A 49,495-nucleotide genomic window follows, 5' to 3' on the forward strand; every position below is an offset into this window, starting at 1 on the left:
ATAGGCATAAAAAGCCGAGATGGTACGTGTGATTACGAAGTAACGGAGATAAAAATGCCGTTCACTTGGCTTAAGTGAACGGCATTACAGCGCGATGTTGGGTTTTTTACCTTCGGGCTCAAAATTTTGTACGGTGTTCAAACCCGTTTTAAGCCAACACCAAATGATTATCCCAACGCAGGCGATGAGATGGCAGCGGCGTTAACGTATGTGTATTGGCGGAATAATGCGCCAACATGCCCGTCTCGCTGCTAATCCAAGCTTGTTGCCCATCACTGGCGATGCCTGCAGGTCTGGCCATTGCCAGCGGGGCGAGTGCTGCTCCGCCACTATGCCAGCTGGCGATGGTATTGGCTTTTAGTGCGCTCACCAAAAAAGTATTGCCTACCGCTGCAATACTGGCGCCATAACCTTGCAGTCCATCGACCGGCTCAGCCAGCTGTAATTTCCCTTGGCTGAAGATGGCCAATAAAGGCGCATCACGCTGCGCGGCGGCACTCGTAGATTCAGCCTGTAAGGCAATCCCTAGACGGCCATCGGCGGCGCGCGCCAAATGGCGAATACTTAAGGTTTGATCTGGCAAGTGATAGGTATTGTTTAATCGCCCACTCGGCCAATCGAGCACTGCCAAATTGGGCTGCATTACAGCCAGATTTAATTTACGTCGTCCTGTTTCTGGCAACGTTAACACGCCGCCATTGGCTACTGCTAGTATCTTGCCCTGCTCAAGCCAAATCAACTCATGTGGGCCAATACCATGGCTAGGTATTTCACCAAGGCGTTGCAGCGTTTCCACCGAATATAAGCCCAATACACCTTGCCCTGTTTCACCATCGTTTTCGGTGGTAATCAGCGTTTTGCCATCGGGGGTCAATATGGCGTGACCAAAGAACTGCCGATCAAACTCAGCCTCGATCACTTGCAAAACCAAACCTTGCCGCCAATCAATTTTGGCCAACCACGCCCCTAAGCGCCGACTCACCACTATAGCTTGGCCGTTTGGCAACGGCACAATGCCATGCCCGCGACCGGGCAAACTCACCGCGGGCGCGGCAGCATCACCCAAAGAGTGCAATTGCCCTGGTACTTTACTGCGGGCATCATCCCAACTGGCACTTAGCAATAGCGGCGTACTGCTCGCCGAGTGTGGATTGGCCGCCCATAATGGCAAAGGCAAAGCCAAGGCAGTGAGTTGCAATAAAAACTGCCGCCGCGCCAGCATCAATCGCCATCCCCTTCGGTAAAGCCCAAACTTAAATCCAATTGCTCACCTACTTGATTTTGTAAGCGCGACTTTAATGCCTCCAACGCTTTACTACACGCCATCCGTGTTTTGGCGGCGCTTTGCGCCAGATTGCTCGGCACACTTTGGCAGGTGTTTTGCACTTTGGCTTGATCTAAGCGCACTTGCTGCGCCAAGCCACTTGCACCCTCGTGATCCAATCGTTGCGCCACCGCTTGCAGTGCCAAATTCATTCCACCCAATTGCGCCATAAATTGCGCATGGCTGCTGCCACTGCGCCACTCGGCAAATTGCTCAAGATTGACTTGCGCGGCGGTCGGCATCCGCTTGTGTAAACTGCCCATGCTCGAGATCAACAAATTAATATGTTCTGACAGCACATTCTCACGGAAAAACGGATTTTCTGCGCCCAATTCAGTGCGATAAATCAGCAACGGTTGATCGAGCACATGGCTCTGCTCGGCCACTTGTTGCGCCATTTTTTGCAAATACACGCAGCGCTCAGGCTGCTGAAGCTGCGCCAACTGCAATTGCGGTTGCGCATTACCCCACAATAAATACTCCATCGCCGGCAGTCCACGCGTGGCGGCATTGCGGCTATCGCCACTCACGATGGCCGCTTCTAAATCAGCCACACGGGTAGGCCGAAAATCGATTTTTCGCCCCAATCGCTCAAGCACCATTGGCCCCGCTGGCGCACCGTCCATTGCGCGCCAAGCTTGGCTGGTGCTTAACCAATCTTGCTTTACCACTTCAAGCTGCTTGGCATTGGGTGCGGCACACAATTGTGCCGTGGACTGCGCCAACGCATCGGCCGACTGCGTTAAAGCAATATGCCGTGGCCAATACGCCTGATCAAACCACGCGTGTGACCACGCCACATCCGGCACACTCGGCGCGGCTTGCGCGCAACCTGCCACGAGTAACAAACCCATCCACCGCATATAAAAGCCCCTCTGAATTCAACAACGGTTTAATCCCATAAAGCCACAACGGCGCTTACAGTGAATTTAAAAACTTCAGCAAATGCTCACGGTCAGCCGCACTAAGTTTCAGCACCGCTTGCCGACTCGGCTCTGCCTCGCCACCATGCCAGAGCACCGCCTCGAGCAAATTTCGTGCACGGCCATCGTGTAAATAACGCGTATGACCGTTTACGGTTTTAACTAAGCCCAAGCCCCACAACGGTGGTGTTTTCCATTGTTGGCCATTGGCTTTGCCATCGGGACGACCATCGGCCAAACCCGGCCCCATATCGTGCAGTAGCAAATCGGTGTAGGGATAAATCGTTTGGTTGGCCAGCTGAGGAATCGCGGCAAACTCACCGGTTCGATAACTGGGTGAATGGCAGCTCACACAATTGGCATCGCTAAAAATTTGTTTACCGCGCAATACATCGCTACTTTGAGCGTCGCGGCGGGTTGGCACCGCCAAGGTTTGCGAATAAAACGTCACCTGCGCCAATTTTTTATCGGCGATTTCTGGCTTGCCACCACTCGGCGCGCGCAAGCAATCTTTTTGCTTTGGCATACATTCTTCATGCGGGTTAACGCTAGAGGTAATGCCGATATCACCCAAAAACGCCCCCGCCGTTTGTTGCGCGACAGTGGCTACATTGGCTTTCCAACCAAAACGGCCTAACTCGGTTTTACCCGTCATCTCGTTTAAAACATAATTCGGCTGGCCCGCAATCCCTTGCCCTGCTTGCCGTTGGCGCTCAGCATTTTTTAAAATATCGGCCTCAGGTATTGCCTCCAACAGCCCTAGCCCAATCATCTGCGGGGCAATACGGGGCGAGAGCATGATGTCTTTATGCAGTGGGCCGTAGCCCAATTGATCAATACGGTAGTGAGGCTGCTGCAAACTATAGCGACTACCATCCGCAAACTGACCATGAAGCGAGGTGTATTTAATCTTAACGTGGCCTTCAGGCTTAACGCCCTGTACCGCGCGGTTATTGAGCTGGCCGCCATACACCGGATCGGGCTTTTGCCCTGGGATCGACAAACGCAGCAATAAAGCCATCGGCTGCTCTTGCTGAATTTCATTTTTAAAATCCGGTGGCGCGCCACGGCCATCAAGCGCATGGCAAGCGCCACATGAATTAGCCACAAAATGGGGCCCTAGCCCATCACGTGCCGTGGTCGATGCCGGAGCTTCGACCCATGGTTTTTTAAAAAACGAATTACCAACGACAAAATCAGTTTTTTGCGCGTCGTCTAAACCGGGAAATGGCAGCGAAAAAGCATTCCGGCCATGATCATCAATCGTACCCACGTCGCCACCGGGCAATTCTTCCAATGGATCATACGCCGCCAATAAGGCCACCCCTTCCACTGCGAGCACTGATCCGGCCAAGACACAGGCCATCAAGCTGAATTTGATTTTCATTTTTGCTTCTCTGTGAATGAGAAACCCTCAGCTGAAATCAGCTGAGGTTTTGGGCTTCACCATTAAAGCGATTAAACGCTGGTATTTAAACGCTTAATGCCCAACTCTTTAGCTGCGTTGACTAAGCTTTTGGTCTGCGCTTTTAAAGACTCAACCACCGCTTGCACACGTTTACGGCCAGCCGAATCTTTTTTACCGATGATTTCACGATCAAATGGCGCTTGAATCGCCTCGGCCGCTTTAACGCTGCTCGCCATGTCTTGGCTCACCGCTTCTGCTGCGGACGAGTTTTTTTGTGCGACTAAAGCACGCAAACTCGCGCCAGACACCACGTCACCTGAGCGGCGCACATAGCGCCCTTCCCAAACATTTTGAATCCCAGTGGCATTGGCCACAATATCGCGATGGGTATTGTCGGCAAAGCAAGAATGCTCGTCTTCTTGGTTTTGGGTATCCAGCGCCACTTCGATGCGCTCGCCCGCCAATTCACCACGGCTTAAAGTGCCTAAGCCAGTAATCATTTTTTTGATACTGTCTTGACCGCCTTTTTCAAATTGCGCGCGGTAGTTTTTTTGCCCTGCTTGCCATTGTTTTTCTACACTCGCCAGATCATCGACCAGCATCTGGGTAACGAGTTTTAAATATTGAGCGCGGCGCGGCGCATTGGCGGCGGTGGTGTAATCGGTAAATGAACGTTGCCCCGCACCGTCTTTACTCAAATCTTGGCCCCACAATAAAAACTCAATCGCGTGCCAGCCGGTGGCGACATTTTCTTCGCCGCCACGCTCATTCAAGCTACGCAATTTGGCTTCAGTAATGGGGGTTTTGCTATTAATAATGCCAGCTTTGCTTTTGCCTTTTACGCCATCGATATACGCCTCATCGAGCGGCCAAGCATTCACAAAGCCTTCGGGGCCAGTATCAGAATCAATCGGGCCGCCATAAAAACGAAATGCCTCAGTTTGTCCATACCATTCACGCGCCTCTAACCATGCAACTTGCGCTGCTTGTTGCGTTTGGGCGCTCGGCTGCGCGATAAAAGCATCAATTTTGCTTTGCATATTTTTGGCGCTGGCCAAACTATCTTGATAGCCCGCCGAAACAATCGTAGCGTATTGCTTCACTACCTCGTCTTGAGTGAGTTCAGCGGCAGACACCCACACCGAACACACACTCAACAGACAAGAAATCGCGATTTTTTTCATTTCACTTCCCTTTATTAATGGCATTCAGCACCAGCATAAAGCGTGGTGTTTTATCGGCTTAGATATTTATTAAGAATCATTACTATTTCGAGCGAATATACCCTAGTTGATAATCGTTATCAATAAAGGCTTTTGTCAGCTTAAATGACAACTCAACATCAAAGCCAATCAACCAAGCTGAATCCACTCGTAAAGATAAAACAAGGCCGCAAGCGAAAACGTCAGCGGCCTTGGGTATATCTCTTGAAGTACCATCGATACTGCGAAAGCGATCAATACCCCAGCACAGCTAAATCACAGTGGTGGGACTGCGCTTACCAAACGTATTTAAACGACGTAACCACACTGCGTGCATTGCCAAAGTAGCAATAGTTTTCGTCGTAGCATGAAGCGACATAGTCTTTATCAAATAGATTTTTGCCTGTAACTTGCAGCGAAGCACCCTTCATCTGGCTCCACCAAATGCCCATATCCACACTGAGCGACAGATCAAACAATGTCACCGCTGGTACTTCAAGTTGATTGGCGATATCGGCGTAGCTCTTACCTACATAACGCACCCCACCACCTAAACGCGCCCCATGGACTGGGGTGTAATTGAGCCATGCTGAAGCCAACTGCTCAGGCGATTGACGTGGGCGTTTACCTTCTTGTAGCGGATCGCCATTGCTGATCGACATTTTATTGAAGGTATAAGCCCCCAAGAAATGCAGATTCGGGCTAATGGCAAAGCGTGATTCCAGCTCTAGCCCTTTCGACGTCACTGTACCAACTGGCTCAAAATAATCCGCCCCTGGCACCATCCGCGCTAAATTGCTTTGCTTAAGATCGTAGACCGCAGCAGTAAAGAGCGTGCTTGGATTAGGTTGATACTTCAGCCCTGCTTCCCATTGTTTACCACGCGTAGGCACCAATACTTGGCCGGCTTGGTCCACATTACTACTTGGATCAAACGACTCGGCATAACTCACATAAGGCGCAATCCCGTTATCAAACAAATACAGCAAACCAAAACGGCTACTTGATTTACCCCCATCCCACTCGGTTTGCTTTTTGGTATCGGTATCTAGCGAGGTCGTTTTGGCTTGGTCATAACGAATCCCCGCAGTCAAACGCCACGCATCTAGGCTCAACTGATCTTGCAAGTAGTAGCCCAATTGAGAAAACTCGCGCACCCAATTTGATTTATCTTTATCGCTTACAGCGCTTTGGCCGTAGATAGGATCAAAGGCGTTAATATCCCCCACCGAGCCCCAACCCCAATAGCCTTCATTGTGCCGAGTTTGATAATCAATCCCCGTCACTAAATCATGAATCACCGCGCCGGTCGCAAACGAACCTTTAACACGGGTATCGACGGCTACGCCTCTAAGCTCTTCTTCTGAGAATGAATACCCACGCGACAAGGTATCACTGCCACTCCAACCCGATTGATACACTTGCGACAAATTAATATCCGGATGGGTGTAGCGGAAATTTTGTCTTAATTCCCACGCGGGGCTAAAGCGATAGGCAAATTGGTAGGCCAACATCTGCTGCTTTCTTTCAAAGCTATCGTCGTTGGGCTCGCCATCAAAAAAGGTACGGCTGACTTTTTTGCCATCGCGCGCCGCCACTGAGCCTTCGTACGGTATGCCGCTGTGGTAACCGCCTTCGGGATCATTTTGCAAATACGCTTGCAATAGCAAAGCGGTATCTTCGTTTGGTTTCCACAATAATTGCGGCATGATCGCTAGGCGTTTTTCAGTGGCGAAATCTTGCATACTGTCTGCCGTATGCCCAATCCCCGTGAGCCGATAGCTGAGTGTTTCGCTTAGACCGCCGGCCAAATCAAACGCCAAACTGCGCTCTTGATTAGTCCCTAAATCAACGCGAATTTCATTGTGGCTCGCCATTTGTGGCTGTTTACTCATTAAAGCCACCATGCCACCGGGCGCGGCATTGCCATACAACACCGACATCGGGCCACGCACTAAGTCAATCCGCTCAATAAAATACGGATCCACCTGAAACGCACTAAAACTCCCCGCATCCGACATCAAACGCATGCCGTCCAAAATCGTATTGGCCATGCTGGTATCGGCAAAGCCACGTAATGCGACATAGTCGTATCGCATCGCATTACCAAATAATCCAGTAAACGCCCCTGGCGAATAATCCAGCGCTTGCACCACGGTTTTTGGTCGTTGCGCTTCAATCTGCGCCTGAGTCACCACACTCACCGATTGCGCCAACTCATTTAAAGGCGTGGTGGTTTTGGTCGCAGCGCGGCTATCCCATGTCGTCCAATCGCTCGGCGACTGAGTTTGGTTTAGTTCATTGCCTTCAACCTTTACCTCAGCCAACAAGGCGGCATCACTGGCCAATAGTGGCCCCGCCAAGACCAACACCCCTGCTGCGCACAAGGTTTGCACCACCGAACGCACTTTCCAACTTGCTTGTTTCATAGCTTCCTCAATGTGAATCATCGGGGTTATCCTCCCCAGGAAAACCAATGATAATGATATTGATTATCATTGTCATTTAAGTTAATGTGTCATGCAACTAATTAGAGACGAGTGCCGACATCCAGTCGCACTACCCCCTTGGAGATGCGTATGCAAGAGCGGATTTACGATTTAATCGGCGTTGGAATTGGTCCATTCAACTTAAGCCTTGCTGCGCTCAGCGAGCCGATTGCCGATTTAGACGCGGTGTTTCTGGATATGGCCGATGGTTTTAACTGGCACCCGGGCTTGTTACTCAACCACGCGACGATGCAAACCTCGTTTATCGCCGACTTAGTAACCTTCGCCGATCCAACCAGCCCGTATAGTTTTTTAAACTTTGCGAAAAAAAGCGGTCGCTTGTATGCCTTTTACATCAAAGAAGACTTTTTCTTATTGCGGCAGGAGTACAACCAATATTGCCAATGGGTTGCGGCGCAACTAAGCAACATTCGCTTTCAGCAATTTGTTGAATACGCTCATTGGGACGAGCGACGCGCCTGCTATGTATTGAACTGCATCTCAACCCAAACAGGCGCTAGCAGCCAATACCTAACCAAAAAATTAGTATTGGGCACCGGCACCAAACCGCAGCTACCGGCGTGCTGCGAAGGGGTTCCGGTGGTGCATAGTGGGCAGTATGTTTACCAAAAAGACGCCCTGCGCAAGAAAAAACGCCTCGCCATTATTGGCAGTGGCCAAAGCGCCGCCGAGATTTATTTTGATTTACTGCAAGACGCCCAACAACACGGTTACCAAGTGGATTGGATTACCCGCTCAGCGCGATTTTTTCCTTTGGAATACACCAAACTCACGTTGGAAATGACCTCGCCCGATTACATCAATTATTTCCACGCACTACCGCAATCAGTTCGCACCCCATTGCTCGATTCACAAAAAGGCTTATACAAAGGCATAAATCGCTGCTTAATTAATGCCATTTTTGATGAGTTATACCGCCAAAGCCTTAGCGGCAAACCCCCAAGCCAGCTGGTATGCAATACCGAACTCACCGCCATCAAACCCCAAGCCGACGGGCACTACGCCCTCAAACTACACCACCAAGAAACCAATCAATCCAGCCAATGCCAATACGACGGCGTGATTATCGCCAGTGGTTATGCCTACCAAGAGCCCGCTTTTTTGCAAGGCATACATCAGCGCATTGTGCGCGATCAGCATGGGCAATTTGCCGTACGCCGCAACTACAGCATTGATCCGCATGGCAAAGAGATTTTTGTGCAAAACGCTGAACTTCACACCCACGGCTTGGCTGCGCCCGATCTGACGATGGCCTGCCATCGCAACGGCGTGATTTTGCAAGAAGTTTTGGGCTACGCCCCTTACTCCACTGAGCAAAAAGTGGCGTTTCAAACCTTTGGCAGCTTTGCCACTCAGAGTCAGGATTTGATATGGGCTTAAAATTTTGGCTGATCGCCATGACGGCCATCGCCGTAATTGCCGATTCAATGCTACTGCCGTTTTACCCGCAGTATTTCGCTGAGCGTTTTGGCGTCACCAATCCAGAACATATTGGTCTCTATACCGCGGCGATTTGCCTTACTGCAATGCTGGCGCTGCCTTTTTGGGCGCATTGGGTTAAAAAAGGCGGCACTTTACGACTATTACTTTGGACGCAACTCGCAGCAGGGCTGCTATGTATTGCGTGTAGCTTTACCAATAACTTGGTGGTGTTTTGGATTTTGTCTTTGGCGATGATTGTTTTCAAAGCCAGCTATTTATTGATTTATCCCTACCTGATGGCGTCAGAAGATGAGGCCAATCACGGCAGTACCATCGGTATTTTGTCCATCGTGGTGCATTTTGGGCATATCGGCGGCGCAGTGCTCGGTGGTTTTGCTCTCGCGCATTGGCCACTCGCCAGTATGTTTTTACTGATGGCCGTGGGTGATTTGGTACAAATCGTCGTGTGTGGCTACGTGATTTACGCTGGCCTTGAAGTAGCAACACTACCCAACGACACGCCGCAAGTTGCAATTAAAACCTCGCCGGGGATTTATCCACTGGGGATTTTGATGCTGCTGTTTTACTTCAGCGAATATCAAATCGTGCCGTTCTTCGTTCAATACTGGCAAGCCATCGAGCCCGCACACGGCGTTGAGCTTGCTGCATGGGTGTATGCCATTCCAGCAGGTGTTGGCTTATTGGCGCTGTGGTTTAACCACCAAATGCAAGACAGCAACTTTGCCAGCAAGGCCGGATTTTGTCTGGTTTTAGGCATTTCAGGCTTGATGCTACAAGGCACTGAGCAATCTTACTGGGTGTTATTTGGTCGGGTGTTATTTGGTTGGGCTTCATTCCAACTCACGGTGCGACTCGATGCGCTGATTTTTGAGAAAAGCCGCCCCGAGGCGTATGCCCACGACTATAGCAAGATCAATATCTTCCAGAATATCGGCGTACTGCTGTCGTATTACAGCGCAGGTTATTTAGTGGCCCTACATGGTTTAAGCGCGCCATTTTGGCTGGCTGCTGCGGGCTTATTGCTGACTTTATTGGTTTATCCATTGATTCAATCTAGCGCTGAGCTTGTTAATAGGAGAACTGCCGATGTCTTATCGTGATTTTGTCGAAAATCCGCTGCCTGCGGTGTTTAGCCATACGGTGCCGGGCATCGGTGATTTTCAGTTACAGCCTTTGCGTCGCAATGATTTTGAATTGATCCATCAGTGGGTAACCGCGCCACGGGCGCAGTTTTGGGGCATGCAAAACGCCACACAGCAAGACGTCGCTGAGTGCTATGGCCAGCAAATCGAGTCGCCCCATTGCTGGCCTTATCTGGCCTACTTTGCCGGAAAACCGGCATTTTTACTCGAAAGTTACAACCCAGCCCACGATGTCTTGGGCCAATACTACAGCGTCGCTCAGGGTGACATCGGCATGCATTTTTTAGTTGCTCCTGCCCAAGGCCCTGCGATTCATGGGTTCACCCACGCGGTGATGAATACCATTTTGACGTTTTTATTTAGCCATCCCGCCACCCAGCGCGTGGTGGTTGAGCCCGACGTGAACAATCAAAAGATTCACCCCCTCAATCGTGATGCTGGTTTTCAGTATTTACAGACCATCGCCTTACCCAGCAAAACCGCTTGGTTTGCTGTGTGCGAACGCCACCGTTTTTTGCCCCGCCCCGCCCAGGAGACTACCGTATGACTCGCCGTATTCCCGATTCGCAACTGGCTGACTGCCTTCACCTTAACCCTGTAGTTTGGCAGAAGGTTAATCGTTTATTAGTGCGTAAAGCCTTAAGCGAATTTGCTCATGAAGGGCTGATTACACCCAGCGCCATCGGCGCGGGCCAATACCAAATTCATAGCGACGATGCGCAAATCACGTACACCTTTAAAGCCACGATTTTATCGCTGAACCATTGGCATATTCCGCTGGACTCGATTGTGAAGCAATCGGCGAGCCAAACTCTGCCACTCGATGCGCTGCTGTTTATGATTGAGCTACGCGAAACGCTCAAACTCAAACCCAATGTTTTACCGGTTTATCTCGATGAAATCAGCAGCACACTCTATGGCAGCGCCTACAAACACGATCGCAATGCGCCCACGGCGCTAGAGCTGATTGACGCCGATTTTCAAGTGATTGAAACCGCGATGAGCGAAGGCCATCCGTGCTTTGTGGCCAACAATGGCCGCTTGGGATTTGATGCCAATGATTATCTGCGTTATGCGCCAGAGGCCGCGCATCCGTTCCAAATTGTGTGGCTGGCGGTTCATAAAGAGCGAGCCACTTTGTCATTGTCTGAAACACTCAATTACAACCAGTTGATCGAAGAAGAACTGGGCGCCGCGCAACTCATCGAATTTAACCAACAGCTATCGGCGCTTGGCCTTGATGCCAACGATTATTGGTTAATGCCGGCCCATCCGTGGCAATGGCAAAACAAACTCAGCATGGCGTTTGCCGCTGAAATCGCCCAACGCCAAATCGTCTTTTTAGGCCAAGGGGAAGACCTCTATCTGGCGCAGCAATCGATTCGCGCCTTTTTTAACCTGAGCGCACCGCATAAACGCTACGTCAAAACCGCGCTTTCAGTCCTAAATATGGGCTTTATGCGTGGCCTATCGCCCTACTATATGTTGGCCACGCCAGCGATTAACGATTGGGTGTATGCGCTGGTTGAAGGCGATGCTTATTTGCAAAGCAAAGGTTTTCATATCTTGCGCGAAGTGGCAGCGATTGGTTATCGCAACCCGTATTACGAAGCGGCGATGACTGAAAACAATGCCTACAAAAAAATGCTCGCTGCCCTTTGGCGTGAATGTCCGCTCACGCATTTGCGTGAGGGTGAAAAACTCATGACGATGACCGCGCTAGTTCATCTTGATAACCACGGCCGCGCACTGGTGGCTGAGCTGATTCAAGCCTCGGGCGTGAGTGTCGATCGCTGGATCAATGATTATCTGGAAGCGTATTTCGCGCCGCTGCTGCATTGCTTTTATCAGCACGATTTAATCTATATGCCACATGGTGAAAACCTGATTTTGGTACTCAAATCGCATCAAGTAGCACGTGTTTTGATGAAAGATATTGCCGAAGAAGTGGGTATTTTAAATCCAGCGGTTGAGCTACCCGAATTGATGCAGCGCGTTTCGACCCACATCCCTGATGAGATGAAAACACTATGCCTATTTATTGATGTATTTGATGGTTATTTACGCCATTTGGCCGCTATTTTAGCCGATCAATGCCAATACAGTGCTGAGCAATTTTGGCATGCGGTCGCGCGTTGCACTCACCGCTATCAAGCCAGCCAGCCGCAATTGCAAGCGCAATTTGCCCGCTACGATTTATTTGCCGACGACTTTGCGCATTCTTGCCTAAATCGTCTGCAAATGGCCAATAACACCCACATGCTGAACTTAGAGGACCCAGCAAGTGGGCTGCAAATGGCGGGGCGATTAATCAATCCTTTAGCCCAATGGCGTGACCCAGCCAGCACCAGCGAGTCGCAATAAACCTTATGGTGCAATCGGCATTAGAACAAATTGCCAACTCGTTCCCCGCCTTGCGGGGGCAGTTTGGCAACGCACGTGGCGAGCAAACTCAATTGGCACAGCAGCTGTTAACGCATTGGCAACAAGCGCAACCGCTTGCTGGGCCAGCCTATTGGCGTGCCCGCAGCTGGGGCATGCTAATTTGGCAACCCGCTTATTTAGCGGTGTTTGCCGTACATCAAGCCCACACGGCGATCAATCTCGATGGTTTATGGCAAGCAGAACAAGCCGGTATCACCAATGGATTTACGCTCAGTACCCAGCCGCTCGCCCAAGGTATGCCGAGCGACATCATCCACGCCGCCGCACAGTCTTTGCTGCGCTACCATCAGCAGCAATACGCCCATTTAAATGCCTTAACGCCTTATTCAGCACACCAAGCAGCATGCCTCACCGTCGACTGTGTGCTATCAGCCTTGATGTTGGTTTTTCCAGAGCACGAGGCCGACCATCCCGCGCTAACAAAAGCGAGCGAGCAATGGCTCACAGCGTTGCAATGGCTGCGCCATGGCAATTTGATGCCCATCTCCCTGCCCGATGATCGCTGCGTACCCGCGCTGAAACGCCAAGGTTGCTGCCAGCATTTTCGGCTACCCCAGCAAGAAGCCTGCAGCACCTGCCCACGTTGGCCGATGCCAATCCGGATCGAAAAAATCCGTCAGGAGCTACTGAGCCCCTAGGTATCTTCAGGCAAACCAATACCCATCTAACTCACCGACCTATACCTTTAAAGAACACATATGTATCAACTTAAAAACATTACCCTGCACCGTAATGGTCACGAAGTACTGCATATTGAGCAACTCGATTTGCCTGCCAATGGCCTCACCGTCGTATTGGGGCACAATGGCTCGGGCAAATCCACGCTTCTTAAAATGCTGGCTGGCCAATTCAAACCCGATCAAGGCCAAGTATTACTCAACCAAACAGAAATCAGCCGCCTTGCGCCACGAGCCTTGGCCAAACAAGTGGCGTATATGCCGCAGCAAATCCCACAACCAGCGCTACTTCAAGTGCGTGAATTGGTCGAGTTAGGACGCTTTGCTTGGCGTGGATTTTGGCAACCGTGGCAGGCCGATGACCAACAGCGAATCCAGCAAGCGATGCAAGCGGCGGATGTGAGTCATTTAGCTGAGCATGCTTTGGATGAAATCTCTGGTGGTGAGCGCCAGCGCGCATGGTTGGCGATGTTACTCGCGCAAAACGCCAATATGCTGTTACTCGATGAGCCCAGCTCAGCGCTCGATTTGGCGCATCAATATCAATTAATGACTTTATTACGCCAACAAACCGAACAACACACCTGTACGGTGATCGCGGTGCTACATGATTTAAATCTGGCATTGCGCTACGCCGATCGCATTTTGGCCTTACGCCACGGCCGAATTTGGTTTGATGGCACGCCGAGTGAGCTATTAAACCACCCCAAGTTAGACGATTTATACGGCATCGCGCTCGACATCTTGCCGCGTGAAGGCAAACACCCTGTGGCGGTGGTGGCATGAAGCGCCCAAGTTTAATGCAACTCAGTTTAATCATTGTGCTGCTGGCTTTGACGCACTTGCAATTGGCCACGCCGCTGTCAGTCACCGAGCAATGGCAGGCGTATTGGCAGCCCCAGCCGACCCACATAGAGCAGATTATTTTTCTCAACGCCGATTTACCTCGCACACTGCTAGCGATTTTGCTCGGTGCGGCCATGGCATTATCCGGCAGTTTGCTACAGCAACTGACACAAAACCCTTTAGCCTCACCGATGACATTGGGCATCTCTGCAGGCGCATGGTGCGCCATTGTGTTGGGCGGTATTTTGCTGCCGCAAATGCCGATTCCAATCGAATGGTTAGCCATGATTGGCAGTTTAGTGGCGCTGGGTTTACTTGGCACTTTAGCCGGTTGGCGGCAGCTGCATAGCTTGAGCGCATTATTGGCAGGCACGGCGCTAAATCTATTGCTCGGCAGTATTGCCGGCATCGCCGTGATGCTGAACGATCAATACAGCCGCTCTTTATTGGTATGGGGCGCTGGCGATTTGGCGCAAAACGATAGTCATTGGTTAAGCTGGGTCTGCATCCGACTATTGCCTGCACTTTTGATTCTGCCGTGGCTGTGCCGACCCTTGCAATTGCTGCAATTGGGCTCACATGCGGCGGCGGCTGCGGGATTAAATGTGCTTCGATTGGCAATCATCACCAGTTTGCTGGCGCTCTGGCTGAATGGTTTGGCCATTAGCGCCGTAGGCTTAATTGGCTTTATCAGCTTATTGGCCCCCGCCCTAGCCAGACTTTTAGGCGCCAGAAGCCCTGCTGAACAAATGAAGTATTCCGCGCTACTGGGCATGATGACTTTGCTTCTGGCCGATACCCTCGCGATGTATGCATCACAAGTTTTACCCGATATTTTGCCCAGCAGCGCTGCGGCTGGTTTATTGGGCGCGCCCTTATTGATTTACCTTTGCTTAAGACAGCCCTTAGCTGAAGGGGGTGAACTGGTGTCGCCACCGGCCCGGTCACGCCGAAAATTGCCGCTCTTATTGTGCTTGGCCGTGGGAGTCGTGGTGTTAGTACTGTGCGCGATCATCGGCCGCGATGGCATGGGGCAATGGGTTTGGTCTTGGCCCGAGGCGCAACTGTGGTCATTACGTTGGCCACGGCTACTTGCGGCTTGTGCTGCGGGTGTGGGTTTGGCGATTGCGGGGCTGATTTTGCAGCGCCTCTTTAACAATCCACTGGCCAGCCCCGATTTACTTGGTATTTCTTCGGGCGCCAGTTTGGGGATGTTGGCCGGTTTGGCTTTAGGCGCTAGCGCCTCACAATGGTGGTTTTCTGCGGGTGGTGCCGCGTTGATTTTATTGCTGCTGTGTTGGTTAGCGCCACGGCAAACACCTGCGCGACTGATTTTATTGGGTATTGGTCTGTCTTCTCTATTAGAGGCCGTATTGCAATTTGTGATGGCACAAGGCAATAACGATAGTTTTCAATTACTCAATTGGTTGGCTGGATCGAGCTACCACACCAGCGCCAATCAAGCGCTGCTGCTCAGTGGCTTAGTCATTTTACTTGGCCTATTCACCCTACCGGCAAGCCGCGTTTTAACTTTATTGCTACTGGGCGAAAGCCACGCCAGAAGCAACGGCCTGAATGTGCAGCGCACACGGTGGTTATTGTTATTGCTCGCGGGGGGGATCAGTTTGGTGATTAGCAGCCAATTTGGCCCCATGGCGTTTATTGGTTTGGTATTACCACAACTGGCCATCAAATTAGGCGCTAGGCGGATTCATTCACAACTGTGCTTAGCCAGCCTCTTGGGCGCGGTGATGTTAGGTTTGGCCGATTTAGCCAGCCGCACGGTGTTTTTCCCTGCGCAAATCCCCGTCGGCGCTTTGGGTTCCCTCGCTTGTGGCTGTTTATTGTTGCTGGCATTGCTGGCGCGCTCACGGAGCCAACACGCATGAAACACTTAAAATCTTTACTGTTATGCTGCTGCTTACTTCTGAGCACACCACTCTTTGCGGCGCCAAAGCGCATTATTACGCTCAGCTGGGAAGCCACCGAATACGTATTAGCACTGGGTGTTACCCCGCTGGCAATTGCCGATCGCAATGATTATCAACAATGGGTGATTGCACCAACACTGCCTGCTCAGGTGCTCGACGCAGGCGGTCGCTTAGAGCCAAATCTAGAGCGAATCTACGCGCTTAAGCCCGATCTCATCATCATCAATCCGGCACTGGCGGCCATGCAAGGCAATCTACAAAAAATTGCGCCGACGATATTACTCGATTCATTCAAAGCAGAGCACAATAACGCCGTCGCCGCGGAGCAATTGCAAAGGCAATTGGCAATACAACTTGAGCGCACCGAGCAACACACGGCGTTTATGCAACAACAGCAAGCCAAAATAGACGACCTGCGCAGGCTCATTACTGCGCGTTATGGCGCAAATCCACCGCCTGTGTGTGTGGTGCGGTTTGCATCGCCCACCAGTTTTTGGGCGTATGGCGAAAATTCAATGCCTGAAGCGGCGATGCACGCCTTGGGTTTACAAAATGCTTGTCCACAAGCTCGCACCGCATGGGGAACACGGCTAAGAAAAACGCCCGATCTGGCGCAAATCAAGCAGGGTTTATTGCTGCATATCGCGCCATTTGCTCGGCAAGCTGAATTGTTTCGTAGCCCCGTTTGGCAGGCACTACCCGTGGTCAAACAAAATGCAGTACTGGCGCTGCCACCGGTGTGGACACAAGGTGGAGTTTATTCAACCACGCGTTTGGCAGAAGTGATCACAGTGGCCTTGTTAAGTCATCAGCCTTAGGCAAGGCGAACGCAAAATCAACACGCAACTGACAATATTGCACCGCAAAGTGAAAGCCTGATCTATACACTACTTGACCCGCAGCACGATGTTAAGGGTGCATCTGAGCCGGCCTGCCAGACACAATCGGACGCCTTTGCGGTGTTGTAAAAATACAGAGGGCCACACCAAGCACTACCAAAGTTCGAAAAAAACTAAGCCTTTATTTACAATAATGTAGTCCATTTTTAATCCTCAGTTTCTGTGGACAATTTTGTGGGGAAGTGCTAAAAACGGGGCCAAAAGCGTGGTTTTGGTTTGATTTGTTTAGTTTGCCTAGATTTTAGGCAAAAACAATAACCACTAACAAATCAACAACTTAAAACCAACAAATGAACTACAACTTTAAAATATTATGCCAAGTGGCTTAGATTGGCGATTTTGTGGATTAATTAAGGCTGGATTCGCGTGAAAACTGATTTGTCAATAGCACAAAGTGCTGTATTTTCTGTCACGCAGCTGAATAGAAAAGTACGTACCCTTTTAGAGACAGGACTGCCGCAACTTTGGGTGGTTGGCGAGATTTCTAATTTTAAGCGTTACGATTCAGGGCATTGCTATTTCAGCCTTAAAGATGCGGGCGCGCAGGTGCGCTGCGTGATGTTTCGTAATCGGGCGGGTTTGCTCGATTTTCAGCCGCGCGAAGGTTTGCAAGTTGAAGCGCGGGCGATTGTGACTTTGTACGAAGCGCGCGGTGATTTTCAGCTCACCATCGAAGCGATGCGCCCGGCAGGTTTGGGCGCATTGTTTGAGCGCTTTGAAGCCCTTAAAAAGCAGCTCGCTAGCGAAGGCTTATTCGATCAAGATAATAAACGCCCACTACCGCAATACCCCAAGGCCATCGGCATTGTTACCTCGCCAGCGGCAGCGGCGCTACGCGATGTACTGAGTACCTTGGCGCGCCGCACCCCCAATACGCCGGTGATTTTATATCCAACGCCAGTGCAAGGGCTCGATGCCGCGCCGCAAATTGCCAATGCCATTCGCACCGCCAGCCAGCGCGACGAAGTGGACGTACTGATTGTGTGTCGCGGCGGCGGCAGCTTAGAAGACTTATGGTCGTTTAATGAGGAAGTTGTCGCGCGCGCCATTGCGGCGTGCAATATGCCGGTAGTGAGCGGCGTTGGCCATGAAACCGACTTTACCATTAGCGATTTTGCTGCCGATTTACGCGCCCCTACCCCAACTGCTGCGGCTGAACTGGTGAGCCGCAATCGGCAAGAACTCCTCAATTTATTACACCATCAGCAGCAACGCTTGGTTCGAGCGTTTGAGCGCGAGCTACACAATAAAATGCTGCAAGTCGATCAGCTTGGTCGCCGCTTACAGCACCCGGGGCAAAAACTCGCCCGCCAGCAAGCGCAGCTGCAATTACTGCGCAGCCGATTTACGCATCGCTTTCATAGCCAACTGATTGAGCGGCAAGCAGCCCTCAGCCGCTTGGCGCTGCGCCTGAAGCATCAATTGCCCAACGTACAACGCCAACAACTGCGCCTAGCGCAATTGCGCGCAGCATTGCAGCGCGCCATGCACGGCCAAATCCAAGCGCAGCGCCAGCAAATCGAGCAAGCCACACTCAAACTCCAACCGTGGAATCCACAAACAGTGTTAGCGCGCGGCTACGCGCTAGTGAGCCGAACCGATGGCACCCTCATTCGCCAAGCCAGCGAAGTACGCGCCGGTGACACGCTCAATGTGCAATTTGCCGACGAAAAAATCAGCGTCAACGTCAACCAAGGCGTGGTTGAGCAAAAAGAGTTGCCAATTTAACGGGGATGTTTTGGTTTGGCGTTGCTGCCGTGCCGTCGATACGAGGCTTAAAACCTCGCTCAAGCGCACCGAGCGCAAAAGCAAGACCAACAGCAGCATTTGGCTCGCGACAGGGCATAGCGGGCGATACACTCTGGCGCAGATTCTTAGCAATAGATCCACTGGGCACGAGAGACGGCACCCGACTCATTGGCGACAACAACAAAACCAACAATAGCACCGGTATTGTTCAAGCAGACTAGCTCCTCTGACACTTTAAGGTTAATCTCACGCGGTGTATCAAATCCTTAAAGTTGGAGTGTCAAATGCTTCCAAATGAAAAAATCCTTGCACGAAATAACGTCAAAATTATTGATGGTGATGGTCCAGTTCTTCTTTACGCCCATGGATTTGGTTGTAATCAAAATATGTGGGGTCGTGTAACTCCCGCGTTCCAGTCAACACACAAACAAGTTGTATTCGATTATGTTGGCAGCGGGAAATCCGATCTTGCTGCTTTTGATGCAGTCAAATATGGCAATCTCAGTGGCTACGCCCAAGACGTATTAGACATTTGCGACGCTTTAGATTTGAAAAGCGGAGTAACGTTCGTTGGGCATTCAGTGAGTTGCAGTATTGGCGTATTGGCGTCTATCGCCCGGCCAGAGCTATTTAACAAGTTGGTATTGCTTGGGCCTAACCCCTGCTTTATCAACCATGCACCGGAATACATGGGTGGCTTTGAAAAAGAAGACCTTGAGGGTTTGCTGGCCTTGATGGAACAGAACTACATCGGCTGGGCGAATTATTTGGCCCCCGTCGTTTCAGCGAAGGGGCAGGACAGTGTGGTTACGGCAGAACTATCAGATAGTTTTTGCTCAACTGACCCGACTGTAGCCAAAGTTTTTGCTAGGACGACTTTTTTCTCTGACAACAGAGCGGACCTCTCCAAAGTCAAAGTGCCTTGCCTGATTTTGCAGCACCGCACAGACACGCTGGCCCCCCTCAGTGTTGGGGAGTACATTCACGCCGAAATAGCAGGAAGCACCTTAAAAATCTTAGAAGTTCAAGGCCATTGTGCGCACATGGCTGAGCCTCTGCTCTTTATCGAGGCTATGCGTGATTTTGTCGGCACCTAGCAAAAGCGCTGACGCGCCAATTCCTTCATTTGACCAAATCCCCTGCCCTATATTAGTTACCGATAGTGCTGGCGTTGTTCAATCGTTGAATCAGGATCTGCTCCTACTTATTGGGAGTGACAAGGAACGCTGGTTAACAAAATCGATGGAACTTATGTTTCCGATGGCCAGCAGGATCTTCTTGCACACGCATGTCTGGCCGATGATTTTTCGAGATGGACAAGTAAGGGAAATCCGCTTACAGCTACTTGACTCTGGCGGCAACAGCTTGCCGGTTTTTGTGAATTGCCAGAAAACGAGCCAAGAAGGTATTGATCGGTTCACTTGGGTTCTATTTGTAACAATAGAGCGAAGTCGGTTCGAACAGGCGCTGCTGGAATCAAGACAGAGAACGGAGAATATTTCTACGGCGCTGACGAAAAGTGAAGCTTTCATACGAGGCGTGTTCGAAGCCACAAGCGAAGGCATTATGGTGACCGATTCGGATGCCACTATCATTTCCGTCAACCCCGCTTTTGCGAAGCTCACCGGCTACTCGCAAGAGGAAGTCATTGGACAGAACGCACGTATTCTCAAATCTGATCGACACGATGCGGATTTTTTTCTCGCGACGTTTGAAATCTTACAAAAAAATAAAATTTGGAATGGCGAAGTTTGGAGTCAGCGAAAAGACGGCTCTATTTTTCTAGGACAGTTATCCATATCTGCGATTTGCGACCAAAATGATGTAGTTTTGCAATATGTTGTTCTTTGTTCAGACATCACGGAAAGATGGGACAGAGAGCAACTGATTCATCAAATGGCATTACATGATGGACTGACGGGACTGCCAAATCGCACGCTTCTCATGGAAAGACTTGGCCAAATAATCGCCAAGTCGCAACGTGATTCGCGTCAGATCGCGCTGATGTTTCTGGATTTGGATGGATTCAAGAAGGTCAATGACACCTTGGGCCACTCAATCGGCGACGAGGTTTTGAAAACAGTCGCAACGCGGCTATCGAGCTTGCTCCGCAACACAGATACGGTAGCGCGACTTGGTGGCGATGAGTTTGTCCTCCTTCTGGATAACCCAGAGAACAGTGAAGCTATGGCGCAGATTGGTGCGCGGGTGATTTCTATCATGAATGAGCCAATGCAATTTGATAATGCAGAAGCTCATATTGGTGTATCCATCGGCATTGCCGTATTCAAGGACCGCACATCTTCCCCAGAAGCCTTACTCAAAAGAGCTGACGAGGCGATGTACGCAGCCAAGGCGGCAGGGAAAAATGTGTATCGCTTTGCCGAGTAAAAAATCGATTGACCTTTGAAAGCGGGCAAAGGCTTCTGCCGCGTTAAAACATTGCAAGCACGCACTTGGCCGATTTGTGACCACATCACGCTTGAAACAAACCCACAAAAGCAATAACGGCTACCCTTCTATCTAAAGCAATGGTATGGACGCACACGTACGTAAATGGAAATCAATGGGGTCAGACTCGATTGATTTCTAATTTTCCGTGGAATCAATCGAGTCTGACCCCTTTGATTTTCAACGACTTGAAGCACAGGTTAGACGATAAGCTTGCACATAATGTGCGAGTGATCTTTAAAACCTAGCTGCTCATAGAACTTGTGTGCTGATTGGTTAAAGGCCATAACTTCTAGTCTAATTTGCTCCGCGCCTTGCGAGGCAGCCCACTTGCTACAGGCTGACATCAGTTTTGTGCCAATGCCGGAAGCACGACATTTTTCGTCAACGACTATCGTCCCTACACGACATACCGGACAGCGAACTAGAAATGGTATTGTTTCGTTCTTAGTGATTATTGCCGTTAGAAACCCGACAACTTTATTTTCTATTTCGGCCACCAAAAACAGTCTTGATTTATCACTCAGCGCATTCTGTAAAAACGCTTTGTCAGCGGCGGAAGGCTTTGCAAATGCTTCTGGGGCATTTTCAAAATGAAAAACACCTATTTGCTCATTCAGCACCAACAATTCTTCTAAATCCGTTACTTCCGCTTCTCTGACTCTCATAGATCCCTTTGATGCCACTGCTTTCGGCTAACGTTTGAATTCATCGGCCTGCGCGGCTTTTTGCGCTGGTCCGATGGAATGATGGGTTAGCCCTCACGCGCCAAAATCTACTTGAGAACATAGCTCGCAAGAACCGCCTGAACCTCATAGATGCTCAGCTTCTTGTTGAATTGTTTTTGAATCGGTGCAGGTGTACCGGCAATCCAAATTTTCAACTCTGCATCGAGATCAAATGTTCCCGCTGTTTCGATGCTGAAGTGCGTGATGCTTCGGTACGGAATCGAGTGGTACTCGACTTTGCTGCCCGTAAGTCCCTGCTTGTCTACCAGCACAAAACGCTTGTTTGTAAAGACAAAGTAGTCGCGAATCAATTGATACGCGTGTTCAACAACTTCACCGGGCGCCAAGATCTGGCTGAACTCGGTTTGAATTTTTGCAGCGTCAATCTTTGACACATTGCCCATAAGGCCGTCAAGCAATCCCATGAAAGTCCCTTTTGTAGAAAAATTGTATTCTCGAACCAGCCAAGATTAAGGCAGTTACTGAGGTCTAACGCAAAGCGAAGGGCGGCTACAAGCGACGCGTAAAATGCGAAGCTTGCTCCAACTGGAGACGTCCAGTGGCGCCGCCACGGCCTTGAGCACCTTGTTAGCCCCCTGCGCGCCCATTCTCAACAATGAACTTACGGACTGCCTTGCCACTATCTGCGTCGAGACCAAACATTGTGTGCATAAATACGTGGTTTACTCCGGTAATTTTCTTAATTTCCGAGGCTGAAAGTGGAGGATCTACATCCTGAAACCTATTTAGCTTCATTGAATAGTCTTCATCTGGGTCGTCTTCATTGCCTTGATAAGGGGCCTTTAGAAGTGTTCCGTCTGCCTCGCCAACGGCAACAATTCCAACACCAGACTGGTATAGAAAAACTACATCACCTTTTGCAAGGCGTTCAATTTTATATTTCCATGGGTCAAAAAATGCAGATGCTTTCCCATCCTTCAACATTAACTCATGATCTTGCACGCTATTACCAATATTGGTATTGAGGATGTAGTACCCCTCAGCTAGGTCTTCGTATGGATTGTCATCAACGCGAAAAGGCGACATTTCAAGCAGCATTTCATCCGCACCTCCTTCATACACTCGGTAAACCCAAGGCCGGACATCTAGCCCAGTGGAACGCCAGTACTGCACAGCCTCTCTAGTTTTAGAGTCAATGCCGTTAGTCATAACCACAAACTTTTGCCTCTGATTGAATTTCTCTTCCGGCAGTTCAACACCAAACTTTGCTTTGTGGACAGCTTTTAACGACTGCGACTTGTCTGTCGATCTTTTATAAAGCGCATCAAGGTCTACATACCGAGAAGACCCGAATATTTGCCCATACCGAAGTACCTGAAGAAGGTTTTCGCTATGCGAACCCACTGCCTTTAGTTCAAAAATGAACAGATCGCCGTTTTTGTCTACGGCCATTAAGTCTGGCTCTTCTTGCCAATTGCGAGACTGCATAAGAAGAATCATTTCGTCTTCGGGAAACAGCCTGTCTAGAGATTTGAATAGAACGCTTTGCAACGCACGCTCATCAAATCCAAACTTTTGAATAGACGCAGCGCGTCTTTTTTCTGCTTGTTTTGTCTTAGTGTTTATATTGAGTAGCATATTTTCTCAAGGGAGATAACGTCAAACACAGCAGCTGGCCTACGCTGCAATTGAATAAAAATCCGCACGTCCCGGCCAGTCTGCTTGAATGCCATGTTAGGCGTATTGCAGCTGCACGAAAAATAAAGCTCACGTTTTTTGTAGCAAAACACAAACAATCAATGGGGTCAAAATCAATGGGGTCAGACTCGATTGATTTCTAGTTTTCCGTGGAATCAATCGAGTCTGACCCCATTGATTTTCTGACGATAAACAGCTGGCTAGCTACGATGAGGGGCCACGTAATCGTAAGCATGTGCCTGCCCTCCGATTTCGCTTCGCTCTATCGGAGCTACGATGCTAGCTAATTGTCTTATTGGAAATTTTATTTTTTTCCGCCGTAATTAATAATTCCATCCAATTGAGCAGATGACCTTTGATTGTGTCTAGGTCTATTTTTAAATCCTCATGCTGTAAAATGTAGCGAGAACCCTTTATGCTAGGGTTTTTATCCCGCAGAGGGGGCGTGGAAAAAAGTTCGGTAAGGTACTGCTGGGATTTAGGATCTCTACCAAATAATTGCAACTCCCAGCCTTTGGCCGAAATATACAGGTCAAATGCTATTGAGTACCCTGATAATATGAAATCATGAACCAAGCAATTTTTTGAGAATATCCACTGTTTATTGCATGAAGTTGGTTTTTCTATTTTATCCTGTAATTCTCTAACTCTACCATTTAGCTTGATAATGAATTCATTCCTGGCGTTAAGTAGACGATCTACCCTTTCACCGTTCTCTATGAAAAACAGATCATTTTCATTTATTTCCATATTTCCACCGCTTAATTTTTCAATGGACTTCATAAAATCAACGAGATATAAAAGCCATTTTTGAGATGACGTTGAAACATAACTACCTAAGCGCTCCCTTATCTTTGACCAGAATTCATCATAGGTAACACAGATAAAACCTGAGCTTCCTTGTTCTTTTCTTATGCTGAGAATGATTTTTACGCTGTATAATTTTTTTTGTTCCGCCCATTTATTAATAGTGGCACTATAATCAGCAAGATCATTGTTTAGATGGTGGAATATTTTATTCTCAATACCAATAACTACATTGTCTGTTTCAATAACTATATCAAGTCTGCCGCCTTTGTTAGTTGAAACTTCACGACTAACCTGAATATTGTCTTGGGGATGCTCGTTTCCATCCGCAAGACTCATGAGCGAAGATAAAAATAGATTGCCAAGACCATGCTCATTATTTGGGTTAAGGTAAAATGCTAATATATTGCTGCTGATATTTTCATAGTGAGGATACCCTGCAATGTCAAATATGCTTTGACTTCCTAATATATTTGGAAGCGAGTCAAACTCGCTGAGTAAAGCATAATGTTCATTATAGATATTGGTCATAAATTACCCTAAACTCAAATCCTAACCTCAAACACAGCTGCTGCCCTACGCTGCAATTGAATAAAAAAACCGCACGTTCTGGCCCGTCTGCTTGAATGCCATGTTAGGCGTATTGCCACTGCACAAAAAGTAAAGCCCACCTTTTTCGTAATGAAACAACAATACAAAAAAACCACTAAAAATAGAGCCGACGAATTGTAGCGTGTTAATGCGGAATTAAAAAATAAATCTGAAAAACAGAATAAAAATATACATACGATTTCAACACAAACTACCACAACAACGAGTCAACTAAAAAACAAAATAATTGGCTGGTGTGTCTAATTATTAAGTAGGCCTCACTCATTGAGGCCTAATCCAAATCGGGTTAGGCATAACGCAATCAGTGATTGCCATACCTAATTGATTTTTATTAAACGGTGTCAACCTCTACAATTTAATGCCTCAAGTATTACAAACGCATCAACCGAGCTGCCGACGTCGGCTATGGTAGGACAGCCGACGCTAATTCGTTCATGAACAAGTGCAGATCACTTGCTCCATTGTCCAGCCACGGCCTGTCGCCCAGTTTAAATCCGTCATTCCGAGTAAGCTGCAATCTAAGTTTGGCTGTGGCGTAATGGATCAGCGGGATGCCTTGTTCAATTCATGTGAACCATACCGGGGCCTTTTTTTGCTTACTATCTTTAACCAAGCAAAAGCCGATCTGATTATGTCTCTACTTTAAAAGCGCCTCGTAGGCGCTGGCTTGCCAGCGAAGGTTTTCCTTATTACGCGCGCATTCGCGGGCGAGCCCGCTCCTACAAAGACCATGCTTTTTATGGGTTTCTGCAGCCAAGATACAATCAGAAAAATCGTCATTCTACGCAGCTAAAAAATTCCCCGCCGCAGATTACGAAGGTGAACAGCTGAGTAGCTACGATGAGGGGCACGTAATCGTATGCATGTGCCCTGCCCTCCGATTTCGCTTCGCTCTATCGGAGCTACGATGCTGGCCTTAATCCGGCAACAAACTGGGCTGAGGTGTAGCGTGCGCCGTAACCGAATACGGCTGTGAACAATGGTGCGGCAGGCACTGCAAACCCTAAATACGTAAGCTAAATATCAGCCATACAACAGAGGTATTTAATCCAAGCCAATGTTAAATAAAGGCTAGGCTTCAATACCCCAAACCTTGCCGCGCATTCCTTGCGCCAAAACAAACGGGCTAAGCAAATACCCCGATGCTAGCCCTGACCACTGCCGTTACAATCCACAATACTATTTTTGTTTTTTGAGGATCGACATGACCAGCAATCGCGATTGGGTACACCAAGCCATCCGCACCATTGAGGCTGATTTTAATCGCTCAGCCGATACCCATTTAATCCCGATTCATTTGGCCGCCTACCCCGATATTGATTTCTACCTCAAAGACGAATCGAGCCACCCTACCGGCAGCCTAAAGCATCGTTTAGCGCGCTCTTTGTTTTTGTACGCGCTCACCAATGGCTGGCTGCATGCCGGTAGCACGGTGATCGAGGCGTCCAGTGGATCGACTGCGGTGTCTGAAGCGTATTTCGCTCGCCTATTGAAATTGCCGTTTATTGCGGTAATGCCGGCCAGCACCAGCCCCGAAAAAATCGCGGCGATTACTTTTTATGGTGGCCGCTGCCATTTAGTAGCCGACCCAACGCAATTGATTACCGAATCGCAGCGCCTGGCGAGCGAAACGCAAGGGCATTTTCTCGACCAATTTACTTATGCCGAGCGGGCCACCGATTGGCGCGCCAATAACAATATTGCCGAATCGATTTTTGCGCAGATGAGCTTAGAGCGTCATCCGATTCCACGCTGGATCGTGGCCAGCGCCGGTACTGGCGGCACCAGCGCCACCTTGGGCCGCTTTGTGCGCTATCGCCGTTATGCCACGCAAATTGCCTGCGTCGACCCAGAAAACTCGGTGTTTTTTGACGCTTTTTGCAGCGGCCGCACAGACCATACCTTGCAGCAAGGCTCCAAAATCGAAGGCATTGGCCGCCCGCGTGTAGAAGCGTCATTTATGCCGCACGTGATTGATACCATGTTTAAAGTGCCCGACCGGATGAGCTTGGCGGCAACGCATTGGCTGTCGAATTATCTGGGGCGCCGCGTTGGCGGCTCAACGGGCTGCAATTGGATTGGCGTGTTAGCGCTGGCCCACCAAATGCAAGCGCGCGGCGAAGCAGGCAGTATTGTCAGCGTATTGTGCGACAGCGGTGATCGCTACGCGCATTCTTACTACCACCCAGAATGGCTAAAGCAACACGGCATCGATATTGGCCAAGAGCTCTCTGAGCTCAGCGCAAAAATCGGGCAAGCCGGCGCACTGAGCGACTTGCAGCGCGTTGATAAAGATTAATTAGCGGGCTCCATTCAGACCAATCAAATCAATCAAATCAAATCCACAACGCAGCCATCAATGGGCTGCGTTTTTTTTGCCACCGGCTTGAGTTCTGACGCGGATTTTCTCTGCGTCTTGGCGACTCTGCGTCAACAGGTTTTTAAGTGCGCAGATTGCACCCTCGTGCTGGCTTGGCAGCCGACGATGCCGGCATCTTGCATTTACAGTAATCAGCCCCATATTGCAGCAATATCGCTTTAAATTTAGGCTCGCATTTTGTTTGAATCTCCCCGCGCTTTTTTAAGTGCCTTACCGCGTTTTGCCCAATCAGCTGACACCTTTGAGGCTTTAACCTCGAGCGCTCAATTTCGTGAACGGCTGCTCGAACACATCGCCACAGCACAACGCCGCATTTACATTGCCGCCTTGTATTTACAAAACGACGCAGCGGGCGATCTGATTTTGTCGGCACTGTATGCAGCCAAAGCGCGGCAGCCGCAACTAGACATTGCTGTTTTTGTCGACTGGCATCGCGCGCAGCGCGGCCTGATTGGTGCCAAAGCCGAATCGGGCAACGCCGCTTGGTATCAACAGCAAGCGCAAGATCAAGCGCTTGACGTACCCATTTATGGCGTGCCGGTGCAAAGCCGCGAATTACTCGGCGTATTGCACCTCAAAGGCTTTGTCATTGACGACACAGTGATTTATAGCGGCGCGAGCCTGAATAATGTGTACTTACACGTTGGCGATCGCTATCGCTACGATCGCTACCATGTGCTACACAACCCAGCGCTAGCCGATAGCATGGTGCAGTTTTTTCAAACGGCACTACTGAGCCAAACCGCAGTGCATCGTCTTGATCGGCCCAATATTCCCAGCACCAAAACCATTCGCGGCGAGATTCGGCATTGTCGCCAGCAATTAAAAACCGCGCGCTACTCACTGCAAGGTAGTCGCTACACCGAGACGGGATTAGCCATCACCCCGTGGGTTGGCGTTGGCCAGCGCAATCCGCTTAATCGCTTGATTTTAAAATTGATCGCCGCTAGCGAGCGCAAAATCGTCATCTGCACGCCATATTTTAATTTGCCACGCAGCGTGACCAAGGCGCTCAATAGCCTGATCAAACAAGGGGTGCAGGTTGAAATAATCATTGGCGACAAAACGGCGAACGATTTTTACATCCCGCCGAGCGAGCCATTTAAAACCATCGGCGCTCTGCCGTATTTATACGAAGCCAATTTGCGCCGCTTTGCCAAAGTGCAGCAAAAAGCCATGCAAGCTGGACAATTGAATATTTTACTGTGGCACGACATCGGCCATAGCTTTCACCTGAAAGGCATTTGGGTCGACGATGATTATCAATTGCTCACCGGCAACAATCTCAACCCACGGGCGTTTAATTTAGATTTAGAAAACGCGCTTTTAATTCATGATCCACACGGCGAGCTCAGCACCAGCACCGCTGCCGAGCTGCAACAAATCCGTCAACACACTCGGCGTATCGCCAGCTATACCGAGCTAGAAACTTTGGCCGACTACCCAGAAAAAGTAAAAAAACTCCTAACTCGCCTATCGCGAATCCGAGTCGATCGCTTACTTTCGCGATTTTTGTAAGCAGGTATTACCCTAAAAGCCTCACTAAAAAACAACCACATAGCCATACCCTACATTTGTTTAAACTGTGCGGCGTGGCTGCGGCTTAGCGGCAAGATGGCGAAATTGTTTTTTAGATAGATTTGCTGGCGGCCGAGTAGGTCTTTTTCGATTTTGGCGATGGCGGGCAAGCTCACCAAATAACTGCGGTGAATTTGGGCAAAAAATTGTGGATTAAGTTGCGGCAATAAATCTTTGAGCGACGTGCGAATCAAAAACCGCCCGCCTTCAGTCACCACTTCGGTGTATTTATCCGTCGCCTGAAAATACCGCACCTCGTCCACCGCAATCAGCCGAGTACTATCACCTAGGCTGGCGGTGAGCCATTGTAAATAAGTCGGTGGCGCGGGCGCGATTAGTTCACGACTCAGCTGGCTCCAATCAACGCTGGGTTTAACCTCGCGCTGCAAGCGCAGCACGCATTGCGCCAACCGCGCTTCGCTGACTGGTTTTAATAAATAATCCACCGCCGATTGCTCAAAGGCCGCCACCGCGTATTCATCATACGCGGTAACAAAAATCACCCGCGTATCGCGCCAAGTGGCAGCGACTTGCAAGCCATTGAGCCCCGGCATACGAATATCCAAAAAAGCAAAATCGGGCTGCCATTGGCTGAGTAGCGCCACCGCTTCAACGCCATTTTTGGCCTGCGCTACAATCTGCAATTGCGGCCACACCACAGCAAGGCGACTGGCAAACGCCGCCATTAATAGCGGCTCGTCATCGGCAATCAGGGCAGTTGGCATCGTTAAAATTGACCTCAGTTCGTGCGCCTACAAATAGGATGGCGTGGCATCTAAAAAAACCACTCAACCCAACTACTCAGCAAAAGGAATCCGCAATTCGGCCACCACACCTGACGGGGTATTGCCAGCAATACTCAGTGTAGCTTGGCCTTCATACAAATACATCAAGCGATCGCGTACATTGGCTAAACCGATACCGCTTTGGCTCGGTGCATTTAGATTTAAACCCATGCCACTATCGATCACCCGTAGGCAAAGTTGCGTGCCGACTTTTTCGACCTCAATCTCAATCACGCCGCCGACGATGGCCGGCTCAATCCCATGCTGCAAAGCGTTTTCCACCAAGGGCTGCAATAATAACGGCGGCAACTGAGCGCCGCGCAAAGCGGCTGGCACGCGAATTAGATAGCTTAAACGCTCACCCAATCGAATTTGATTAATCGCCAATAGCGCGCCCACCAAATCGAGCTCTTGCGCCAGACTGCAGCTCGATTGCCGCGTGCGCTTAAGACTGGCGCGTAAATAATCATTGAGATGCTCGAGCATGATTTGCGCCAAAGCGGGGTCGCGCGCAATCAGGCTGTGTAAATTGGCCAGCGTATTAAATAAAAAATGCGGTTCAATTTGCGCTTGCAGCATCGCCAATTGCGCGGCGGTTTGTGCTTGTTGCGCCTCGGCGGCATGCCGGCGCTGCACTTCTAATTCAGCCCGATCACGCTGCGCACGAAACAACACCCAAAAAAAGGCGCTGGCAAAGCCTGAAATCAGCACCGCAATCGCCACCCAGCGCCAAGCTTGGCTGGGTGCATGCAGCAAAATCGCGATCACATTGGATGCCCCCAAGGCTGCAGCCAGCGCAAAGCCCGCCAACAAACCCAGCGGCGTACTAATCAACATCCGCCAAGGCCGTGTCCAAGCATCGCCCATCATGCGATCCATCGCCCAATTACACAGCCAAATACAAAAACCGATGCAGTTGGAAATCACCAGATTATCGATCAGCGCAGTTCGCTCGTCGATCAAGGTCAATAGCACGGCAATCAGCGCATTCACCAAGAGTAAAATAGGCAAGTCCTGTCGGTAGCGGCATGAGATTGTTTTGGCTTGTGCTTGCATCAATCGATCACTCAAAAAAAGTATTTCACCACAGCTTGTACGCTATGCCGTTGTGGCAACGCGCCGTATTGACTGCCCGGCGCGCCGTTTTGATATTGCCATTGCAGCGCCCAATCCATGCGCTCAAAATGGTAACGCGCTTCTAACCAGCTTTGCCAGCTTTGATCGACTAAGTCGCGCCTTAGCATCCAATTTAAATCCAAAGCCTTGAATCCAGCGTCGCGCCACGTGATAAAACTCATTGCCGCATGTTGCGTGGGCAGGCTTTGCGCATTAAACACCGCACTGCGATACGCCCAATAATCGGCAGGGTTGCGCCACAAATCGCGCCATTGGCTTTGATTGAGCGCCGCGCCATCATAGTGGTATTCCAAACTCAGCGATAAATTATTGGTAAAGGTATACGTGCCGCCAGCGGCCAAGCGCGAATGCCACGATACGGGTGCAGCAGGCAACAAGGCTGCGCTGCGCCCACCACTGTATTCGGCGTAGAGAGTTAAAGCGTCACCCGCCAAAATCGACGCATTTATGCCCACCTGTGGCGACTGCCCTTGCTCACCCAAAAGTAAAAACTGCGGTGCAAAGCCTGGCAGCAATTGCACGCTACTGGTCAACAAATACCGCGACACCGAATTACTCGCACCCCAATCGGGCGAAAACGCCGCGCTTTGCCGCTGATCTGCCAATTTGGGCGCAAACACGGCATTGACTGCGCCACCCTCCCACACCCACTGCCCGCGCAGCATGCCCACGCCAAGGCGGTTTTCGCGCAAACTCGATGGTGCAATCGATACCACCGAGCGCAAAGCACCGACTTTAAAATAATCAGTTGGGTTGTAGCCCAAAGCCACGCCACTGCGTAAATTAATCCGCCCCAGATCGAGCGCGGCATTGGGGCTCGCTTGCCAGCTGACATAGCCTTCTTTAAAGGTATTCACCACCTCATATCGCCCATTTTGCCCCAACCAATCAACGCGATTGGCCAGTGTAAATCGCCACTCTGGATTAATCGCCGTATCGAGCAACATATCCACCGAGGCACGACTAATGCGTATATCGTCCCAAGGCGCACGCTGATTCACATGCCCCAGCATACCCTCAGTAAAAATCTGCCAGTCCGATCTAGCCACCACTGGCTGCGCTGCTTGATCGGCCAAAGACAGCGCATCGGCATCACTCGCCCAGCACGGGCTAGCAAGTAGCGCGATAAACACGGCCACCATCCCTGCCAAGCTTGATTGCTTTTGCGCCTGCGCATCGCGGCCAAACGCCGGCAGCATCACGCGAGTGTTGCTCACACCATGCCAGTGCACCATCATTCGGCCTTAAAGCGGGGCAAAAAATCCCGCTGCAGCCAACTCTCGGGTACATCGCGAAACGCAAAATCACTGCTGCGCAGCACCGTCACCCACTGCGGATCTAGCCCATCAATAATCACCGTTTCGGTGGGCCGCGACACGCCAAGCTGCTTTTGAAAGCGGCGGTAATACGCCGTTTTTAATAAATGATCGCTACTGGAATAAAACTTAGCTTTCACTGGCTGATTATTATTGCGGTCGATCCAATAATCGATGCGGTGATAGGTCACATCCGGCGTTTTAGCATTGAGCTTGAGCAAATACGTGTCGCGATTTTGCCGCTCACCATCGGCAATCGTTTCTTCACCAACCAAATTTGCGGCATAGTCCACCGCCAAATTCACCGTCACCACATCGCCATTGGCCGCTTGGCCCAGCAAACGTTGCTGCGGCGAAATCCGAATACTGGCCTTGCTGGATGGATCATACAGCCATAAATCATTGCCATTTTTCAGTAGTAATTTGCCGGCATCGCGTTGCGGTGCGACAAAGCGAATTAAATTGCGAAACTGCCCGCTCTGCGAATCAGCGCGCGCATACACCGCCAAGGTGCTGGTTTCGACTTGCTTGCCATTGCGATATTCAATCAAGGTGCTGGTGAGGCCAAAGGGTTGCTCGGGATTACGGATCGCGTCGCTCGCGCTTAAGATTTGCTGCGCGTTGGGTGCCGCACCCACTGACGCGCAGCAGGCCAGCACAACACTCGCGCTCAATACCCGGCAAAGTGCTTTAAGTGAGCGCTGGCCTGTGTTATTAGCCGCACGCTCACTTGTTGCGGGCATCGTCGCCCAGCTTTGCTGCATCGCTTTATTCATTTTTGTCGTCCTTGTCTTTCGGGCGGCGAAACAATAAATTCACCCCCACAATAATCAGCACCAAGGGCCACCACAGCGCCCACATTTGGCCAAAGCTGGGTAAAAAGCCAAAGTTATGCGCCAAAAACAACAGCCCGAGCGCAACCAATAGCAGCGCAGAAAAATACTTATGTCGCATCACTTTCTCCTTCTGGTATTTACACATGACGGCCTACACATGACGCAATGCATCGACAATATTCATTCTGGCAGCACGGCGCGCTGGCCACCACGCCGAGATAGCCGCCAACACCACCAACATCAATCCAGTGCTAAATAACATGCGCGTTTCGCCCCACACCCGCACCGTGAGCGGCACCGGCTCAGTATTGCCCGGCGGCAACCAAGTTAAACCGGCATGATTAATTGCCCATGCCAATAACAGCGCCAACACCACCCCGAAAATCGCGCCAATGGCCCCTAGCAAAGCACCTTCACAGACAAATAAGCGCCAAATGCCATTACGCCGCACGCCCATCGCCCGCAGCGTACCGATTTCCACCGTGCGCTCCATCACCGCCATGCTCATGGTATTGCCAACGGTAAACAGCACAATCGCCCCGATCAGCAGCGAAATAAAACTAAAAATCGCGGTAAACATGCCAGTGATTTGGCCAAAAGAAGGATTAAGCGTGGCATAGTCATACACCGCCAAGGGCTGATCTTTGAGCGTAGTGCCCAATAGCGTATTGATCCGCGCCTGTGCTTTAGCTAAATCAGCGCTGTGTTTCAGCTGCAATACCAGCGCCGTCACTTGCGGCGTTTCTTGGCCGTACACCAATTGCTGCGCTTGCGGTAAATGCAGCAGCATTGAAATGTCATCGAGCTCTTTGATTCCAAAGCCTTGCGCTTTCACCACCGCCAAAGTCGCCACATTGGGCGCGCCGTGCACATTGGCGGCCAACAGCTCAATGTGCGGTACAGCGCGGGTTGCTTGTTTTGGATTTTCGGCATTGGCTTGCTGCGACAAAGCGCTGATATCATCGGGCGCCGCTGGGCCATCGTTAACTTTGGCTTGGCTGGCTGGGCAATTTTTGAGCTGCAACGGCGCGCATAACTGCAACACCCGCGCTACGCCATTGCCAATCACCACCGCATTGCCCGCCGTGCCGGTTAAGGCCAGCGTTTTGGCTTCACCGGGGAAGTTATATTCATTCCAACGGCGCATTTGATTTTGATCGCTCACCCATACCCCGGTACCGATCACCGTGCGCGACACACCAGCGCTGAAGTTGCCGGCAATACCCCCTAGGCTGAGCGTTGGCGTTACCACCGTGAGTAGCGGCTTAAGCTCTGGATCGTTGCGCAGCACTTCAATCAAACTGGCGTAGTTTTTAATGCCATACGCCGCTGGATTGCCGCTGCCGTATAAAAAATAGTCTTTATGCTGAATCTGCAAATGCCCGGCGCTGCGCACAAAGTTGGTTTGCAAACCCAAATTGATATTGCCGCTATAACCGCCAAAAATCAAAATCGCCACCGCGCCAATCATCATCGCCAATAAGGTGGTCAAAGAGCGACGACGATTGCGTAATAAATTTCTCAGCGCCAACGTTATAACACTCATAATGCCACCGCCATTTTGCTTTCAATCGCCACAATACGGCCATCCCGAATCATCACCGCATCATCCGCTGCGGCCAAAACTTGTGGGTCATGCGAAGAAAAAACAAACGACACCGCCAGCTCGCGCTGCATTTGCCGCATTAGCGCAATAATCGACGCGCCAGTATGGCTGTCTAAATTGGCCGTTGGCTCATCGGCCAATACCCACTGCGGCTGCGTCGCTAAAGCGCGCGCAATCGCCACCCTTTGCCGTTGCCCGCCCGAGAGCTGGCCGGGTAAATGCTGGCTTTTTTCGTTTAAACCGACCGCGTCGAGCAGCATTTTTACCCGTTTATGCCGCGCTGGCCGCGCCACTTTGGCCAGCAGCAAGGGGTATTCGATGTTTTCAAACGCTGATAACACCGGCAATAAATTAAAGTTTTGAAACACAAAGCCAATATGGTGCAAACGAAAATCCGCCAATGCCGAATCGCTCATTTGCTGCACGTTTTCGCCGGCCACCGTAATCTCACCGCTATCGGGCAAATCAATGCAGCCAATCAAATTAAGCAAAGTGGTTTTGCCGCTGCCCGACGGGCCCGACAGCACCGTAAACCGCTGCGGCAAAATCTCTAAATTAATATCGGCCAAAGCGGGCACTGCCACACTGTCGAGCTGATAGCGTTTATTCACTTGCTGTAAGGTGACTGGCAACATGGTCGTACTCAATTCAAGACAGAGACTGACACTGTATGCCGTTTGGATAGTGCCAAGTGGGTTTGCGATAAAGCGCGATGGGCGGGTTTGAAATGCGGTTTTTTTGGATTGAATGGCGAGCCGACGATCAAAGCGCCCCTCCCGATTCACAGCAAGCACCGCAACCGCCGCCCGATGGCCCATCTCAGCGCAAAAAAACGCGTCTTTTACGGCGAACTTTGCGCAGGCGGTGCAGTCAAACCGGCGGATTAATCCGTCAAGCCGCCCGGCAGTAGCAAGTCATTTGTAAGCGCGAAAACCCGAACAGCAAACCGCGTGCATTTTCTTATACCAAGGCTAAGTTTTTCTGGTATCTTCACAGCCCCCTTTGTTTTCAAGGGGTTCATGCCAATACCATACATCGGTATGGCACCCATCGTTTGCTCTGCAAGGTATTACCCATGATGGCCCGGACCCACATTGCATTTGCCGCCTTGATGATGGTGGCCTGCAGTGTTGGCATTTTGCAGCGGATGCCGCAAGTGCATGAAGTCGCCCTCGCTGGCGCAGCCGGCCTATTGCCCGATTTGGATCATCCCCAATCGACTTTTGGCCGTATCGTGCCGTATATCTCGATACCGATTGCCAAAGTATTTGGCCATCGCGGGTTTACGCACTCATTTTTGATGGTGGCGCTGATTATTTGGCTGTTACTCACCTATCGAGAGCAGCAAGACATTCCGGTTTTGCCCTTGGTGATTGGCTATTTTTCGCACATTATTGGCGACTTGCTCACCCCATCAGGCGTGCCGCTGCTGTGGCCGGTGCGTAAAAAATTCTCTTTGAATTTATTCAAAGCCGATGGCCCGATGGAGCATGTGATTTATCGCGGCTGCTGGCTGGGCGTTGGGTATTTTTTGTGGGTGGCACTGCAAAGGCCGGGCGATGCTTGGATTCGCCCCGCGCATATGGCAGTCAGCAGTTGGTGCGTTGCCGCACTAGAGCACAGCGCCAGCATGCTGGTGCACCTGCTGCGCATCATGGCCTAAACCGTCGCGCAGCAAAACGCAATGCCGCCGCAAGTTTGCCGCCAAAAACACCCTAGGGTCTTCTGAATGACCATAAAAAACCTGCTTTAGTCCGCCACTAAAGCAGGTCAGTGACTTACAGCCCAATCATCCAGCCAGCTGAAAGCTTTTCATTTCCATACTTAACGATTTGGACAGCTCGCCCATGCGCCGCGAAATACTCGCCGCCCGCTCAACCGCCGTACAGCTGGCGCTGGCCATCTGCGTGACTTGCTCAATATTATTGGCCACTTGATTGGCCGTTTGTGATTGCTCATGTAAAGAGCTGCTAATTTCATCAATCACGCCCATCACATCATTGGCGTCTTGCCGAATTGAGCCAAATGCGCCGCCCGCCTGACTAGCCAAATCCACCCCCGCCGCGACTTTACTCACGCCAGTATTCATAAATACTGCTGTGGTTTCAGTGCCCGATTGGATGCTGCGGATTCGCTCGGTAATTTCTTGGGTGGAGAGTGCGGTGCGCTCGGCCAACTTACGCACCTCATCGGCCACCACCGCAAAGCCCCGCCCTTGCTCACCGGCGCGCGCTGCCTCAATCGCTGCATTCAGTGCCAGCAAATTGGTTTGATCGGCAATATCGCGAATCACCTGCACAATCTGCGAAATCTGCTGCGTTTGCCCGCTCAGCGTCGCGACGCTGTCTGATGCTTCTTGCACCGAAGAGGCAATCACCCGAATACTATCCACCGTATCGCTAATCACCCGCTCACCGCGATCCAAAGCCTGATTGGATGAGCGAGTTCGCTCTGAAGCCGAGCTAGCGTTGCTCGATACATGATTAATACTGACCACCATTTGCTCAATCGCCGCACTCATACTCGACATCGAATCGGTCTGCCCTTGCACCAAATGCTCGGCTTCACTGGACGCCGAACCAATATCCACCGCGCCTTGCTCAATCTCACGCGCAGTCATCGTCACTTGCAATACGATGCGGCTGAGTTTTTGCTGCATCACCGCCATCAAGGCCATAAAGCTGTCGCTAGCGCTGCCCTCTGGAACAATCGGATGAGAAAAATCCCCCTCAGACAAATAAGCAATGTGTTTTTTGGCTTCGCTCACTGAGCCGCCAATCACATTGATTAAGCTGCGATACGTGAGCCACAGCATCAACATCGTTGCCAAACCCACCGCCACAAACCCCACTTCAATCATCGAGGCGACAAAAGCGGCATCGGCCACCGATTTTTGCGTGCGCTGCTCAAACAACTGATAAAAGTCATCAATCGGCTGCATGATTTTGGCTTTATTACTGTGATACGTCGCGTCGTGCATCATCGCTCGCGCTTTGGCGTAGCCTTCTTCAGCGCCCTCTCCGGTTTTTTTCACCAAACCCATCGCTTCAACTTCGGTATTGACCAAACCATCGGAGTTTTTCTTCGCTTCGTTTAATTTGGCAAATTCAGCCTCGGTAAAACCCAGCGATTTCATCATGTCCAGCAATGGCACTTTCACCGACGAATCTGGGCGTGGCGCTTGATTGTTGGCGGCAACAAAGTCCCAATAAATCCGGTTATACGCCTCGGGGCGCGGCTTTTCGCCATTGCGAATCGCCAAAATATCCATATATTGCTTTTCAAAATTTGCATCGCGACTCACCACATACGTTCGTGCCAAGCGGGTTAAATCATCCGACGACTGCCGCAATTCATCGGCCAGCAAATACGATTGATAGCGCAGCTCATTCTCACGATCGACTTTGTTCTGCGCAGCAACATAAAAGGCAAACAACAAAGCCAAAGTAATCAAACCGATGACTGAGCCCAACAGATTTTTTTGGAAAGCTGACATTTTACCCACCAGTATTTGGCATTAACATGACTAACAATAGTTTTTTTGAGTCAGTATTCAATACTTATCGACTGCGCAATCCAGAAATAAATCAAACACTTAAAACGCCAAAGCAATGCCGCCGAAGAATGCGCGAACGCCTCGGCGTTTGCGCGCCGAATCGCAAGGCATAAAAAAACCGCCCACAATCAATCGGGCGGTTTTTGAGTCGCATGAGTACCATGCACGCGCCAAACAGCAGCGCGCGGTAAGGATTAGGCGAAGCGTTGTTCTAAGTATTGAATAATGCTGCTCGATTCATACAACCATTGCACTTGGTTGTTTTCTTCAATGCGTAAACACGGCACCTGCACCTTGCCCCCCATTTTGGCCAATTCGGCTTTATGCTCGGCTTGTTTGGCGTTGATGGTTTGAATATTTAAACCTTGGCGGCGCAGCGCACGGCGCACCTTAACGCAAAACGGGCAAGCCTCGTATTCGTACAGCGCTAGCGATTGAGTTTGTTGATCCAACCACGCTTGATGCTCAGCCGGATGCTGGGCTTTTTTGGGCGCAAAAACCGCATTTAAAATCAAAATCAATCGCCCAACGACCCAACGGAATGCCTTCATAAATATCTCGAATGATGTAATTATTTTTAAGCCGCGATTTTATCCAATCGCCAGCGTTTGGGCTATGGCTTTGTTAAACCGAGTAAGGCGAGATCCATTCAAACCGTGAGCAAGGCGTCAATGAGCGCAGCGAATTGCGCCAAACCATGCGTAAAGCAACGCGTGAAGCACCCAGCGTGTGCGGTTTTAAACAGGCCTTTTGTACAATCCACGCAAAAAACGGCGCAATTCGCTTCGCTCATTGCACCCTACGATTGCATCGAATGCGGTTGGATCGCGGCTTACGCGTAGGGTGTATTCGACGCGCAGCGGCAATACACCAGCGTTTGATGCGGCGTAATGCCTTCGGCGATGACGCCCTACGATACAGGGTATTGCCATCAAAGCATTAAAATAAAAAGTCCGCAAAGCAATACCACCGTAGGGTGTGCATTGCCTTCGGCTTTTGCGCACCGCATCGCGATGCCAGCCCTCCCCAAGCCTATCGGCGCTCGCCCCCCCTAAGCCATGCTGGCGAAAATGGCATTGCAGCGTTTAACAGAGGCAGTTTGTAAGTAATATACCCGATATACCCAATAGTCTTACTTACGCCAGATGAACACAATCGCGCCACGACTAAAAAACCCTCTAGGAAATTAAACAAATGCAAGATTGGGTCAACCTAATTAACAGTTATGTCTGGAGCCCGGCATTGATTTATCTTTGCCTTGGCGTGGGCGTGTATTTTTCAATCCGCACGCGATTTATGCAGTTGCGACTCATCCGCGATATGTTCAGTTTGTTATTTGATGGCAAAGCCTCCAGCGAAGGCGTGTCATCGTTTCAAGCTTTATCGATGACACTCTCAGGCCGAGTTGGGATTGGTAATATCGCCGGGGTGGCGACCGCCATTGCCTTTGGTGGCCCGGGTGCGATGTTTTGGATGTGGATGATGGCCTTTTTGGGCGCCAGCACCTCGTATGTAGAATGCACCTTGGGGCAAATTTACAAACAACGCATCGACGGCCAATTCCGTGGTGGCCCGGCTTATTACATCGAGCACGGCTTAAAAATGCGTTGGTACGCCATTGCCTTTGCCTTGGCCACCATCTTGGGCTGCGGCCTTTTGCTGCCCGGCATGCAGGCCAACGGTATCGCCAGCGGCCTACACAACGGCTTTGGCATTCCTCCTGAAACCACCGCCTTTGGTGTGGTTCTGGCCTTGGCAACGATCATTTTTGGCGGCGTAAAACGCATCGCCCGCGTTGCTGAAGTGGTGGTGCCTTTTATGGCCTTGGGTTACATCCTGATGGCGCTGGTCATCATTGCGCTCAATATTCACCTTGTTCCCGAAGTCCTCACGCTAATCGTAAGCTCAGCATTGAGTTTCCATGCTGGCTTTGGCGCCATGATTGGCCTAGCGATTATGTGGGGCGTGAAACGCGGCGTGTATTCCAATGAAGCCGGTCAAGGCTCTGGCCCCCATGCGGCAGCAGCGGCTGAAGTATCTCACCCTGCCAAACAAGGGATCGTGCAAGCGTTTGCGGTGTATATCGACACCTTGATCGTATGCTCGGCCACAGCGTTTATGATTTTGATCACCGGCAAATTCAATGTGGCCGATCCGAATAAAGAAGGCGGATTCTTGTTTCATGGCCTGCCGGATATCGCCGCCGGAACGGGCTACACGCAATCGGCAGTGGAAAGCGTTTTCCCCGGCTTTGGCGCGATGTTTGTCGGTGTGGCACTGCTGTTTTTTGCCTTCACCACTATTATTGCCTACTACTACATCGCCGAAAGCAATGTGACCTACCTGCTGCAAAAGCGCCGTGGTAGCGCCACTGCGCTGTTCTTGCTCAAATGTATGCTACTCACTACCGTGGTTTACGGCGCAGTACGCACCTCTGATTTGGCTTGGGGCTTAGGCGACATTGGCGTGGGGATGATGGCGTGGCTCAATATTATTGCCATTTTGCTATTACAAAAACCGGCCTTAATTGCACTCAAAGACTACGAAGCACAAAAAGCGCAAGGGCTAGATCCAACGTTTGACCCAGTAAAACTCGGCATTGCCGATGCTGATTTCTGGGTGACCCGTGAAGCGGCGCAACAACCCGAAACCGACAAGCGCAAATAATCACTAAGTTGTTTAAGCCAAACCCAGCCCACCATCATGACCGATCGGTGGGTTTTTTACTTCCTGCAAACCTGCGCCAGCCAAGCAAGTTCGCCGCATAAAACAAAACCGCCAGCATCAATCTGGCGGTTTTATCATCGCGGGAAACGTTGGGCTGCGCAAGCTTAGCCCAACCTACGGCACTGCACGGCTACGGTGCTCGCCACATAATTAATCGGACTCACTTTCTTGTTTAATTGTAGCTTCAGATGCAGGAATAGCTTTTTCCTTGTAATCAAAATCGCCTATATGCTTACCAAGAAATGATTTCAACAGCTCCATCTTTAAATATACTCGCCTCTCATATATTGAATCAGCATCAAATCCAACATCTTTACCAATCGCTCCAGAAACATCACGAGCAACTATACTAATTGTCGCCAAATCTCGTCTACCCGCGTACAAATCAACAATTTCAGAGAAAAGGACATGCAATATTCTTGAACATGCCGCAATCAAGGCTGTGGCTATTAAAACATATGGCAATCTAGTCAAAAATACGACATATATATCCATATCCTTTTCGAGCCGATATTTAACAGTTAAATCTACAGCCCCCATGACTAAGGAGTATGCGACACAAAACAAAACAAAAAAAACCAAGAAAAACAATATTAAATACACTTTTTCTTGAGATTTAGACTGTGCCAGATAAGACTGAAAATCCTCAGTAAAAAGATTAACATTATCATTTAGCTCCGCCAACTTGAGTTGCTTAACGTTAACATCAGAAATTAAAAAAGAATGTTCAATTCTTTTTGCTTCAATATCACTAGCCAATTTATCAACACGAATTAAATTTGAATCAATTTCAGACTTTCTATCACTTAAAGTCGCCATAACCTTGGCCAACCCTACATTTCCATTTTTTAGCTCTTCTTCAAGTTTTTTTCTTCCAACTCCAGCAAATCAATCTCACGTACAACATTGTTTTTTGTATAATCCAGATTGATTAAATCTTTTTCCAACTCCGCAACTTCAGCCTGGACATCCATCCTCTCGGACCTAATCTCTGCGAGTAGATTTTTAGCTCGTAGATCAAAATCACGAGCCTCTTCCAAATACTCTCTATAGCCAGTTTCAATATCACCAATATCGAAAAAATCATAACCATAAACAGCAACAGCCTTCACTGTTTTTGACAAGATAATTGTTTCTGGTGGCGTTATTTCTATAGAACTAATCACTGAACGAACAGAAAAAGAAAGGGCATCTTCAGAATGCTTTGTCACATGATTATATCGCTCAGATTTTTCGGACATTACATTATAGGCAACAACCTTAACGTCCCTTAGCCCATCACCAGCTTTGACAGTTAAATCCAAAGTTTCACATAAAATTGGATTTTTAAATTTCAAAACAAGGGTCGTATTTTTCCAGCTCAATTCAGCCTCACCGACAAGCATTTTTTTTAAATTACTTGGCCTAATTGAATATAACGAAACTGGTATCTTGTCAGACTCTACAATTTTTAATTCCGCAATAACAGCACGCTTAATTTCTAGATCTTTCACCGCATCTGTCATAAATAAAAAACCTCAAAAAAAGAGCCGAACAAATCGGCTCTAAAAATTAATCCCAGCTCAACGCCCCACCCGTCTGATATTCCGTCACCCGAGTTTCAAAGAAGTTTTTCTCTTTCTTCAAATCTATCATTTCACTCATCCATGGGAATGGATTGGTGACACCCGGGAATAATTCATTTAGGCCGATTTGTTGCATGCGGCGGTTGGCGATAAAGCGCAGGTATTCTTTAAATTGCGCCGCATTTAGGCCCAATACACCGCGTGGCATGGTGTCCTCAGCGTAGGCGTATTCAAGCTCAACCGCGCGTTGGAATAGGCCGACCAATTCAGCTTTAAAGCTTTCGGTCCATAACTCTGGGTTTTCCATTTTAATGGTATTGATTAAATCGATACCAAAATTGCAGTGCATCGATTCATCGCGCAGGATGTATTGATATTGCTCAGCCGCGCCAGTCATTTTGTTTTGACGGCCGAGTGCCAAGATTTGCACAAAGCCCACGTAGAAGAACAAGCCTTCCATAATGCAAGCAAAGACAATAATCGAGCGCAATAAAGCTTGGTCGGTTTCTAAGGTGCCGGTTTTAAATGAGGGGTCGGTTAACACATCAATAAACGGCATTAAAAATTGATCTTTATCGCGAATTGATTTGATTTCGTTATACGCGTTAAAGATTTCGCCTTCGTCCATACCGAGCGATTCAACAATGTATTGATAGGCGTGGGTATGAATGGCTTCGTCAAAGGCTTGGCGCAATAAAAATTGGCGGCATTCTGGCGAAGTGATTTGGCGATACGTACCGAGCACGATGTTATTGGCAGCCAAGCTGTCGGCGGTGGTAAAAAAGCCCAGATTACGCGTTACCAAGCGCATTTCGTCCTCAGACAGTTGGCCGGTTTTCCATTGCTCGATGTCGCGCTGCATATTCACTTCTTGCGGCATCCAGTGGTTTGCGCACTGCGCGAGATATTTTTCCCACGCCCATTTGTGCTTGAATGGCACCAATTGGTTAACGTCGGTGGTGCCATTGATTACGCGTTTGTCATCGGCACTAATGCGTTTGGTCTTCGCGGCAGGTGTTGCGGCCGGCGTAGCGGTCGCAGTGGCACGGGGACTAGCGATGACTTCATCATCAAAATTAATCATTATTTTTCCTTTATTGACTCAGGCCGCGATTGAGCGGCTGTATTGCGATATTGTTAAAATTGCTTACGCCGTGACGGGCTTGCAGATCAAAAAAATCTCGGGCGCGATCATGATTCAAATTCACGCTCGAGTCATAATTCATATTCAGGTGAACATCGCCCAAATACACCACTTCACCGGCTTTAACTTGAAATGGCAAATTGAGCGGTACGGTCACGTATTGGTACATATTCATCATTAAATTGGCACTGTCTCGCCGCCACTGCCCTTCGGCCGCGACCACGCGATACTGGCCCGGCAGCAAAGGCACAACAAATAATTTGCCCGTTGCATTCGGGGTATCGCCCGGCGCACGAATAAAATCGGTGACTAGCCGCGTATACAGGCTGATATTACCACTCGGGCCTTGCAGCACTAAATTGGCGCTGGCGCTGTCGTTATTAAACGATTGCGCCGTTAGACCAATAATCGCCAAGCCTTGCCCTGCCGCTGGCGTAAGCTGGCCATTCACCACTGGCAGCTGCAGATTGGCGCAGGCGCTTAATAGCAGCACCAGAATGGCACTCAATATTAATTTGAACGATCTAAACGATTTGAACATGGCCGTCTCCTTACTGCGCGATGCGCAAAGGTTCGATCAAAATATTGCGCGTATCAGTCACACCATCACGCTGTTTTAAATCATAAAAATCACGCGCTGCGGTATTGCTTAAACGCAGTGTTGAAGCAAAATTGAGCGCCACATTCACATTACCCAAATACACCACTTGCCCAGCGACCACGCGAAAATCTGCATTCAGTGGCAAAGTCACATAACGCGCTTCGCCCGAATGCACGCCAACGACAATAAAGCTGCCGCGCACTTGGCTGGTGCGATATTCCCCTGCCGGCAAAGTCAGCGTAAACAGTTTACCCGCTGGGTTTTCCTCGCTACCGGGCGCTTGAATCATATCGGTCCCCAGCCGCGTAGTGAGTTGCTGCGACGCAGGGCCGTTGATATCAAGGCTCAGCGACGCGCCCATTAAATAATTGGCTTGCCCAGTTAATGACAACAGCACCATCCCCTGCCCTGCGGGTGGATTTAACCGCCCATCTTGCAATGGCAATGGGCTGGCGCAAGCGGTAAATAAAACACAAACAAATAGAGCAAATAGACGGCGCATGGCTTAACTCCTTTGGGTCGTAGCTTGCGCTACATTTCAATGGGTGACGAGTTCGCTACTCAATCCCAGACTAAGATCTGCGCCGACCAGTATCAGCAAGCCGCCGCATCGGCGATGGCCAACACTTTTTGTTGCCAAGCGGATTTTTGCTCGGCGCTGAGCCAGCTGGCTTCAAAGCTATTTAAAATCAACTGCACGATTTCAGCTTTATTCAAATCCAGCGCAGCGCGGCAGGCGAGCAAATTGGTGTTTAGATAACCGCCAAAATAAGCAGGGTCATCCGAGTTCACCATCGCGCACAAACCGGCATCCAGTAGCGTACGTAGATTATGCGCCGCTAAATCATCCACCACGCACAGCTTTAAATTCGACAAGGGGCAAACGGTGAGTGGCACGCGATCAGCGGCCAAACGCGCCACCAAAGCAGCGTCTTCGGTACAGCGAACGCCATGATCAATTCGCGTTGATTTGAGTAAATCGAGCGCTTCCCAAATATACGCCGCCGGACCTTCTTCGCCAGCATGCGCCACCGCGGGCAAGCCCAGCTCAGCACAACGGGCAAACAGCGCAGCAAATTTACTTGGCGGATGACCCAATTCGCTCGAATCCAAACCCACCCCGTCGATTTGCGCTAAATACGGCAGCGCCTGCTCTAGCGTGGCAAAGCCGTCGGCTTCGCTTAGATGGCGCAAAAAGCACAAAATCAATTTGGACGTCATGCCAAATTGCGTTAAGGCATCGGCCAAAGCGCGGCGAATCCCCGCCAGCGGCACGGCAAAATCAATGCCGCGCGCAGTATGCGTTTGTGGATCGTAAAAAATCTCGGTGTGAACAATATTGTCCGCCTGAGCGCGTAATACATACGCCCAAGTGAGATCGTAAAAATCTTGCTCAGTGATTAATACCGACGCACCGGCGTAATACAAATCCAAAAACGATTGCAAACTATCAAACTGATACGCCGCCCGCACCGCATCCACATCGGCATACGGCAACGCCACGCCGTTTTTTTGCGCCAAGGCAAACATCATCTCCGGCTCAAGCGAGCCCTCGATATGCAAATGCAATTCAGTTTTTGGCAAAGCCATAATCAATTGGTCAAGCGGGTGTTGGTTCACAATCATTCCTATTTATTCTCAATACGGGATCACCGATATTTAAATGCACTAATCAATCCAATCCATTTAAATATCGGCACCGCACAGCGGCACCGAGGGTATATTGCTCAAAGCTAATTCTAAAGACATCTACAAACAGATACCCACCGATTAACATCAGCGAACTGGTGGGGCCAACCTCTGCGACTCGGTGGGTTACGTCCTTCGGCCTAACCCACCCTACGGTTAACGACTTTACACACAGCATCAAATGCTGTGCCGCGCTGGTTGGTCTGGGGCTTAAGTCCCGTTAAAACGAACACCGAGCACGAAGGGAGACAAACAGCCCTATCGTTTGGCTCGCGCCACGCGAGGGAACGGCGGAGCCGGGTTCGTCTCGGGTCGCCTTTCTTTGGATACTTTCTTTGGCGACGCAAAGAAAGTATCCCCCGCCGCGGGTAGCGGCACCTAAAAACAGGTGCCGCAGGCACTTAAACCCATTTCACCCATGGTGGGTAGATAACCCACCCTACAGTTTTATTGGCAAGCTTCGCAATCTGGATTATCAATCGAGCAGAACTTCGCATCCGTCGCTGGCGTGTTATCCACTGCTTCCGCCGCTTGAGGCACTGGCGTTGGGTGGCTGGTGCCATCCACGGCGACGGCGTTTAATTCGCCACCGCGACCGGTTGATTTCTCTGCCGATGTTGCTGCCAAAGTGCGGAGGTAATACGTGGTTTTTAGGCCGCGCAACCAAGCGAATTTATACAACTCGTCCAATTTCTTGCCCGATGCACCGGCCATATAGATATTGAGCGATTGCGCTTGGTCGATCCATTTTTGACGGCGACTTGCCGCTTCAACCAACCATTTCGGATCCATTTCAAACGCCGTGGCATAAAGCTCGCGGAATTCTTGTGGAATACGATCGATTTGTGCCACTGAACCGTCGAAGTATTTCAGGTCAGAAACCATCACTTCGTCCCACAAACCAAGGGCTTTTAAGTCACGCACCAAATGCTCGTTGATGACGGTAAATTCGCCTGACAAATTCGATTTCACGAACAAGTTTTGGTAAGTCGGCTCAATACACGCATCCACACCAACGATGTTCGAAATCGTTGCAGTTGGCGCAATCGCCAAGCAGTTTGAGTTACGCATACCGTAGGCAGCAATACGATCGCGCAACATCGTCCAATCTAGGCGTGAGCTGCGATCGACTTCTAAGTAGCCGCCGCGCTCTTCTTCGAGTAAGCGCAATGAGTCTTGTGGCAAGATGCCGCGATCCCACAAGCTGCCTTTGTACGAAGCGTAAATACCGCGCTCTTGCGCCAATTCAGTTGAAGCCCAGTAAGCGTGATACGCCACGGTTTCCATTGATACGTCAGCAAATTCAACCGCCGCTTGCGAAGCGTATGGAATGCTCAATTCGTGCAAGCAATTCTGGAAGCCCATAATGCCCAAGCCCACTGGACGGTGCTTCAAGTTCGACGTGCGTGCTTTGCGAACTGGGTAGAAGTTAATGTCGATGACGTTATCGAGCATACGCATCGCCACTTTCACGGTGCGCGAGAGTTTTTCGGCGTCGAGCTGACCATTTTTTAAATGGTTGTATAAGTTGATCGAACCGAGATTACATACGGCGATTTCTTCTTCATTGGTGTTCAGCGTGATTTCAGTACACAGATTACTTGAATGCACGACGCCAACGTGTTGCTGTGGGCTACGAATATTGCAAGGATCTTTAAAGGTGATCCATGGATGACCAGTTTCAAACAACATGGTCAACATTTTGCGCCATAGGCCCAATGCCGAAATCGTTTTGGCGACGCGCATTTCACCGCGCGCGGCTTTGGCTTCGTAGGCGATGTAAGCCGCTTCGAATTTTTTACCGACCAGATCGTGCAAATCAGGCACTTCAGATGGGCTAAACAACGTCCATTCGCCGCCATCCATCACTCGTTTCATAAACAAGTCAGGAATCCAGTTGGCCGAATTCATATCGTGCGTGCGGCGACGATCGTCACCGGTATTTTTACGCAATTCAAGGAATTCTTCGATGTCGGCGTGCCAAGTTTCAAGGTAGGCGCAAACTGCACCTTTGCGTTTACCACCTTGGTTGACGGCAACGGCAGTGTCGTTGACTACTTTAAGGAAGGGCACTACGCCTTGCGACTTACCATTGGTGCCTTTGATGTGGCTATTCATGGCGCGAACTGAAGTCCAGTCATTGCCCAAACCACCGGCAAACTTAGACAACAAGGCGTTTTCTTTTAGCGCTTCAAAAATACCGTCCAAATCATCAGGCACGGTCGTCAAGTAGCAGCTCGACATTTGGCTATGGCGGGTACCGGAATTAAATAGCGTTGGCGTCGAAGACATAAAGTCAAAGCTCGACAACACATTGTAAAACTCAATGGCGCGCTCTTCACGATTCACTTCATTGAGCGCCAAGCCCATGGCCACGCGCATAAAGAATACTTGCGGCAATTCAATGCGTTGCTCGTCGATATGCAAGAAATAACGATCGTACAGCGTTTGCAGGCCAAGGTAGCCAAACTGGTAATCGCGATTGTGATCGAGCGCCGCAGCGATTTTGCTTAAATCATACTGGCCAAGTTTTTCGTCGAGCAGCTCAGCGGCAATCCCTTTTTTGATAAATTTCGGGAAATACGTGGCGTAGCGCTCAGCCATTTCTTCGTGGCTGGTTTCAGCACTTAATACTTCACGACGAATGGTATTGAGCAACAAACGCGCAGTGACTAAATCGTAAGCGGGATCGTTCTCAAGGAAAGTACGCGCTGCCAATACGGCTGATTTACGCAATTCATCGGCAGAAACACCGTCGTAAACGTTTTTGAGCATTTCAGCCAAAATAAGCGCTTGATCGGTGTATTGCTCAAGGCCGGTACATGCCGAGGCGATCAAGGCTTTGACTTTGTCTAAATCGAGTGGGCGCAAGCTGCCGTCTTCAAACAAGACATTAATCGTGTGTTCTGGTTCGTTCTCGTGACGTGCGGCGGCGCGTTCACGCTGACGTTCACTGCGATACAACACATAGGCGCGCGCGACATCGTGCTCGCCAGAGCGCATCAAAGCCAATTCAACTTGGTCTTGGATATCTTCAATATGGATCGCACCGCCTTCTGGCTTGCGACGCATCAAGGCCGACACCGCAGAGTCGGTCAGCAGATGCACTTGGTCGCGCACAGCGGCGCTCGACGCAGCATGGCTGCCTTGCACCGCAATAAACGCTTTGCTTAATGCGACCGAGATTTTCGACGGTTCAAACGCCATCACCGAGCCATTTCGGCGAATAATTTTATAATTTGCGTAGGCCGCGGCATCAAGTGTGATGTGAGAAAGTTTCGCTGTATCAGTCATTCGTTCACCAGTCGTGCAGTTCGCAAGTGCATTCGCTTGCGGCGCTGCTTGTGGATAATTTTGTGGGTTATTTGTGCAGAAAACACTACATCTTGTGTTGCTTCCTGCTTATAGACACAAATACTAGGGTAAAGAGGGGATCTGGTGCAAGTGGCCTGCTCTGTGCTAGTCGATCAGTGGCGGGGTAAAAAAAATCAAAATCCTTGCATGGCTTAAATCCATTGACATGGAGCAACACAGACCAAAGAAAGCCAGTTGCAAGTTTGCAACAAGACCAAGTCAATCCGCGCATTCGTCAACACGCAGCCACAAAAAAAGACAGCCAAAGCTGCCTTTCTTTAATCCAACTCAATCGATTTAAATCTTAGTGATGATGACCGTGCGCGCCATGAACGTGGCCGTGTGACAATTCTTCGCTAGTGGCATCACGCACATCAATCACCGACGCCAACGAGCCAACTCATGCCGCTGCAGCCACAAAAAAAGACAGCCAAAGCTGCCTTTCTTTAATCCAACTCAATCGAT

At 50.0% G+C, this 49,495-nt stretch carries 40 protein-coding genes; 15 read left to right on the forward strand and 25 right to left on the reverse strand.

Annotated elements, in window-relative coordinates:
• Positions 1 to 148: 148 nt before the first annotated feature.
• The 5 genes from Q0V82_RS09215 to Q0V82_RS09235 form a co-directional block, all read right to left on the reverse strand.
• Complete coding sequence (locus Q0V82_RS09215) at positions 149 to 1,222, reverse strand: DUF1513 domain-containing protein (RefSeq protein WP_297574969.1); 1,074 nt, start codon at positions 1,220 to 1,222, stop codon at positions 149 to 151.
• Positions 1,222 to 2,187: an imelysin family protein gene (locus Q0V82_RS09220; RefSeq protein ID WP_297574972.1), complete on the reverse strand. Its 966-nt coding sequence runs from the start codon at positions 2,185 to 2,187 to the stop codon at positions 1,222 to 1,224. Before Q0V82_RS09220 ends, Q0V82_RS09215 begins: the two co-directional genes overlap by 1 nt.
• A gap of 55 nt (positions 2,188 to 2,242) precedes the next feature.
• On the reverse strand, positions 2,243 to 3,634 hold the full coding sequence (locus Q0V82_RS09225; RefSeq protein WP_297574974.1) for a di-heme oxidoredictase family protein: 1,392 nt from the start codon (positions 3,632 to 3,634) through the stop codon (positions 2,243 to 2,245).
• 71 nt (positions 3,635 to 3,705) lie between these two features.
• On the reverse strand, positions 3,706 to 4,839 hold the full coding sequence (locus Q0V82_RS09230) for an imelysin family protein (protein WP_297574976.1): 1,134 nt from the start codon (positions 4,837 to 4,839) through the stop codon (positions 3,706 to 3,708).
• Between the two features lie 314 nt (positions 4,840 to 5,153).
• Positions 5,154 to 7,286, reverse strand: coding sequence for a TonB-dependent siderophore receptor (locus tag Q0V82_RS09235; RefSeq protein ID WP_297574978.1), 2,133 nt, complete (start codon positions 7,284 to 7,286; stop codon positions 5,154 to 5,156).
• A gap of 150 nt (positions 7,287 to 7,436) precedes the next feature.
• On the opposite strand from Q0V82_RS09235, the gene Q0V82_RS09240 reads away from it, so the two are divergent.
• The 11 genes from Q0V82_RS09240 to Q0V82_RS09290 all read left to right on the forward strand — a co-directional run bounded on the left by Q0V82_RS09240 (position 7,437) and on the right by Q0V82_RS09290 (position 20,890).
• Positions 7,437 to 8,747 carry a lysine N(6)-hydroxylase/L-ornithine N(5)-oxygenase family protein gene (locus tag Q0V82_RS09240; protein WP_297574981.1) on the forward strand — a complete coding sequence of 437 codons (1,311 nt, stop codon included), beginning with the start codon at positions 7,437 to 7,439 and terminating at the stop codon, positions 8,745 to 8,747.
• Positions 8,738 to 9,910, forward strand: a complete 1,173-nt coding sequence (locus Q0V82_RS09245; RefSeq protein WP_297574984.1) for an MFS transporter — start codon at positions 8,738 to 8,740, stop codon at positions 9,908 to 9,910. Before Q0V82_RS09240 ends, Q0V82_RS09245 begins: the two co-directional genes overlap by 10 nt.
• A complete protein-coding gene (locus Q0V82_RS09250; RefSeq protein ID WP_297574987.1) occupies positions 9,897 to 10,499 on the forward strand; it encodes a GNAT family N-acetyltransferase in 603 nt (200 codons plus the stop codon). The genes Q0V82_RS09245 and Q0V82_RS09250 overlap by 14 nt, the downstream gene beginning before the upstream one ends.
• Positions 10,496 to 12,316 carry an IucA/IucC family siderophore biosynthesis protein gene (locus Q0V82_RS09255; protein ID WP_297574989.1) on the forward strand — a complete coding sequence of 607 codons (1,821 nt, stop codon included), beginning with the start codon at positions 10,496 to 10,498 and terminating at the stop codon, positions 12,314 to 12,316. The genes Q0V82_RS09250 and Q0V82_RS09255 overlap by 4 nt, the downstream gene beginning before the upstream one ends.
• 5 nt (positions 12,317 to 12,321) lie before the next feature.
• Positions 12,322 to 13,035 (forward strand): siderophore ferric iron reductase, encoded by a 714-nt coding sequence (locus Q0V82_RS09260; protein ID WP_297574992.1) that lies wholly within the window; start codon positions 12,322 to 12,324, stop codon positions 13,033 to 13,035.
• A gap of 60 nt (positions 13,036 to 13,095) precedes the next feature.
• The gene (locus tag Q0V82_RS09265; protein WP_297574994.1) at positions 13,096 to 13,860 is read left to right on the forward strand and encodes an ABC transporter ATP-binding protein; all 765 of its coding nucleotides are present in this window, start codon (positions 13,096 to 13,098) and stop codon (positions 13,858 to 13,860) included.
• Positions 13,857 to 15,809: a Fe(3+)-hydroxamate ABC transporter permease FhuB gene (fhuB, locus tag Q0V82_RS09270; protein WP_297574997.1), complete on the forward strand. Its 1,953-nt coding sequence runs from the start codon at positions 13,857 to 13,859 to the stop codon at positions 15,807 to 15,809. The genes Q0V82_RS09265 and fhuB overlap by 4 nt, the downstream gene beginning before the upstream one ends.
• Entirely contained in the window at positions 15,806 to 16,669 is an 864-nt protein-coding gene (locus Q0V82_RS09275) for an iron-siderophore ABC transporter substrate-binding protein (RefSeq protein ID WP_297574999.1), read from the forward strand. The genes fhuB and Q0V82_RS09275 overlap by 4 nt, the downstream gene beginning before the upstream one ends.
• Before the next feature lie 447 nt (positions 16,670 to 17,116).
• Positions 17,117 to 18,478 carry an exodeoxyribonuclease VII large subunit gene (gene xseA / locus Q0V82_RS09280; protein WP_297575001.1) on the forward strand — a complete coding sequence of 454 codons (1,362 nt, stop codon included), beginning with the start codon at positions 17,117 to 17,119 and terminating at the stop codon, positions 18,476 to 18,478.
• Positions 18,479 to 18,783: 305 nt separating this feature from the next.
• Complete coding sequence (locus Q0V82_RS09285) at positions 18,784 to 19,596, forward strand: alpha/beta fold hydrolase (protein ID WP_297575003.1); 813 nt, start codon at positions 18,784 to 18,786, stop codon at positions 19,594 to 19,596.
• Positions 19,577 to 20,890, forward strand: a complete 1,314-nt coding sequence (locus Q0V82_RS09290; RefSeq protein ID WP_297575006.1) for a sensor domain-containing diguanylate cyclase — start codon at positions 19,577 to 19,579, stop codon at positions 20,888 to 20,890. Before Q0V82_RS09285 ends, Q0V82_RS09290 begins: the two co-directional genes overlap by 20 nt.
• Positions 20,891 to 21,150: 260 nt before the next feature.
• Here Q0V82_RS09290 and Q0V82_RS09295 read toward each other — a convergent pair whose 3' ends face one another.
• From Q0V82_RS09295 to Q0V82_RS09310, 4 genes are all read right to left on the reverse strand, one after another.
• Positions 21,151 to 21,618, reverse strand: coding sequence for a GNAT family N-acetyltransferase (locus tag Q0V82_RS09295; RefSeq protein ID WP_297575008.1), 468 nt, complete (start codon positions 21,616 to 21,618; stop codon positions 21,151 to 21,153).
• A 107-nt stretch (positions 21,619 to 21,725) separates the two neighbouring features.
• Positions 21,726 to 22,103: a PH domain-containing protein gene (locus Q0V82_RS09300; RefSeq protein WP_297575010.1), complete on the reverse strand. Its 378-nt coding sequence runs from the start codon at positions 22,101 to 22,103 to the stop codon at positions 21,726 to 21,728.
• A gap of 163 nt (positions 22,104 to 22,266) precedes the next feature.
• Complete coding sequence (locus Q0V82_RS09305; protein ID WP_297575012.1) at positions 22,267 to 23,277, reverse strand: hypothetical protein; 1,011 nt, start codon at positions 23,275 to 23,277, stop codon at positions 22,267 to 22,269.
• A gap of 339 nt (positions 23,278 to 23,616) precedes the next feature.
• Positions 23,617 to 24,675 (reverse strand): PD-(D/E)XK nuclease family protein, encoded by a 1,059-nt coding sequence (locus Q0V82_RS09310; RefSeq protein WP_297575014.1) that lies wholly within the window; start codon positions 24,673 to 24,675, stop codon positions 23,617 to 23,619.
• A gap of 1,285 nt (positions 24,676 to 25,960) precedes the next feature.
• On the opposite strand from Q0V82_RS09310, the gene Q0V82_RS09315 reads away from it, so the two are divergent.
• Positions 25,961 to 27,055 carry a PLP-dependent cysteine synthase family protein gene (locus Q0V82_RS09315; RefSeq protein WP_297575016.1) on the forward strand — a complete coding sequence of 365 codons (1,095 nt, stop codon included), beginning with the start codon at positions 25,961 to 25,963 and terminating at the stop codon, positions 27,053 to 27,055.
• A gap of 258 nt (positions 27,056 to 27,313) precedes the next feature.
• Entirely contained in the window at positions 27,314 to 28,654 is a 1,341-nt protein-coding gene (gene pssA, locus Q0V82_RS09320) for a CDP-diacylglycerol--serine O-phosphatidyltransferase (RefSeq protein WP_297575018.1), read from the forward strand.
• Positions 28,655 to 28,704: 50 nt separating this feature from the next.
• Here pssA and Q0V82_RS09325 read toward each other — a convergent pair whose 3' ends face one another.
• The 7 genes from Q0V82_RS09325 to Q0V82_RS09355 all read right to left on the reverse strand — a co-directional run bounded on the left by Q0V82_RS09325 (position 28,705) and on the right by Q0V82_RS09355 (position 35,029).
• A complete protein-coding gene (locus tag Q0V82_RS09325; protein WP_297575020.1) occupies positions 28,705 to 29,439 on the reverse strand; it encodes a LytTR family DNA-binding domain-containing protein in 735 nt (244 codons plus the stop codon).
• 72 nt (positions 29,440 to 29,511) lie between these two features.
• On the reverse strand, positions 29,512 to 30,555 hold the full coding sequence (locus tag Q0V82_RS09330) for a sensor histidine kinase (RefSeq protein WP_297575022.1): 1,044 nt from the start codon (positions 30,553 to 30,555) through the stop codon (positions 29,512 to 29,514).
• Positions 30,556 to 30,566: 11 nt separating this feature from the next.
• Positions 30,567 to 31,874, reverse strand: coding sequence for a hypothetical protein (locus Q0V82_RS09335; RefSeq protein WP_297575024.1), 1,308 nt, complete (start codon positions 31,872 to 31,874; stop codon positions 30,567 to 30,569).
• Positions 31,871 to 32,728, reverse strand: a complete 858-nt coding sequence (locus tag Q0V82_RS09340; RefSeq protein WP_297575026.1) for an outer membrane lipoprotein-sorting protein — start codon at positions 32,726 to 32,728, stop codon at positions 31,871 to 31,873. The genes Q0V82_RS09335 and Q0V82_RS09340 overlap by 4 nt, the downstream gene beginning before the upstream one ends.
• Complete coding sequence (locus Q0V82_RS09345) at positions 32,721 to 32,906, reverse strand: LiaI-LiaF-like domain-containing protein (RefSeq protein ID WP_297575029.1); 186 nt, start codon at positions 32,904 to 32,906, stop codon at positions 32,721 to 32,723. The genes Q0V82_RS09340 and Q0V82_RS09345 overlap by 8 nt, the downstream gene beginning before the upstream one ends.
• A gap of 33 nt (positions 32,907 to 32,939) precedes the next feature.
• Positions 32,940 to 34,334 (reverse strand): ABC transporter permease, encoded by a 1,395-nt coding sequence (locus tag Q0V82_RS09350; protein WP_297575032.1) that lies wholly within the window; start codon positions 34,332 to 34,334, stop codon positions 32,940 to 32,942.
• Positions 34,331 to 35,029 (reverse strand): ABC transporter ATP-binding protein, encoded by a 699-nt coding sequence (locus tag Q0V82_RS09355; RefSeq protein WP_297575035.1) that lies wholly within the window; start codon positions 35,027 to 35,029, stop codon positions 34,331 to 34,333. Before Q0V82_RS09355 ends, Q0V82_RS09350 begins: the two co-directional genes overlap by 4 nt.
• A gap of 440 nt (positions 35,030 to 35,469) precedes the next feature.
• On the opposite strand from Q0V82_RS09355, the gene Q0V82_RS09360 reads away from it, so the two are divergent.
• A complete protein-coding gene (locus tag Q0V82_RS09360) occupies positions 35,470 to 36,057 on the forward strand; it encodes a metal-dependent hydrolase (protein ID WP_297575038.1) in 588 nt (195 codons plus the stop codon).
• 126 nt (positions 36,058 to 36,183) lie between these two features.
• On the opposite strand, the gene Q0V82_RS09365 is transcribed toward Q0V82_RS09360, so the two are convergent.
• Together Q0V82_RS09365 and Q0V82_RS09370 are read right to left on the reverse strand one after the other, a co-directional pair.
• Complete coding sequence (locus Q0V82_RS09365; RefSeq protein WP_297575040.1) at positions 36,184 to 37,890, reverse strand: methyl-accepting chemotaxis protein; 1,707 nt, start codon at positions 37,888 to 37,890, stop codon at positions 36,184 to 36,186.
• 254 nt (positions 37,891 to 38,144) lie between these two features.
• A complete protein-coding gene (locus Q0V82_RS09370) occupies positions 38,145 to 38,501 on the reverse strand; it encodes a glutathione S-transferase N-terminal domain-containing protein (protein WP_297575042.1) in 357 nt (118 codons plus the stop codon).
• Between the two features lie 643 nt (positions 38,502 to 39,144).
• Here Q0V82_RS09370 and Q0V82_RS09375 point away from each other — a divergent pair.
• Positions 39,145 to 40,617 carry a sodium:alanine symporter family protein gene (locus Q0V82_RS09375; protein ID WP_297575044.1) on the forward strand — a complete coding sequence of 491 codons (1,473 nt, stop codon included), beginning with the start codon at positions 39,145 to 39,147 and terminating at the stop codon, positions 40,615 to 40,617.
• A 210-nt stretch (positions 40,618 to 40,827) separates the two neighbouring features.
• Here the strand turns inward: Q0V82_RS09375 and Q0V82_RS09380 are convergent, their stop codons facing one another.
• From Q0V82_RS09380 to Q0V82_RS09410, 7 genes are all read right to left on the reverse strand, one after another.
• Entirely contained in the window at positions 40,828 to 41,496 is a 669-nt protein-coding gene (locus Q0V82_RS09380; protein WP_297575046.1) for a hypothetical protein, read from the reverse strand.
• Between the two features lie 29 nt (positions 41,497 to 41,525).
• Positions 41,526 to 42,182 carry a hypothetical protein gene (locus tag Q0V82_RS09385; RefSeq protein WP_297575049.1) on the reverse strand — a complete coding sequence of 219 codons (657 nt, stop codon included), beginning with the start codon at positions 42,180 to 42,182 and terminating at the stop codon, positions 41,526 to 41,528.
• A 46-nt stretch (positions 42,183 to 42,228) separates the two neighbouring features.
• Entirely contained in the window at positions 42,229 to 43,326 is a 1,098-nt protein-coding gene (locus tag Q0V82_RS09390) for a ribonucleotide-diphosphate reductase subunit beta (protein ID WP_297575052.1), read from the reverse strand.
• A gap of 10 nt (positions 43,327 to 43,336) precedes the next feature.
• The gene (locus Q0V82_RS09395) at positions 43,337 to 43,927 is read right to left on the reverse strand and encodes a hypothetical protein (RefSeq protein ID WP_297575053.1); all 591 of its coding nucleotides are present in this window, start codon (positions 43,925 to 43,927) and stop codon (positions 43,337 to 43,339) included.
• Positions 43,928 to 43,937: 10 nt separating this feature from the next.
• Complete coding sequence (locus Q0V82_RS09400) at positions 43,938 to 44,489, reverse strand: hypothetical protein (protein WP_297575055.1); 552 nt, start codon at positions 44,487 to 44,489, stop codon at positions 43,938 to 43,940.
• Positions 44,490 to 44,581: 92 nt separating this feature from the next.
• A complete protein-coding gene (locus Q0V82_RS09405) occupies positions 44,582 to 45,577 on the reverse strand; it encodes an adenosine deaminase (RefSeq protein WP_297575060.1) in 996 nt (331 codons plus the stop codon).
• Positions 45,578 to 46,123: 546 nt separating this feature from the next.
• Entirely contained in the window at positions 46,124 to 48,970 is a 2,847-nt protein-coding gene (locus tag Q0V82_RS09410) for a ribonucleoside-diphosphate reductase subunit alpha (RefSeq protein WP_297575057.1), read from the reverse strand.
• Positions 48,971 to 49,495: the final 525 nt, after the last annotated feature.

Source organism: uncultured Deefgea sp. (assembly GCF_947072475.1).
Lineage (GTDB): Bacteria > Pseudomonadota > Gammaproteobacteria > Burkholderiales > Chitinibacteraceae > Deefgea.

What these genes read in the sequence shown, in the direction of transcription:
- fhuB (WP_297574997.1), top strand. Translation starts at nt 13,857, where the DNA reads ATGAAGCGCCCAAGTTTAATGCAACTCAGTTTAATCATTGTGCTGCTG.
- Q0V82_RS09330 (WP_297575022.1), bottom strand. Translation starts at nt 30,555, where the DNA reads ATGCAAGCACAAGCCAAAACAATCTCATGCCGCTACCGACAGGACTTG.
- Q0V82_RS09225 (WP_297574974.1), bottom strand. Translation starts at nt 3,634, where the DNA reads ATGAAAATCAAATTCAGCTTGATGGCCTGTGTCTTGGCCGGATCAGTG.
- Q0V82_RS09310 (WP_297575014.1), bottom strand. Translation starts at nt 24,675, where the DNA reads ATGACCAATATCTATAATGAACATTATGCTTTACTCAGCGAGTTTGAC.
- Q0V82_RS09220 (WP_297574972.1), bottom strand. Translation starts at nt 2,187, where the DNA reads ATGCGGTGGATGGGTTTGTTACTCGTGGCAGGTTGCGCGCAAGCCGCG.
- Q0V82_RS09335 (WP_297575024.1), bottom strand. Translation starts at nt 31,874, where the DNA reads ATGATGGTGCACTGGCATGGTGTGAGCAACACTCGCGTGATGCTGCCG.
- Q0V82_RS09285 (WP_297575003.1), top strand. Translation starts at nt 18,784, where the DNA reads ATGCTTCCAAATGAAAAAATCCTTGCACGAAATAACGTCAAAATTATT.
- Q0V82_RS09215 (WP_297574969.1), bottom strand. Translation starts at nt 1,222, where the DNA reads ATGCTGGCGCGGCGGCAGTTTTTATTGCAACTCACTGCCTTGGCTTTG.
- Q0V82_RS09345 (WP_297575029.1), bottom strand. Translation starts at nt 32,906, where the DNA reads ATGCGACATAAGTATTTTTCTGCGCTGCTATTGGTTGCGCTCGGGCTG.
- Q0V82_RS09230 (WP_297574976.1), bottom strand. Translation starts at nt 4,839, where the DNA reads ATGAAAAAAATCGCGATTTCTTGTCTGTTGAGTGTGTGTTCGGTGTGG.
- Q0V82_RS09315 (WP_297575016.1), top strand. Translation starts at nt 25,961, where the DNA reads ATGACCAGCAATCGCGATTGGGTACACCAAGCCATCCGCACCATTGAG.
- Q0V82_RS09400 (WP_297575055.1), bottom strand. Translation starts at nt 44,489, where the DNA reads ATGCGCCGTCTATTTGCTCTATTTGTTTGTGTTTTATTTACCGCTTGC.
- Q0V82_RS09360 (WP_297575038.1), top strand. Translation starts at nt 35,470, where the DNA reads ATGATGGCCCGGACCCACATTGCATTTGCCGCCTTGATGATGGTGGCC.
- Q0V82_RS09260 (WP_297574992.1), top strand. Translation starts at nt 12,322, where the DNA reads ATGGTGCAATCGGCATTAGAACAAATTGCCAACTCGTTCCCCGCCTTG.
- Q0V82_RS09380 (WP_297575046.1), bottom strand. Translation starts at nt 41,496, where the DNA reads ATGGCGACTTTAAGTGATAGAAAGTCTGAAATTGATTCAAATTTAATT.
- Q0V82_RS09410 (WP_297575057.1), bottom strand. Translation starts at nt 48,970, where the DNA reads ATGACTGATACAGCGAAACTTTCTCACATCACACTTGATGCCGCGGCC.
- Q0V82_RS09305 (WP_297575012.1), bottom strand. Translation starts at nt 23,277, where the DNA reads ATGCTACTCAATATAAACACTAAGACAAAACAAGCAGAAAAAAGACGC.
- Q0V82_RS09355 (WP_297575035.1), bottom strand. Translation starts at nt 35,029, where the DNA reads ATGTTGCCAGTCACCTTACAGCAAGTGAATAAACGCTATCAGCTCGAC.
- Q0V82_RS09255 (WP_297574989.1), top strand. Translation starts at nt 10,496, where the DNA reads ATGACTCGCCGTATTCCCGATTCGCAACTGGCTGACTGCCTTCACCTT.
- Q0V82_RS09275 (WP_297574999.1), top strand. Translation starts at nt 15,806, where the DNA reads ATGAAACACTTAAAATCTTTACTGTTATGCTGCTGCTTACTTCTGAGC.
- Q0V82_RS09370 (WP_297575042.1), bottom strand. Translation starts at nt 38,501, where the DNA reads ATGAAGGCATTCCGTTGGGTCGTTGGGCGATTGATTTTGATTTTAAAT.
- Q0V82_RS09395 (WP_297575053.1), bottom strand. Translation starts at nt 43,927, where the DNA reads ATGTTCAAATCGTTTAGATCGTTCAAATTAATATTGAGTGCCATTCTG.
- Q0V82_RS09300 (WP_297575010.1), bottom strand. Translation starts at nt 22,103, where the DNA reads ATGGGATTGCTTGACGGCCTTATGGGCAATGTGTCAAAGATTGACGCT.
- Q0V82_RS09365 (WP_297575040.1), bottom strand. Translation starts at nt 37,890, where the DNA reads ATGTCAGCTTTCCAAAAAAATCTGTTGGGCTCAGTCATCGGTTTGATT.
- Q0V82_RS09385 (WP_297575049.1), bottom strand. Translation starts at nt 42,182, where the DNA reads ATGACAGATGCGGTGAAAGATCTAGAAATTAAGCGTGCTGTTATTGCG.
- Q0V82_RS09405 (WP_297575060.1), bottom strand. Translation starts at nt 45,577, where the DNA reads ATGGCTTTGCCAAAAACTGAATTGCATTTGCATATCGAGGGCTCGCTT.
- Q0V82_RS09325 (WP_297575020.1), bottom strand. Translation starts at nt 29,439, where the DNA reads ATGCCAACTGCCCTGATTGCCGATGACGAGCCGCTATTAATGGCGGCG.
- Q0V82_RS09390 (WP_297575052.1), bottom strand. Translation starts at nt 43,326, where the DNA reads ATGATTAATTTTGATGATGAAGTCATCGCTAGTCCCCGTGCCACTGCG.
- Q0V82_RS09265 (WP_297574994.1), top strand. Translation starts at nt 13,096, where the DNA reads ATGTATCAACTTAAAAACATTACCCTGCACCGTAATGGTCACGAAGTA.
- Q0V82_RS09245 (WP_297574984.1), top strand. Translation starts at nt 8,738, where the DNA reads ATGGGCTTAAAATTTTGGCTGATCGCCATGACGGCCATCGCCGTAATT.
- Q0V82_RS09295 (WP_297575008.1), bottom strand. Translation starts at nt 21,618, where the DNA reads ATGAGAGTCAGAGAAGCGGAAGTAACGGATTTAGAAGAATTGTTGGTG.
- Q0V82_RS09375 (WP_297575044.1), top strand. Translation starts at nt 39,145, where the DNA reads ATGCAAGATTGGGTCAACCTAATTAACAGTTATGTCTGGAGCCCGGCA.
- Q0V82_RS09240 (WP_297574981.1), top strand. Translation starts at nt 7,437, where the DNA reads ATGCAAGAGCGGATTTACGATTTAATCGGCGTTGGAATTGGTCCATTC.
- Q0V82_RS09250 (WP_297574987.1), top strand. Translation starts at nt 9,897, where the DNA reads ATGTCTTATCGTGATTTTGTCGAAAATCCGCTGCCTGCGGTGTTTAGC.
- Q0V82_RS09340 (WP_297575026.1), bottom strand. Translation starts at nt 32,728, where the DNA reads ATGAATAAAGCGATGCAGCAAAGCTGGGCGACGATGCCCGCAACAAGT.
- Q0V82_RS09350 (WP_297575032.1), bottom strand. Translation starts at nt 34,334, where the DNA reads ATGAGTGTTATAACGTTGGCGCTGAGAAATTTATTACGCAATCGTCGT.
- Q0V82_RS09235 (WP_297574978.1), bottom strand. Translation starts at nt 7,286, where the DNA reads ATGAAACAAGCAAGTTGGAAAGTGCGTTCGGTGGTGCAAACCTTGTGC.